The sequence below is a fragment of the Microcystis sp. M179S2 genome, from assembly GCF_020245805.1.
Taxonomy (GTDB): domain Bacteria; phylum Cyanobacteriota; class Cyanobacteriia; order Cyanobacteriales; family Microcystaceae; genus Microcystis; species Microcystis aeruginosa.
Window position 1 is genome coordinate 1 of sequence record NZ_JADBUE010000178.1, and the last position, 43,789, is coordinate 43,789.

The following is a 43,789-nucleotide window of genomic DNA, read 5'->3' on the forward strand; positions in this document are numbered from 1 at the left end:
AGTGGATATCACCCATACGGATATTAATAAATTAGCACTTTATGCCCGTTTGGGAGTGCCGGAATTATGGCGTTTTAATGGACAAATCTGGCGCATTTATCGGTTAGAAAAGGGGGTTTATCAGGAAGGAGAATTTAGTCCCTCTTTTCCCCTAGTTCCGAAAACTAAACTCTATGAATTTTTAGCCACTGCTAAAGAGGATGAAGTGAGGGCAGAAAAGAATTTAAGAGCATGGCTTGTTAGTCAACTAGCTAAAAATAATTAACTAGGGCAGTTTTTGAGGTAATTATGGTGACATTTTATCTAGAGTTAAATACTAACGTTTCTTGTCAGGCTGATAATTTCTTTTCCCAATTTAATATTGTTTTATTCGTGTATCCAAATGTTCGGACTGTTGCATTTAATCCCATGCCTTCCATCCTAGCTTTCAATACTTTGACAATTTTCGAGGGATTTCGCTAGAATACAGAAAGCGGTAAAGCGCGTAAGGGATCACGGAAACCTCCCGCTCCTTTGTACCTCGGAACAAATATCGCCCTTGAAAATGTAATGGTGACGGGTCAAGCAGGATAGAAGCTTAACGGCTAAGGTCAAAACAGCCCACAAATAAAATTCAGATCCGTCCGCCGCCTGGCAGTCGGTAGACGTTAAACTAAAACGCTTGTGGATTCGGTCTGACGGGGGCATAGTCTTCCGATTGTGTCTAGTTAAGAGGAGTAGAAGCAAGAATCTCCAGTCACAGCGTAGCTTGACGGCGAGAGTGTCAATAACTGTTGACTGTTGAATGGGACATGACTGTGGATATTCGCTTAATCGTTGTCGATGTGGATGGAACGATCGCCGGTGATAACAATCAGGTTAATCCAGCTGTGGTGCAAGCTGTCTCGGCCGTCCAAAAAAAGGGAATTCCCGTCGCTATTGGCACTGGTAGGATGTACCGCTCGGCTTTACGTTTTCATAAACGCCTTAAATCCACTTTACCTTTAATTGCTTACAATGGCGCTTGGATTCAAGATCCTGTTTCCCAAGTTCACCATCGACATACTCCCATTTCCCCCGACTTGGCGATCGATCTTTTAGATTATCTCGAACAACCCCAATGGAAAGAGAAAATCTCCCTTAATTTTTATATGGACGATGTGCTTTATGTGCGGCAATTAAACGCGGAAACGGAATTCTATCGGCAGCGATCGGGTATTATTGCCGAAGCAGTGGGAGATTTACGCAAAGTTGCCCACAAAACCACTAAAATCCTGGCCATGGGGGAAGATAAGCAATTTATCGCCGAGATTTGGCATCATTTACAGCAACGCTATCAAAATCAAGATTTATACTTTACCCAATCGAGTCCGACTTTTTTTGAAGTTACCCACGTTGAGGCTACCAAGGGAAGCGCCACCCAATTTTTGGCCGAAGATATCCTAGGATTACAACCGCAAAACGTTATGGCGATCGGTGATAATTTTAATGATGTTTCTATGCTCACCTATGCGGGTGTCGGTGTTGCCATGGGTAATGCTCCCCAAGCTGTTAAGGATCAAGCCGATTGGGTTGCCCCCAGTGTAAACTTAAATGGGGTGGCTGCGGCCTTGGAAAAGTTTGTTTTAATTTGAGGAATTGGGGAGATGGGGAGATGGGGAATTGGGGAAATGGGGAATTGGGGAGATGGGGAATTGGGGGAATTCAACTAAAACCCTACAACCCTAAGACCCTACAACCCTACAACCCTAACACCCTAACACCCTAACACCCTTTTCACCGAGAAAATTATGACTATTAATACGCAAACTGTTACGATTCCTAACAAAGATATTGACATAGATGCCTATTTAGCCATTCCCGATCGGGTGGGAATTTATCCGGCAATTATCGTGATTCAGGAAATATTCGGCGTAAACGACCATATTCGCGATGTCACCCGCAGAATTGCCCAAGAAGGCTATATAGCGATCGCTCCTGCCATTTATCAGCGATTCGCTCCTGGTTTTGAAACGGGGTACAGTATAGAAGATATCGAAATCGGTCGTCAGTACAAAGAACAAACCAAAGCAGCCGAATTAATCAGCGATATCCAAGCCACCATCGATTATCTTTATAGTTTGCCACAGGTGCAAAAAACCGGTGTCGGCACGATCGGTTTTTGTTTTGGTGGTCATCTGGTTTATCTTGTCTCCACTCTAGAGGATATCAAAGTTACTGCCTCTTTTTACGGTGCAGGAATCACCACGGGAACCCCTGGGGGTGGTCAAGCGACGGTGAAGGTGACTCCCCAAATCAAGGGGACAATCTACGCATTTTTCGGGATGTTAGATAGCAGTATTTCTCAAAAGCAAGTGGATGAGATCGAAAACGCATTAATCCGTTATCAAATCCCTCATCGAGTTTTCCGCTATGAAAATGCCGACCATGGCTTTTTCTGCGACCAAAGGGCTAGTTATAATGCTAATGCGGCCAAATCTGCTTGGGATCATGTGCTAGAGTTATTTAGCCTTCTTAAATCTTAATGGTCTGACCCCTCAAGCTTCAGCTTACACTGGAAGCAGATCGAAATTATACTTGTAACCATTCTATTTATCATGACACCGAACCCTGCCTTTTCCATGGACGATTTTGCCAAAGCTCTTGATCAATACGATTATCAATTTGAAAAAGGGCAGATCGTGCGCGGGAGAGTCGATCAACACACCTCCGATGGAGCATTCATCGATATTGGCGGCAAATCCTCCGCTTTTATTTCTTTAAGGGAAATTTCCCTGGAAAATGTTACTTCCATTGCCGAAGCTTTACCCATAGATGCAGAATTCGATTTTCTGATTACCCGTGGACAGGACGCGGAAGGACAAGTTACCCTGTCTCTGCGGCAATTATTACTACAAAAAGCTTGGGAAAATGTCAGGGAAATCTCTGAAAGTGGCAAGTCGGTACAGCTGCGCGTCACGGGGGTGAATAAGGGGGGAGTGACGGGAGAAGTGGAAGGATTAAAAGGATTTATCCCTCGCTCCCATTTAATCGAAAAAAATGATTTAGATTCCCTCATCGGACAACTTTTAACCGCAACTTTTATTCAAATCGATCAAGAAAATAATAAATTAGTTTTATCTCAGCGAGAAATTGCTCGCGCTAACGCTATCAGTCAATTAGCTGTGGGTAAATTATTAAGTGGCACTGTGGTTAAATTACAACCCTACGGTGTCTTTGTCGATTGCGGTGGAGTGACGGGATTACTCCATGCTAAACAGGTGACAGGAGCCTCTTTTAATTCTCCCATGACTTTCTTTAAAGTTGGTCAGGCAATTCAAGTGGTAGTCGCGGAAATTGACGAATATAAAAACCGCATTTCCCTATCTACAAAAATCCTGGAAGCGCACCCCGGGGAAATTCTCGAAAACTTTGCAGAAGTCATGGAAACAGCAGCAGAAAGATTAAAACAAGCTCAGGGAAAAACCCCAGAAACTTAGTGTAGCGTGGGTTAGGCGACAATAATTTAGATATTTTACCACCTATTTAGTATTCGCCGTAACCCACCATCAGTCATCAGGTGAATTTGTCTCCTGTCTCCTTTTTACTTGACAAAGATGTTTCAAGATCGGATAGCAATTTTAGGGACTATGCACGGAAAAGAGCGGGTAATAGCGCCGATTTTAGCGCAAGAAATAGGCCTTAAGGTGATTGTACCCGATAATTTTGATACCGATCGCTTTGGCACTTTTACCCGGGATATTAAGCGCATCGGGACACAAATTGAAACCGCTCGCGGGAAGGCACAACAAGCGATCGAGCTTTCGGGATACGATATCGGAATTGCTAGTGAGGGTAGTTTTTATCCCTATCCTAACTTGCCGCTAGTTTCCTGTAATCGTGAATTGATTTTATTGCTCGATCGAGTCCATAATCTAGAAATAATTGGTCAAGCAATAGTCACGGAAACTAATCACGCTCACCAAACTGTAACTAATCTAGCAGCTGCTTTAGAATTTGCCGAAAAAATCGGCTTTCCTAGTCATGGTTTAGTGGTGATGTTTGATAAAAATTCTCTCGACTCTGAGCATATTTTTAAGGGAATTACTGACCAGAAAAATTTAGTTAAAATTGTTGAAGATATTCTTGACAAAAACGGCAAAGTACACCTAGAAACCGATATGCGCGCTATGCACAATCCCACGCGGATGAAAGCAATTGCAGCTGCGACAGCAAATCTGGTGCAGAAACTTAATCAATTATGTCCTAATTGTGGTTGTCCGGGGTTTGATATTATCGAAAGAAAAGCGGGTTTACCCTGTGGTTTATGTCACTTTCCCACCTCTTTGATTAAACTGGAACTATACGGTTGTCAAAGGTGTGATTATCGAGAGGAAAAACTCTTTCCCAACGGTCAAAAAACCGCCGATCCAATGTATTGTGAATATTGTAATCCCTAAAGATAGCTTTTCTATGGAAAGAATTTTAGAACCAGAAGTAATGGATGATCGGGAAGAAGCGATCGAATATGATGCCATGGACTTCACAGAAGTTAATACTAATTTCGCTAAAGAAGCCGTACAATTGGCCGGTATTAATGCTAGGGTGTTAGATGTAGGAACCGGTACTGCACGCATTCCGATTATACTCAGTCAACTACGTCCCCAATGGCAAATTATCGCTATTGATCTGGCCGATTCTATGTTAGAAATTGGTCAAAAAAATATCCTTAATGCTAACTGTCAAGAACAGATAAAATTGGAGAAAGTTGATGGAAAAAATCTTCCCTACCAATCCGAGCAATTTGATTTAGTTATTTCTAATAGTTTAATCCATCATCTCAAGGATCCTCTGCCTTTTTTACGGGAAATTAAGCGAGTTTTAAAACCCAATGGTGGCATCTTTTTAAGAGATTTATTCCGTCCCGATTCCGAGGAAATAATCCAGGGGATGGTGAGGGAAATCGATCCTAATTTTTCTCCACGACAAGCGCAACTATTTAAAGATTCTCTCCAGGCCGCTTTTACCCTAGCAGAAATTGCCGATTTAATCCAGCAATCGGGATTAAAAAATGTTAAAATTTATCAGTCTTCCGAACGTCATTGGACAGCCATAAAAACAAGTAAAAACTAATCACTAAATCAGGAAAAATTAAGTTATGAAAGTTGGATTTTTGGGAACGGGATTAATGGGAACGCCAATGCTGGAAAGATTATTAAATCAGAGAATTTCTGTTATTGCCTATAATCGCACCTTAGAAAAATTGACAGCTTTACAGCAGTTAGGAGCCAAAACAGTTAGCTGTCCCGATCAGGTAATTCAAGAGGCAGATTGTCTGATTTTAATGTTAACTAATGCCGCCGCTATCCAAGAGGTTTTAGGATTAAATTCCGAGCAATCCAACTTCAATAATCGTACTATTATCCAGATGGGAACCATTGCCCCTTCTGAAAGTAAACAACTGCGAGATCAAATTGTTGCTAAAGGGGGAGAATATCTAGAAGCACCCGTTTTAGGAAGTATTCCCGAAGCTAAAAAGGGGACTCTCTTAGTTATGGTGGGAGCAACGGAGAAACAGTTCCATCAATGGTCAAATTTATTAGCACATTTTGGTCAAGAACCGATGTTAATCGGGGAAGTGGGAACCGCCGCGGCGTTAAAATTAGCTTTAAATCAATTAATTGCCGCTCTAACCAGTGCTTTTGCTTTGAGTTTAGCTTTTTTATCCCAGCAAGGAGTAGATCTAGAAAAATTCATGACTATCCTGCGTCAAAGTGCCTTATATGCGCCTACTTTTGACAAAAAATTAACCAGAATGTTAGAAGAAAATTATGCTAACCCTAATTTTCCCACTAAACATTTACTCAAAGATGTCAATCTCTTTTTAGAGGAATCGGAGAAGTTAGATTTAAATACTTTTCCCCTAACAGGAGTACAGCGCCTTCTTGAAAAAGCTTTAGAAATGGGATTCGCAGAGGACGATTATTCAGCTTTATACGGGGCGCTGAAAAAAGAATTAAGTAGGTAGGCGTTAAAAATTATCAGACACCCCCCTTATCAAGCGTAGGGTTGATTCATGAATCAACCCTACCTTATCAAGGGGGGGCAGGGGGGATCGAACCTAAAATCCATTTTTAATTTAATTATAACCAGCTACTTATAAACCGCTTGGCAACATCAAAAAGACTCTTTTTGGTTTGTCTAGTCGGACAACTGATAGGAGAAAAACTGGTAAAAGGCTTTAAATTTTCCTTAAGCTTTGTTGAGGTGGCCGGAAGAGGGGGTTAGAGTGGGAAGTGATGGAATTTTGGGCATATTCTCCTATGACGCTGACTGAATTTGGATTATTAGCGGGTTTACTTGTCCCCGGTATCCTGCTCTCGATTTTGGTGATGGTGAGTTTTGCCAAAGGGGGTTAAAAAGTGATAGAGACACCGATGAAAGTGTCTCTGTCTTCGGTGAAGATTAATCTATTTTTGGTTTTTTGCCTAATTTAATTGATTCTGTAGCTAACAAAATTGATTCTAAATGATGGCGCTTCTCCACTTGACCGAGGAAATAACCGGTCATCATCGCTGAAGCGAGAAGATTAGCCAAATTCTCGCGGTCGGTGGTAATTTGTACCGCAAAATCCTCTGAGGGCAACATTCCCACCAATCCCTTGACGTTTTGCGAGATAATATCTTTAATTTCGCTACTGACCGATTGGGCTATTCTCTCAAGGGTTTCAGGATGCTGCTGCTGGAGATACTGCATCAGACAGTTATCATTTTGTTCTTCGGTTTCCCAGGGAAAAAAATCAGGATTAAAAGTCATCAGAACTCCCACGCTGTAGTGGTTATTGGATCTAGGTTAACAAATCGCTCTTCTTGATTGCCCGAAGTCCCCCCATCTTCCTCAAGTTTAGCTCAGTGATCAGAAATATTCACCCATAATATACCCTCTCTCTCCTTATTCCTGAGCGGTAGCTTCCAGAATACCCTGTTCCCTAAGATTGTCAACCTCGAAATATTGATGAAATTTATCGGTTACTTCTAACCAGTAGGATCTACCTTCGTTTTGCTTGCGTTTTCTCACAAATCCTCGTTCTACCAAGTCCTGAACCTGTTGATAGGCCGTACTGCCCCGTAAATTAATTAAATCCGCTTGCAAAATCGGTTCTTTCAGTGCGATCGCTGCTAAAGTACGGAGAGTTCCCGTGCCTAATTCGGCCGGGATCAGGTCTTCGATCAAATTCTGATAAGCTGACCGCAATTGTAAACTATAACCGAGGGGGGTTTCCACCACTTCCAAGGCACTATCCCGGTGGGCATAATCGGACATTAACTCGATCATGGCATCTTCCACCGTCAAGCGATCGCTGTTGGTTAATGTCACCATCTCGGTTAAGGGGACAGGCTGCCCTTTTAGGTAAAGTATCGCTTCTAGACGGGTAGCTAGTCTGATCTCCTGGTGGGCTTCCGCGCTCAATCTCGACTACCTAAGTTTAGACAATGATTTAATATTCTACTAGAAGACGAACGAGAAAATTATGGAAACTTTTTGGAGTCAGGTTTTAGACTTTTGTTATCAGGCTACCGAGCTGGTGGGCGATCGCCTACTAGCTGATTTTGGCAAATTACAGGCCACCAATAAAGCAGACGGGACTTTAGTGACGGCTGCCGACCGTTGGTCCGATGGGGAATTGCGATCGCTAATTGCCCGCACTTTCCAGGACCATGGAGTCCTAACCGAGGAAACTACCCATATTTTCCCGGATCAAGAATGGTGTTGGGTAGTGGATCCAATCGACGGTACAACTAATTTTACTCGCGGTATTCCCATCTGGGGCATTTCCCTAGGACTTCTCTACCGGGGGACTCCCGTGTTCGGATTTGTTTATCTCCCCTGCCTAAAACAGGCCTATTATGGTTATTGGTACGGTGAGACGGGTTTAACCGGTCCAGAGGGGGCCTACCGCGATGGTCAACCGATTCACACCAGCGACGATTTTCCTAGCAAAAATCATCTGTTTAATCTCTGCGCCCGTAGTACAGATATATTTAAAAATCCCTTTCCCTGCAAAGTGCGGATGATAGGAGTGGCTAGTTATAATCTGCTTTTGGTTGCCGATGGCACGGTGTTGGGAGGAGTGGAAGCAACCCCGAAAGTCTGGGATATTGCTGCGGTTTGGGCAATTCTACAGGCCGCTGGCGGAGTATTTATCTCTTTAGGAGAAAAGATTTTTCCCTTGCAGGTGGGGGAAAATTATAGCGATCGATCCTATCCCTGTTTAGCCGTGGCTCGATCGAATTTAGCGCCGGTTTTCTTGCCTTTAGTCGGTTTTCTCAAGGATGTTGCTTGAATGGAGAATTGCTCAGGTTAGAATAGCTGCATTTAATGGTTTTATCTCTATATTATTTCATGAGTTTTGATACTTCCTCTCTCAGCGAACGCAACGATAAAGCCGAAGTCTATCAGCCAGTAATTATTCGCCTCGAAAATGTATCTAAAATCTACGGCAGTGGCGAAACCATGGTTAAAGCTCTTAATAACGTCAATTTAAGCCTGAAAAAAGGGGAATATTGCGCTATTATGGGGGCATCGGGTTCGGGAAAATCCACGGCCATGAATATTATCGGCTGTCTTGATCGTCCCACCTTGGGAGCTTATTATCTAGAAAATCTGGACGTTTCCACGCTGCCGGATGGGGATTTAGCCCAGATTCGCAATCGCAAAATCGGCTTTGTTTTCCAGCAATTCCATCTTTTACCCCAGATGAGCGCACTAGAAAATGTCATGTTACCGATGATTTATGGTGGGGTTTCTCCCCAAGAAAGAAAGGAAAGAGCGATCGCTGCTTTAACGAAGGTAAAATTAGATAATCGACTGCACAATAAACCCAATCAATTATCGGGGGGACAACAGCAGCGCGTTGCTATTGCTAGGGCAATTGTCAATCAACCCATATTATTACTTGCTGATGAACCGACGGGGGCGCTAGACTCGAAAACTACCCAAGAGGTGATGGCTATTTTCTCGGAATTGAATAACAGTGGCATTACTATCGTCATGGTAACTCATGAGGCTGATGTGGCGCGTCACTCTCAGCGCATTATTTGGTTTAAGGATGGTGAAGTGGTTTATCCTAATCTCGCACCGACGGATTTACATGAGGTGATTGGGTAGGGTGGGGATTTTTCAGTTATCAGTGAACAGTAATCAGTAAACAGTGAAAAGACAGTAGGAAACTGCTATTTAATACTGCTCACTTAAAACTCAAATCTGATAACTGATAACTGATAACTCCTTAGATTTCGGGGGCTTTGAGGGAATAAAGGGAGAAACTAGCGGTTTTTGCCTTTGCCTGTTGCACTAAACTGGGGACAGAATTACGCGCTAGGGCGGTTAATTTATTGGTAGTAGCATCGTAAATTGTCGTGGCTACTTTGGGATAGAGTCCAATGCCGATAATTGGCACTAATAGAGAAGCGATGATAAAGACTTCCCGGGGTTCCGCATCTACTAGGGCATGGTGTTCTTCTAATTCCTTATTTTCCGGCCCATAGAGAATTTCTCGCAACATGGACAAGAGATAAATCGGGGTGAGAATGACACCGATAGCCGCTAAAAAGACGATAATAACGCGGAAAGTGGGACTATAGGCATCACTGGTGGCAAAACCGATAAATACCATTAATTCCGCCACAAAACCGCTCATCCCGGGCAAAGCTAGGGAAGCGAGGGAACAGGTGGTCCACATGGCAAAAACTTTCTTCATTTTCTTGCCGACACCGCCCATCTCGTCTAACATCAGGGTATGGGTGCGATCGTAGGTACAACCGACCATAAAGAATAAACTCGCCCCAATCAGTCCGTGGGAAATCATCTGTAACATCGCCCCACTTGTACCAATATCGGTAAAGGAAGCCATGCCAATCAGCACAAATCCCATGTGAGAGATGGAAGAATAGGCAATTTTGCGCTTAAGATTGCGTTGGGCAAAGGAGGTTAAGGCGGCGTAGATAATATTAACTACCCCTAAAATCACCAAAACGGGGGCGAAAACGGCGTGAGCATCGGGTAACATCCCCATATTCATCCGTAAGAGCGCATAACCACCCATTTTAAGCAAAATTCCCGCTAGTAACATATGGGCGGGGGCAGTGGCTTCGCCGTGGGCATCCGGTAGCCAAGTATGGAGGGGGAAAATCGGCAGTTTTACCCCGTAGGCAATCAGAAAACCGGCGTAGAGGAATAATTGCAGTTTCAGGGGGAAATCCTTGCCAGCAATAGTCACCATGTCAAAGGAGACGGTATCGCCATAAAAAGCCATCGTCAGCGCCGCTACAAGGATGAAGAGAGAGCCTCCGGCGGTGTAAAGGATAAATTTGGTGGCCGCGTAGAGACGGCGTTTACCGCCCCAAATGGAGAGGATGAGATAGACGGGGACTAATTCTAATTCCCAGACGAGGAAGAACAGTAACAGATCCTGGACGGCAAACACCGCAATCTGTCCCCCGTACATCAACAGCATCAGGAAGTAGAATAGTTTCGGTTTAAAAGTCACCGGCCAAGCCGCTAAGATAGCCAGAGTGGTGATAAATCCCGTTAAGATAATCAGAGGCATGGAGAGGCCATCGGCTCCTAAGGACCATCTTAGGTCAATTTCGGGCAACCATTGGTAACTTTCCACTAATTGCAGATTGGGATTAGCGAAATCGTAACTGGTATAGAAAGCGTAGATAATTAGGGCAAAGTCGATTAATCCCACCGTCAGAGCAAACCATCTCACGGTTTTACCGTCTTTATCGGGAATTATGGGAACCAATAAAGCGGCGACGATGGGAAAAAGGATGATGGCAGTTAACCAAGGAAAGTTCGTTAGATTCATCGGCTGTTTTAATATTTATTTAATTGTCAGAATCGAGAAATTAAGCTAGGGCTTTTTGGCGGTTTTACCTGGGAAAACCGCTTTTTTTCTCTTGTTCTCGCGGTTACAGTTAACTGTACCTAAATCAATCTAGCAATTATTTTCCTGTCCTTGTCTATTAATATTGTTAAGTTTCAAGAGACTTCTGCCCTAATTAATTTTTGAGAGTTCAAAAATGGGAAAAATAGCGATGAAGTTGCAGAAAATCTCTAAATAAGTGGGTAGGTGTTAAAAATTGTCGGCTCCCCCCTTATTAAGGATAGGGTTGATTCATGAATCAACCCTACGATGAATCAACCCTACGATGAATCAACCCTACGATGAATCAACCCTAGTAGCAAGGGGGAAAGGGATAGTTCAGTTTAATCGGGCAAATCAAAGAGAACACCCGTCATATAACGCTCTGCCCATTCCCAACCAAAGGCTTTTTCTAGTACACGCCGAGTTTTATCGTTTTTTTGCTGTTGACTACAATAATCCCGTTGTCCCTGTAAATAAATGCGCGCTTCTTCCCCGGAAAGAGGCTGACTTGCCTTAGCACATTTGCAGTGAATTGTCAAGAAATCTGTTACTCTTTGTAAAAATTGTCGTTCCTCGGCGGCGGTTGCGGGACGAATAAACAGACAATATTGGGAGAAAATATGACCCCAAGAGGGCAAATCACGATCCTGGGCGAAATCGACCGCAGGTAAAGCCGCTAAAGCTTGATTATAGGCACTAGGGAGAGTTTTATCGCCACTGGTGGGAGAAAGATCCACAATAGCGGCACTGATTCCCGCTTTGCCGGAGACTATATCACATCCGAACATCGGCAGCGGATATTCTGGACGGGGGAACATGACACAGTGAAGGATATCCAAACTATTGCCCAGTTTAGCCAGTTCTAGGTGCATTTTGCGGAACTGGGGAGTTTGATAGCAGCGATTCTCGATAATTAATTTTTCCCCTTCTAAACGTCCCTCCACATAGCCTAAACCTTCCGGCAACTCAAAGGGCGACAAATCAAGATAATTTTCCCAGTGGGACAGAATTGCCGTGGCTAATTGTCCAATCAGGGGATGAAGTAACGGTAAAATTTCAGGCTTGGTAACGGCTATCATAGGTCAGTAATCAGTTATCAGTAATCAGTTATCAGTAATCAGCTTTTTTCTCCCTATCTCCCCTGCTCCCTTCTCCTGTCTCGGAGTCTCCTGTCTCCTGTCTCCTGACTCCTGACATCTAAAATCCACTTTACCCCATGGAGCGATCGAGATTAGAACTGGGAAACATAAAATTAACTTTTTGATCCTTCTGCCAATTTACCCTATGGTTAGCAGTGCCGCTCGTCCAAGACCTTCCTTAAAAACCCTCTGGCAAAAGATAGAATCTTCTCCCTTGCCGGAAACCGAGGAATCGATTATTTTAAGAATTCTGGTGCAAGCTTTAGTAATCGTGGGTATTATCGCCACCGATGTGGCTACCGATAGTTATACCAGTATTTGGGCTGTTCCTCTCAGTATTATCGGCGGAATCTGGAGTTGGCGACGCAGGAAAAAGCGCAATATTGGGGCAAAATTTTGTATAGCCATCGGAATGTTGGTAGTGTTGGCGCTATTCTTGGGTGATATCGTTGCGATGCAGGATAGTCGCATTGCCTTAACACAATTATTAATTCAATTACAAATTCTCCATAGTTTTGACCTGCCCCGACGCAAAGATTTAGGGTATTCTATGGTAATCGGTTTAATTCTCTTGGGAGTCGCCGGGACAATCTCCCAAACCCTCGCTTTTGCGCCTTGGTTAATCCTCTTTCTGCTTTTATCCCTACCTACCCTAGTTTTAGACTATCGTTCTCGTTTAGGTTTAGATAATCTCAATCAGAGTCTCCCTTTCTTCTCAAGGAAATCCCCGCGTCTAGCCACAAAAAAATTAGTTTCCCCGCAAAATTCCCCCCTTTCTCCCAAACGTTTTGGGATTTTCTTTCTGACAATTCTCCTCTTGGGATTGACAATTTTTGCCCTGATGCCGCGTTTTCCGGGTTATCAAATTCAATCTTTTCCCGTCAATAGTCCAGGAGGTATGGAAAATCAGGATTTTGAACAGGGAGACCGACAAATCGTTAACCCCGGCTATGTGCGCGAGGGTGAAACGGGGAATGGTGGCGTAAATGGCGGTAATAGTCCCACTACGGGGTCAGGACAGCTAGATTCTACCTTTTATTACGGTTTTAACCCCCAAATCAACCAAAATTTGCGGGGAAGTATGACTCCAGAAATAGTCATGCGGGTACGTTCTCAAGCCCCCGGATTCTGGCGGTCCATGGCCTTTGATCGCTATACTGGTCAAGGGTGGCAAATCTCGCGAGATCAAGAAGTAGAGGATTTAAATCGCAGTAGTTGGTCCTATCGCTTTTTTGTGCCGCTACCTGCAACCCAGGCAAAAACCCATCAGGTAGTCCAAACTTACAGCATTGTCTCCAGTTTACCGAATATTATCCCCGCTCTTACTTCGCCTCAGTTTCTCTTTTTTCCTACCCGACAGGTATCTTTAGACCGAGAAAATAGCTTAAGGTCGCCGGGGGGGTTAGCGGAAGGGCTAACTTATACTGTAATCTCACAAGTGCCGGAACGCAATCGCAGCCAACTGCGATCGGCCCCAGAAACTTACCCGAAGGCTATTCTCAAGTATTATTTACAAATTCCTGCCGAAATTGCCCCGAAAGTCCGCCGAAAAACCGAGGAATTGCTGGCAAAATCTCCCACACCGTTAACCTCTCCCTACGAGAAGGCCCTATATTTGGCCCAAGCATTAAAGCAAAACTATGAATTAAAAACCGATTTGCCCTTTTTAGCCGAAAATGAGGATTTAGTCTCGGCCTTTTTGTTTCGTTTTCAGGGGGGTTACGCCGATCATTTTTCCACCGTGTTAACGATTATGTTACGCTCGATCGGTATTCCTGCCCGATTAGCCACCGGTTTTGCTCCTGGCCAGTTTAATCCTTTCACTGGCTTTTATGTTGTCCAAAATACGGACGCTTACGCCATCACAGAGGTGTTTTTTCCAGGTTACGGTTGGTACACTTTCGATCCTATCCCGGGCCACGAATTAATTCCCCCATCCTTTGAGGAAGTGGAACCTTTTAGCGTCCTCAAGCAATTTTGGCAATGGGTAGCCGGATGGTTGCCCTCTCCAGTAACGGGTTTTCTCGGTCTGATTTGGGAAAATGTTATCGTTACTATCGGTAAGTTATTGGCATGGTTATGGCGCTTTATTTCCAGCAGTCTTTTAGGGGGAATTCTCGGCGGTTTAGTGGGGGTCGTCTTCGCTTACGCTGGTTGGTTAGGATGGGGACAGTTCCATCGTTGGCGTCGGGGTCGCAAGTTGGCAAAACTACCACCAATCGAGCGTTTATACCAGCAAATGTTAGGAATCTTAACAGAAGCCGGTTATGGTAAACATCCCGCTCAAACCCCTTTAGAATACGCCGCCGCCGCCCGCATTGTCCAACCGCCCCCGGTGGCGAATATTATCGAGGAAATTGCTCGCGCCTACGTTGATTGGCGTTACGGCGGGAAATCGGCTAATATCGAGAGTTTACGCCAACGTTTTCGAGAATTTGTCAAGTTGGTGAAAAAGTGAGCTTGAGCCTATAGTTAGGGTTTGCGGCAAAAAGTTTTTCAGCAAATCCTAAATAATTAGTCTTTAATAACAGAAAACGGGTTTCTTTAAGAAACCCGTTTTCTAGACAAACCTGACTCCAATAGCAAATTAGGTTACACTTCATCTTGATGAGAAAGGCTATAAACAAGACTATGTTAAGAAATGTAACCAAGGCCGAAACCCTTACTGTTGCCTTGTCTGCACAGTTAACTTTACTTTTGTCCGACTACCGATAATTCTCAGCCAGCAATTTATAAGCAGATCAATGTCATCTTGTCAAGTATTTGAACAATCAATTCAGATTAAAGCTAGTGCCACGACGGTAGAGCGTTGTATCACGGATTTAGAGTTAATGCGTCGTTGGTTGAATCCGGTGTTAGTTTGTGAACCTATCGGGGATTGGAAGACCGATATCGGTGGGAGAAGTCGTTTTTTGATTCAAATTCCCCTAATTCAGCCAACGCTGAAAAGTACGGTGATTGAGAGGGAACCGGGGTTAATTGTCTGGCAATTTGAAGGCTTTTTTCGCGGATGCGATCGCTGGGAATGTCAACCCAATGATGGCGGCACTTGTCTAATCAATCGTTTTGAGTTTGCGATTCCCAATCCGGTTGTGGGGTGGGGATTCCAGCAATTCGCCGCCAAATGGACTAAAAAGGATATGGAAGCGCAATTAAGACGCTTAAAACGAGTAGCCGAGGAAATTTATCTACTTTCAGCAACAAGTTAAGCTGATGGGGTGGTAAGCGGGGGGTTTTGGGGATGGGAGAATACCCTCACCCCCAACAGCTAACCCCTGATCCCTAATCGATCGAGATCGACTGGGGACCGTTGCCGTTATCCTGATTATTGTCGTTAAAACTGACTAATCCCTGCTGTTCTAACCATTTTTTGAGGGGATCGTCCGAAAGTTTCAAGCGCAGTAATCCAGAGGCAAAACCACCGAAAAAAGCGATCGGTTGTTGAATCAGTTCTTTAACAACGGGTTGTAATTCATCGAGAAACATCTTATTCTATCTCCTGATATTGTCACACCTATCAATGTTAAGTTAATTGAAGTGATTCTGTGAGACTAGCATGACTGAAACTTCCGACACGGTGAAAAAATCTTTCCGGCTAACCCCGTTTATTTTCCTGGGAATACTGCTCATCTGGCTAGGAATTAGGTTAATTGCTCCCGATAGCGTCAGTTTATTCGCCGGTACTCGTCCCGATTATTTGGGAGTCAGGGAGGGTAAACTGGCTCCTTGTCCAGTCACTCCTAATTGTGTTAGTAGTCAGAGTCAGGATCCAGCTCATTCGATCGAACCCCTTAGTTATCAGGGTAGCGGTGAAAAAGCGATCGAGCAATTAGCTAAAATTATCGCCTCCCAACCGAGAACTAAAATTATTAGCCAAGATAGTAACTATCTCTACGCCGAATTTAGCAGTCAATGGATGGGATTTGTCGATGATCTGGAATTTTCTCTCAATCCTAGCAAAAATGCGATCGATGTTCGCTCGGCCTCCCGGTTAGGAGAATCGGATTTAAATGTCAATCGAGAACGAGTGGAAACCCTGAGAAAACTCTTTTCAGTGATCAGTAATCAGTAAACAGTGAACAGTGAACTGACTCGGAGAATACGATAAGAAAAATTATGTTTCGTCCCCAACCGATACCAGCAAAAGCAGGACAGGAATCCGTCTGGGATTATCCTCGTCCCCCGCGCCTAGAATTATCGCCTAAACACCTAAAAATTATCTTTAATGGGGTGATAATTGCCGATACTAAAAGCAGTTATCGAGTTCTAGAAACCAGTCATCCTCCAGTTTATTATCTACCGCCCCAAGATATTAAAATGGAATACCTGCAAGCCACAGCAGAAAAGTCTTTTTGTGAGTGGAAAGGTCTAGCGGGATATTACAATATCACCGTTGGCGACCAACAGGCAATTAACGCCGCTTGGTATTATCCGGACCCGACACCAGAGTTTCAGGCAATTAAGAATTATCTGGCTTTTTATCCTGCCAAAATGAGCGCTTGTTATGCCGACGGGGAATTAGTACAACCGCAACCGGGCAACTTTTACGGGGGATGGATAACCTCCGATGTAGTTGGTCCGTTTAAAGGCGTTCCCAATAGTTGGGGCTGGTAATCACGTTAAGTAGGTAGTCGTGCAAAATTAACTTCTTGGTTAGGAAAGGCAAAAGGCAGCTTTTTTCTCCCCACTTCCCCATCTCCCCCTTAACTCCTAGTTTCTACTTTTTACGAGAAATTATGACTATATCCCAACCCGATCTAGAACCCACTTGGATGACGATTATTCGCCTCTTGCGCTGGGATAAACCCGCAGGTAGGTTAATTTTGATGGTTCCCGCTTTATGGGCGGTATTTTTGGCGGCAGACGGGGTGCCACCGCTACCCTTGATCGGGGTGATCGTTTTGGGAACTTTGGCCACTAGCGCCGCCGGTTGTGTGGTTAACGATCTTTGGGATCGCGATATCGATCCACAAGTCGATCGCACTCGTAACCGTCCTTTAGCGGCCAGAGCTTTATCGATCAAGGTTGGTTTGATTATCGCTCTGATTGCTTTCTTTTGCGCCGCAATTTTAGCTTTATATCTGAATTTCCTGAGTTTTTGCCTATGTGTGGCCGCCGTTCCCTTGATTATCTGCTATCCCCTCGCCAAGCGTTTTTTTCCTGTACCCCAATTGGTTCTTTCTCTCGCTTGGGGTTTTGCGGTTTTAATCTGTTGGAGTGCCGTCACCGGGTCGTTAAATAGCAATACATTTATATTATGGGGAGCGGTGATTTTTTGGACATTGGCATTTGATACTATTTATGCTCTGTCCGATCGAGAGGATGATCTCAAGGTTGGTATTAACTCTAGTGCCATATTTTTCGGCAAATACGCCCCGGAAGCCGTGGTGGTCTTTTTTGCCCTAACAGTGGGTTTATTGGCTTGGGAGGGGCAAAAAATGCAGTTATCAGCCTTTTTTTGGCTAGGGTTGGGTCTAGCGGCGATCGCTTGGTTGCGTCAATACTGGTTGTTACGTCAATCGGATTTACCTAAACCAGTTTATGGTCAAATGTTCGGTCAAAATGTTTGGGTCGGTTTTATTTTATTAGCGGCTATGATTGCGGGGAGTGATTTTTAAATAAGTAAATCGAGTAATTTTTGACTCTTTCGGTCTTCCCAAGCGTTTTTTAAGCTCGATCACTATAAAATCAAGTTAGTAAATTACCGCCCCTTAACTAATGTCTAACTCGAAATCCGATAACGTTTGGAATCACAAACCCCGTTGGTGTCAACCTTGGTCGATTTTGTTGACAGGAATTACCCTGATTGCCGGCTGTTGGTTTTTAACCCAGCGTCTCTGGTTAACTCTACTCCTATCTATTCCCATACTCCTCTGGTGGTTTGTCTTCCTAATTCTTTATCCGCGGACGCTGCAGCAACAGTTAAACACAGAAAGAATCGGGGAAAGCATTGATTAAAACAGGAAAGACAGGACAGGGATTTTTATCCTGTAATTGACTACTTTCATCCCCGCGAAAAGTGTTCCAACGGAAGGGAGCTTTTTTTTCACTCGACATCCATAAAAGTCTTTTTGCTCGCGTCATCGCTACATACAAAAGTCGGTATTCTTCAGCTTTTTTAAGTTGTCCAGCTTCTAACCAAGCGCTTAGAGGTGGGGGAATAATTGGTATGCTGTCGGGGTTTAAATAGCGTTGATGAACCGCTGCTCGAATTTGCGCTCGTGCCACTTCTGCGAGGGTAAAATCTGCCAAAAATTTCGCCCCATTGGGTATCCAAGGTTTGCCTGGGATAATATCTTCGTGAAGAAAGGGAATAAAAACATAATCCCAGTCTAAACCCTTGGCTTTGTGCATAGTAATAATCGTCAGTTGTTCAGGACGAGTATAACAATCATCGTTATCTTCTTCCACTCCTTCAAAGCGCTCAGAGGCGATAATTTCATTAAGGGTGTTAATTGTATTTTTTAGAGAACTATTACCAGCAGTTTCCTGATAAATACGGGCGGTTAATTTTTGCAAAGTGGCTAATTCTGAACTGGAATATTGGAGAGTCATAGCGAAAAAAGACAGGAGTTGATAATGGGGTAATTCTAATCTAGCTTTTAGTAAACTGCAGCAATAACGACGGGCGATTTTTTCGTTAGATTTCAGTTCGGGATCGAGGGGAGTGGGATAAAGAAATTGTTCGGGATAGGTAACTAAAGGATTTAAGTCTTGGGCAGTAATTAAACCCCTAAATTGTAGCACTTCTAAAGCCGCTTTGAGATAATCAGGAGAGTGGGGACGTTCGACAAAAGCTAATAGTTTCAGCATTTCGGCGGGAATTTGGGAAAAGCGATCGATCTCGTTAGCTTCAAAAATTCTGATTTGATAACTTTTGTAAAAATGGGCAAATTTTTGAGCAAAAAAGTGTCCTTGTCGATTTTCTCTAACGAGGATAGCCGCATTATGTTGAGGGTTTTCTTGGAGTAATTTAACTAGACGTTTTTCAATTAATTCTACTGTTTGATAAATGTCATCGGGTTGATAAATTTCTAATCCTTTTCCCTCCTTAACTGGATTAGGTTGGGGATCTTCAGCACCGACGGGAAGAATCGCTTGAACTCGAAAAGGAGCCTCGGTAACTTTATGATTATCTTTTCCCTGTTTCCAATCTCGATCGACCCATTGTAACACTAAATTAGCAGCTTCAATAATTTTAGTATTGCTGCGACCTGCTTGGTTCATAGTCGATAAATTGCCTTCGCTTTGACAACTTTCACAAAACCAATTAAAGTAAACAGGATCGGCGGGGGTAAAGGTAGAATTAATGGCTTGATTGGGATCGCCGACGCGAATTAAATTAGGTATTTCCTCGTCATTATTTTTTGCTAAAATAGTAATTAGTTTTTCTTGGAGAGGACTAGAATCCTGTGCCTCATCTTCAAAGACTCCAAAGACAGATTTTTGCCATTGTCGGCGAATTTTGTCTTCCTCTAATACCCGCAAGGCTCCTAAAATCATGTCATCATAATCTATATAGTTTTTCTGACGCATCAGGATTTCATACTGTTGGTACAAACCACTAGCAATAGCGAGAATTTGATAATTATCGTCGGTATAGTGGCTTAATTCCCAGACTTGCTGCGGTGATAATCCAGAACTTTTTAGCTCATGAATGGCCGTATAGGCAAGACTAGGTAAAATTTCGGTTCTCAGCACCGATTGACGGCGTAATCTTTCGGTTTCTTCCCCATCAAATTCCACTCCTTCTAATAACTTTTGATAACGAATTGGGTCGGCAATTAGCCATTTTTCCACCGAGTTTCTAATAATTCTGTGGCTAGGAGTCGGAATAACTAAGGTAGAAGATTCGAGGTCTAATCCCGATAATTCCGGGTAACGACGGGCCAATTGTAGGGCCAGTCCGTGCAGAGTTTGGACGCTGAACCCTTGGGCTGAAAGTTGTAAATCTTGCAAGCGTTGTTTAATTTTAGCTTTAATACTAGCGGCAGCGGAGCGCGTGTAGGTGACAATAATTAACTGTTTTTTAGCATGAAGTTGCTCACGAGCAATAACCATGGCGGCAGCTACGGCCAAACTGTGGGATTTTCCCGCCCCCGGCACCGCAGAAATGGCCATTTTTCCCCCTTGCCAATCGGCTAATTCCTGTTGTCCCGCGCGCAGTTGTTGCCGGAGACTGACCAGTAAATTTTCTCGATTAATTACTTTAGTTTCGCTCATTATTCTACGCCAATTTGATTTGTAGTTTAATCGTATTACTAATTATAGTTTCTTCTTAAACCAATTGCTGTAAAAGTTAGCTAGAGATAACTAGAATGGGGAGATGGGGTTTTTCAGTGAACAGTAAACAGTAAGCAGTAATCAGTGAAAAGAAAGTAGCGAAGTTTTCCCCTAACACTGTCCACTTAAAACTGTAATCTGATAACTGATAACTGATCACTGATAACTGATATGTAGCCAATTTTGTTGTACTTCTACCCGAATTTTGCCCGTTAGGGAGGAAGTGGCATCGCGATTAACACCAGTAATGAGATTAACCACTGACTCAACTTCGGCAAAATTAGGCGATGAGGGTAAATATTGAGCTAAAAATAAACGAATCACCCGTCTTTGTATCGCTAGAGGTAGAATTTGTAAAGGGGAGCGATCGAGTCTTTGTTGATCTAGATCGATAACCTGACGAAAAATATCCCGGGCAATACTATCTAAATAATCGCTTTCTGCTTCCAAAATTTCGGCAGTTTGGGCGAGATGTTTTTCGATTTGGGGATTTAAATTAGTTTGCAGGTAGGGTAATAATTCCAGACGGATGCGATTGCGAGCATAGCGTAAATTCTCATTAGCTCGATCATACCAGATCGGTAATTCTCGACTTTGACAAAAAGCGAAAGTTTCCCCGCGAGTGACATTTAAGAGGGGACGGACTAAAAAAATATCTGGGGTTAAACTTGTCAACCAAGTTAAGGCAGAAAGTCCATCACTACCCGCCCCGCGCGTGAGATTATAAAGAAAAGTTTCCGCTCGATCGCTCCTCGTGTGTGCCGTGAGAAGATAATTAAAACCCTGTTCTTGGGCGATTGTTTGTAAAGCTTGATAACGCCATTGTCGGGCCTTGGCTTCCGTTTCCGCCATGGGGGGTGCGGTGGTAATATAAACAGGTAATTGCCAAATTTCGGCGATTTCCCGCACATGAGTGACTAATCCTCGGTCGGAGGACCAACGGTGATCACAATGAGCGATCGCTAGTTGCCAACCCCAACGAGGGCGCAAATCCAGCAATAATTGCCCTAAACAGAGGGAATCCTGACCTGCCGACAATGCCACTAACAGAGACGCATTTTTAGGTAGTAATTGTCCCTTTTTCACCGTGGTTTCCAGACGAGTATGGAGAGGTGTCCAAAAATTAGCCAAAATTTTTAGATTTATTTACTTGACAAGGGTGTGGGAAGTATTTTCAGTGAACTGATAACTGATAACTGATAACTGATAACTGATAACTGATTTAACCTTGCCAATTAACCCAATCTTGGGGTTTTAGGAAGACATCATAGAGTTTTGCTTCTGGGGTGTTTGGTGCAGGTTGATAACAGTATTCCCAACGGACTAAAGGAGGTAAAGACATCAAAATCGACTCGGTACGACCGTTAGTTTGCAACCCAAAAATTGTGCCACGATCATAAACTAAATTAAATTCTACATAACGACCGCGACGATAGAGTTGAAACTGACGTTCTCTGTCACCGTATTCCGTCGAGTGCCGTTTCTGGACAATGGGAACGTAAGCGGGTAGAAAAGCTCGGCCACAGTCATTAATGAAACTAAAAATTTCTTCCCAGTTGCGGGGTTGTTGGGGAGATAATTTTTCTGAATAGATAGCGGCATCACTTTCGGCAAAAGGACCACGATAGAGAGGGTCTAAACCGTCTTGGTAATCAAAGAAAATCCCGCCGATGCCTCTGGCTTCCTGACGATGATTGAGATAAAAATATTCATCACACCAGCGTTTAAAAACGGGATAATATTCGGGATGATGTTGGTCGCAAACCTGTTTAAAAGTGCGGTGAAAATGACTAGCATCTTCTTCAAAAGCATAGTAGGGAGTTAAATCAGCGCCACCGCCAAACCACCAAACCGGACCTGCTTCAAAATAGCGATAATTGAGGTGAACCGTGGGAATATAAGGATTGTGAGGATGTAAGACCATCGAGGTTCCCGTGGCATAAAATTGATGACCGGCAGCCTCGGGCCGTTGTTTGGCAATGCTAGGAGGTAATTCTTTCCCCCAAACTTCCGAAAAATTCACCCCTGCTTGTTCAAAAATTGCCCCTTCCCGCAAAACTCGCGAACGTCCGCCGCCACCTTCGGGCCGTTGCCAACTATCTTCGCTAAATTTTGCTTGTCCATCCACTTCTTCTAATCCCTGACAAATTTCATCCTGTAGGGATTTCATAAATTCACTGACGCGGCTACGGCTGTCACTGGCGGGCAAATTGGCAAGGGTGGGGGTTGTGGTGAATGCAGTCATACTCAAGGATCAAAGTTGATAACTCAGTGATTATATTACTACTAGGTGATGAAACGGCCGCTCTTCGATACTTAACTTAACATTTAGATGGGTTGGGGGTGGGGAAGTGGGGAAGTGAGGGAGTGGGGAAGCGGGGAAGTGGGGAGAATAAATAAAAATAATCTCCTGACGACCGGCTCCTGAATTTCGCCCGAATTAGTCTCAATCAGGTTTTTTTAAGAGTTCTGCCCCGCAGTTTTTACAAAAATTGGCATCTATATCGTGACGGGGGAAACCACAATCTGGACAAGGATAATCAATTTGAGTGCCAGATTTTAATAGTTGTTTAGTCAGATCGCTAATTTGCAAGGGAATTAACAAAACTCCCGTTAAAATCATTAAAACTGTCACCATTTTGCCCCCATCAGAAAGGGGAGTCACATCCCCAAATCCCACGGTAGTCATAGTCACAACGGCGAAGTAAAAAGCATCAAAAAATGTCCGATAGACTTGAGGATTAATCGGGTGTTCGATCTGATAAATTAAACCAGCATAGACAAAAATAATCGAGAATAGAGTTAGTAATATGCGAGTAAATACTATCTGATCGGAAGTTTTAATCCGAAAAATAGAAAGATCGGAACCAAAAAAACGAATCACTCGCAAAATTCTAAACCAGCGAAAAATTCTAAAAAATCTAATATCAAAAAAACCAAAAAATAGGGGCAGAATTGATAATAAATCTAGGATGGAAAAAATATTAAAAATAAAGCCTAGTTTTGATTCCGCACACCAAAACCGAATTAAATACTCTAGAGAAAATAAGCTTAAAATTCCCCAATCAAGCTGACGTAACCACATTTGCCAAGTGGCGGATAAGGGATAGGTTTGAGCCACATAAATCCCCAAAGATAGTAAAATTAATGCCAAGATAAGAAGATTTACCGTCAGTCCGATCGCCGTGGTGACATCCTCTAAATAAAAAGCTATTTTGGCACGAAAAGGGAGCATAAATTCAGCTATCAGTAAACAGTAACCAGTAATCAGTGAACTGATAACTGATAACTGATTAAGGTAATTCCACCGAAGTTGGTTTAGCAATATGAGGTAAACCCCAACCTAATTTTTCCCGGAGGATGCGGAAGAATTCCGTCGATTGCAGGCGAATAAAATGAACATTGTAGGGGGATTTCTGCACATTAATTCGATCTTCTGGCAAGATATAAGAACCGCCATTACCGTCCACTACCATCACCATCCGATTAGCAGTTGCTGGGAAAATATTTACAGTTTCCTTGTCAGAAAATACCAAGGACCTGGAAGCTAAAGAATGGGGACAAATGGGAGCTAATTGTAATACCGGCACATCGGGAGTTATTACTGGGCCACCGGCACTGAGAGCATAGGCAGTAGAACCGGTAGGAGTGGAGAGAATCACCCCATCGGCAGCGATATCGACGGGCGCGTGTTCACCAATTTGAATCTCAAAATGACACATACTGGTGAGGGGTTCGCGGTGGACGACCACCTCATTGAGAGAAAGTGCCTCCCAGAGGAGGGTATCTTCGCGAAATAGTCGCACTGTGATCATCGAGCGATTTTCGATGGTGTAATTACCCTCTAGAACCAGTTCTAAGGCGGGTTCAAGCTGATTTAGGTAAATTTCGGTCAAAAAGCCCATGTGTCCCGTATTGACCGTTAACAGGGGCAAATTGAGGGTGGCCAACTGCCGGGCCGCCGATAGGACTGTACCATCGCCCCCCAACACGATCGCAAAACTTAAATCTTGCTCGAAGTGGGGGGGGACTAACTGATCGATCGGGGTAAAACAAACCGGACGAGAGGGTTTAGAATGGCCTAGCAGGCCACCGCTGCCAGTAGCCATAAACACCTGGCAACCTAGGGAAAGTAGCTGATCTTGTATCTGATGGGCTGTTTTACAAGCGATAGGCTTAATATCGTTGTAAATAATGCCGATTTTGGGCATTGACAAATTTTCCTACTGCTGAATCACGCTTTCTTTTTGAAAGGAGTTTTCTTCTTCTTCTGAGCTTTTTGTTTCTCGAAGTCGATTTCCTTGAGCTTCTTGAGAATGCGGCTAAAGTATTCTTGTAAATAGGATTCTAAAGTAGTTGTTTGACTCGGATCAAGGCCAAATACTTGATAAACTTCTTTCATTGGAGCATCAAGAGCTTGACCACTAGCGAGAACTTCCGCAAAAGCTAGTCGGTCGGATATATTATAGGTCCATTGGAAACAATGGCTTATTCCCCGCATAAAACGCAGTAATCCCATGGGTAAACGCCAAATTTTCCCCTCTTTACCCGATAAGCGTTCGCAAACTTCGATAATTTCTTCAGCTTTCCAAGCTTTGCTGCCCACCACGGGATAGGATTGACCGACGGTTTCGGGGACTTCTAGGGCGCGAACGGCGAATTTAGCGATATCTTGGGTGTCCATGTAGGCGATTGCCGTACTTTCCCCCGTGATCCAGACCGTTTGATTATCTAACATCGGGATGGCGTATTGACCGATTAAACCCTGCATAAAGCCACAGGGACGCAGAATTGTATATTTTAAACCCGATTCTGCTAGAAATTTCTCCGTACAGCGTTTTATCTCCATTAAAGGCACGTTGGGATATTTTTCGGCATTGAGAATCGAGAAGAAAATAAAGCGATCGACTCCCGCAGTTTTGGCCGCTTGAATCAGATTAACTTTACCATCCCAATCCACCTGTTTAATGCTGGCTGAGTCCGTCGCCCGGGCAGTAGCGGCATCGATCACCGCGTCCATTCCCTCTAAAGCGGCAATAATGGTACTCTTATCCCGTAGGGTTCCCCCGACTAATTCTGCGCCCCATTCCTTCAAAAAAGCCGCTTTTCTCTGACTGCGTACCAAACAACGCACTTGATGTCCCTGATCGATGGCATGACGCACGATCTGTCGCCCTAGGGTTCCTGTCGCACCGACAACTAATACTTTCATCTATAATTAATTTTTTGTTACATTTGTTAACACTTCTCTAAGATACTATCAAAAAAGTGGATCATTGGGGATAGAAAAATTCTAAGATTCCCCGATCCCCGTCCAGTTCTACCATTGTTCCCACCGGTAAAGCGGCATTATCGCCATCATGACCGAAAGGTAACTCAGCAATAACCGCAATACCCAAATCGCCCAAACGCTCTTTTAAGACTTCCTCTACGGTTTGACTATCACTACCGGAGGCCGCCAGACAACGGCTAAAACGACCGAGAGCAATGCCTTTAATTTGGGAGAAAATGCCCAGCATTCGCCACTGAGTTAACATTCGATCGATCCGGTAGGGGGCCTCGGTTACGTCCTCTAGGGCTAAAATTACCCCCTCTAGGGTGGGTTGAACCGAGGTTCCGAGGAGGTGGGTAGCTACGGTTAAATTAGCTGGTAATAAGCGTCCCCGCACTTTGCCCCCACCCCAACCTTGACCGACAAGAGGGGCTAAAGGACGACCTTCCAGAAGAGAAAAGAGGCGATCAATTGATTGGGGACTTTCTTGGGCTAAGGTGGTTAAAACTGCCCCGTGAACGCTACAAATGCCCTGTTTCGCTAAACTCCATAAAATCCCCGTCACGTCGGAAAAACCGATTAACCATTTCGGGTTAGTTTTTGCCCATGTCCAATTTTCTAAGAGGCGAGCGCTACCGTAACCCCCCCTAGCGCAGAGAATTGCTTGACAATCGGCATCTTGCCATGCTTGGGCTAAAGCTTGACGACGTTGCTCGTCGCTACCAGCGAGATAACCGCGACGATTCGACCAATTCTCGCTAAATTCCACTTGATAACCCCTCGATCGCCAGATTTCTACGCCTTTTTCTAGGGCGGCTAATTCCTTGACGGCGCCACTGGTGGCCACCAGAGAAACTTTAGCGCCAGGTTGCAGAAACGATGGGATGATCATAGGTTAATTCTCTTTTGTTGGCGGATTAAGCTGAAATTACAGGTAATTTTGTGACAGCATGAAAACTGACAGCATATTTTATCGAATGTTTCTCGATTTTCCCGATTCGTTCTTTGAATTAATCGCTCAACCCGATGTTATTGTTAGCAATTATCGATTTACTTCCCAAGAAGTCAAACAACTAGCTTTCCGATTAGATGGTTTATTTTTGCCGCTCGATAATCTAGAAAATTCCCCCTTTTATCTGGTAGAAGTGCAGTTTCAAAAGGATGAAGACCTATATTATCGATTATTTTCAGAACTTTTCTTGTATCTTAGACAGTATAAACCTTTGTCACCGTGGCAGATAGTTGTTATTTATCCTAGTCGAGAAATTGAGCGAGAACATCCCCAGCAATTTGCCGACTTGTTATCCTTGGACAGGATTAAAAGAATCTATCTGGATGAATTGGCAAATGACGAGACTCCTTCCTTAGCGATCGCTCTGATCAAATTGGTCACTGAAAGTGAGAGTCAAGCTGTTAATTCTGCTAAGATTTTAATTAAACAGGCTCAAAGAGAAGTGAGCGATCGCTTAGTGCAGAAAAATGTCGTTGATTTAATCGAAACGATAATCATTTATAAATTACCCCAAAAAAGTCGAGAGGAAATTGAAGCTATGTTGGAACTACAAGACTTAAAACAAACTCGTTTCTATCAAGAAGCTTTTGGAGATGGAATTGAACAGGGAATAAACTTGCAAAAATTGAAAACAATTCCTCTACTGCAAGACCTCGGTTTAACCCCGCAACAAATCTCGGAACGCTTAGAATTAACTCTGGAAACAGTGCTTAACTATTTGGCACAACAGCAACAATAATTAAACCTGTTTCAAAAGTCTATAAAAACAGCAGTTGTTAAGTAGTGGACAAATGGATAGTAGCGAATCAGTGACCTTTAACCTATCAGGGATAACTCGATGAATAACGACTTATTGACTTTTCTCTTTTGTGTTGCCCTTCTTATTCTCTATCTATTTTTTTCAGCTTTAACCGAGATGGGAACAAAATGGCCTTGGACAAAAAAATAAGAGAAATACTTAGGGTTTGCTGAAAAAGTTTTTCCTGGGGGCAGGGTGTGGCCCCCCCAACCCCCCCGACATCGGGGGGGGAGGTGGGGTGTGGGGTTTTACCGGTTTTGAGGTGGCCAATTACCTAATTTTCAGGGAAAAAGTCCCGGAATTTTCCCCCTGATCACTCCCATGCCGGGTACTTTTTGATTGACAAAAAGTCTAAAAGTCTTACCCAACAAGGTTTTTAGATTTATTCAGCAAACCCTACTTATAGATGTAAATAAACATAAAATCGGGTCAGGGACTCGGTCATTGGAAAAATTCTAGAGATTTGCTATCTAAACAATTAACTCTATTGCTCTACTGATAAAATATGAAACTAATTGCTGATATTTCTCCCAGTTTGGATTTATTCTTGTTGCTTTTTTTCTGGCATTGTCTCATCGGTGGCATTGCTACAGTCATCGCTATCAATAAAGGCTATCCAAGATTAAATTGGCTAATCTTCGGACTTCTGGGAGGAACCTTTACCTTTTTTATCGCCCTCTTTCTAGAAAAAAAGTCCAAAATTTAAGGGATGGTATTGCTTGATTATCCTTTAATAGTTCCCATCAACACCTCTAAATCTTCTGCGTCTAACTCCTCTGGGATACCATTACGAATTAATTCCGAAAAATCCTCATTAGGAACCATAAAACATAGTGCATAAAGTCTTCCGTCCCCCACATTTCTAATCTCGTGAATACCCGTGGGACGGACTAATAAACTATCCCCCGGCCCCAGGGGAATCGGTTTACCATCACAGATAGCCATTCCTTCCCCTTTGAGGATAAAAAACATTTCTACGGCAAAATGATGACGATGGGTAGGGGTGCGACCGTGGGGATCGAAAATTTCCACACAAACGGTCAAGGAATCCCCCGCTACGGTAGAATCGAAGACGATCGCTAAACGATTCGTATCCCCAGCACTAATGCGAAAAACTTGATAATCCCGGGGAGATCGAATCACGGGTAACATACAATGATCGCTAGTTAGTTGGCTATTCATCGCTGATTTCGATCGAAGTGTGGATGATTCTAAGACTAGCAAAAATTTTCAACTTCGCTCGATTGCGTCCACCACTTTACTCACATCTACGATCGCAGCCACATCATGGACGCGCAGGATATCGGCCCCCTTAGCGATCGCTAAAGCACAGGCCGCCGCCGTTCCGAAAACTCGTTCTTTTGGGTCATCTTTGCCTGTAATCTCGCCGATAAAGCGTTTTCTCGACAATCCAATTAAAATAGGTAAACCTAAATCCCGAAATTGCCCTAATTCTCGCAATAACTCAAGATTTTGTCGTCCAGTTTTGGCAAAACCAATCCCCGGATCGATGATAATATTTTCCCTAGCAATGCCCCACTGTAAAGCTTCCTTAACGCGATTCTGTAAAAATTCTTTAATTTCCTTGACTAAATCATCATAATGTGTTAGGGATTGCATCGTTTGCGGATTGCCCCGCAGGTGCATGAGGATGATGGGAACGGCCAATTTAGCCACCGTGGGCAATAATAGGCGATCGAAGGTTCCCCCAGAAATATCATTGATCAAATCGGCCCCGGCGGCGATACCTTGGGCTGCCACGATCGCCCGGGTAGTATCGAGAGAGATAGGAATAGAACTTTGTTGTCGAATAGCGGTGATTACGGGGATAACTCGCGATAATTCTGCTTCTAGGCTAATTTCTTCGGCTCCCGGACGGCTGGATTGACCACCGATATCGATTATATCAGCCCCGGCCTCGATCATTTTCATCGCCTGTAGCAGGGCATTTTCAACATTGTCAAATTCTCCCCCATCACTAAAACTATCGGGAGTAACGTTTAAAACACCCATGATATAGGTGCGTTTTCCCCAAGCAAAAATATGTTCACGAATTGCCGTTAAATTAGACATAATACTAAATCCGTTGAGTATAGGCTACATATCAGGAGAGGCACTCATGCACTCATGCAAAAGGGAGAATAAATAAAAATAATCTCCTGACTCCTGAATACTGGCTCCTGACTCCTAACTCCTGAATACTGAATACTGATGGTCATAGTTAATTTTTAGGTAGGGAAGAATCTTTTAATTCAAAATAAGCTTGTACTTCTTCTTTCCAGAGTTGATATTTTTCTTGAATTAGTTGATATTGACTGGCAAAATCGAGGGGCAAATCAACGAGATTGCTATCGATATCGGATTGCACTAATTCCCGTTCGATCAGGGTTTCTCGGATAAATTTTAAACATTCTTGTCTCAAAGTTTCCGCTTGATCAATAATTAGCTGGACTTGATTAATTGCTCGATCATATAATGGGGTTTGTGAATGAAAAATTTCGGAAGATGCGGCCAGATTTCGCAGTCTATGTAATTGATTTTTCTTTTCTACTAAACTGGCAATTTTGGGGTTAATTTCAAAAAGTAAGGTTTTCACCAGAGGAGCCAAGCGGCGAGTATTAGTATAATCGTAGTTATTAAGGTCTGATTTAATCAAGTGTACCTGTTGTAAATCGACGGTAATATCGTGGAATTGTATCTCGGTTTCGGTGATGGTGGGATGAATCGTTTTAACTTTCCAAGTAGTAATAGAAGTCAACTGCTGGCGATCACTATTAACCATTTGCTGCTCCATTTTCAGCACATCGAGGGGAATGCTATAAAGTTTTTTCTCAGGAATATAGACGACATCGCTACCGAGAATGCGAGCGATTTTAGGACGACGATATAAATAATGATACAGGAATCGATAAAAGCTTTTACTGCCTTGAAATATCTGGACAAATAACCAAATTTTCCAGCTGAATAACCCGCTGACAAAGCGTCCGAATAGATGGGAATTCGAGGAGGGGTTATTCATGAAATTCCGTTATCAGTTATCAGTGAGGGATTGGGGGTTTGGTTCTTTTCAGTGAGCGGTAAATAGTAAACAGTAATCAGGGATAAAGATGAAGATAACTAACTAACTAATTAACTTAAAACTTACATCTGATAACTGATCACTGATCACTGATCACTGATCACTGATTAAGGACGTTCTCCGGGTAGATTTTTTGACGATGTTGGTTTCGATCTTACCTGTTGACGACCGTTGCGAATAACTTGTAACATTTCCCCTAATTCTCGATCGAGATGTTCTAAAACCGCTTCGGCATAGTCGTCAGCACCTTTTTGAATTTCATGACATTCAGCTTGGGTTTTTTGTCGTAACTGTTGCACTTCCTGCAAGGTGCTGTGACGCATCTGTTCGATTTCATCGAGGGTTTGTTGTTGCAAGGATTCACACTCCTGCTGAACCCGTTGACGAATTTGGGCTGCTTGCCGTTCTGCTTGTTGAATAATACCGGACTCATCGAGAATTTGGGCAGCCCTTTGTTGAGCGGAACGAAGGACTTGTTGAGCGTATTCCTCCGCTTTAGTGATAATTTCCTGTTCTTCCTGCAAAATTGCTAAAGCTTTCTGTACTGCTGGTGGCACGGTTTCATAGATGAGATCGATCTGTTCAGCTATCTGTCCCTCATCGATGATTGTCCAACGGGTGAGGGGGATATGGAAACTATCAAAAATCATCTCTTGCAGACGCGCCAAATCCTGATAGATATCGAAATCGACGGGTGGACTGGGAACCCCACTATTAGAAGTGTTAGGTACTGCTTTTCTGCGATCATTAGGTTCTCGGCGCGCCATAGGTTCAGATCGTCCTCATTGCTGTATTCTAGTATGTTAACTGTAGTATGAGTAAATATCTCTAGAAACGTTTTCTGGGACTAGATGGGTGACGGAGCCACCGAATTGAGCGATTTCTTTAACCACGCTACTACTTAAAAAACTATATTCTTTGGTGGTGGCTAAAAAAACCGTTTCGATCCCTTCCCAGAGGGTTTTATTGGTATGGGCCATTTGCAGTTCTTTTTCAAAGTCTGAGAGGACCCGCAACCCCCGCAACAGCACCTTAGCGCCTTTCAATCTGGCATATTCAACCGTCAATCCTGAAAAACTGTCTATCTCAACGTTTTTCAGGTGTTTTGTACAGTAACTGATCTGTTCTATGCGTTTTTCGACGGTAAATAAGGGGTTTTTATGGGGATTGCAAAGAACTGCCACGATTACTCGCTCGAATAGTGGCACACTGCGTTCGATAATATCTAAATGACCGAGTGTAACTGGATCGAAGCTGCCGGGGTAGATGGCGATCATTTCTCAACCTGCACACCTCGCCAAAAAGCGATATATCCTTTAATATTTTGGGCTTTTGGTTTAGGATCGGGATAATACCAAGCGGCATCTTTATTGTCCTGTCCATTTACCCTGAGAGTATAATAACTAGCCTCTCCCTTCCAAGAACAAATGGTATGGGTGTTACTGGATTGAAAATATTCAGCTTTGATGGTATCGGGGGGAAAATAGTAGTTTCCCTCGACAATTTCGCAGTTATCGCTTTCCGCTACCACTGCACCATTCCAAATCGCCTTTGCCATGGCACTAACTCCTAGTTCTGGTTCAAAATTATCTTACAACAGAGTTTGTAAATGTTGAACCAGTTGGTTAACCTGCACCACTCCCTCGATTCGATCGATCGGTTGACCATTTTTAAAGACTACTAAAGTCGGTAAAGCTTGAATACCGTACTTAGTAGCTAAATTGGGATATTTGTCTGTATCAATTTTGACAATTTGTAGGCGATTTTTGAAATACATTCCCGTTTGTTCTAGAATCGGAGCCATCATTTGACAAGGACCGCACCAAGTGGCATAGAAATCCACTAACACGGGGAGATTAGTGGTTTGCAACAGTTGCTGAAAACTGGAAAACTCTTTTTTGACTGCCATAAATTGTCACCTCGCCGGAAAAATAGCCTTTTCCCTACTATAGCTTTTCTAAATGTCCCTTAGCTCTCCTGCAAAAGTAAGTTCTCGAGGTGCTATCGGCTCAAAATATCTTAAAAATCAGATAAATTTGCGATAATTTTCGGTTTTATGGCTAGGATAGTTGTCTCTTGTCTTTTTTATCCTCATCTCCCCATCTCCCCACCTCCCCATCTCCCCACTCCCCGCTCCCTGCTCCTGTCTCGGAGTCTCCTGTCTCCTCACCTAAGGGAAGATTTTTGATTTCTCCAGAGTGGTCATCGATCACTGGGAAAATGCTAAGTTAGGTAAAGACTCGACAGCCAACTCTCCATGAACATCCTAACCAAGCTGCTTTTTCCCGAAACTAAAACTCCAGAGCAAGTAGGTTCGCCGCGAGTACAGAAAAGCCGCCGGGGAATCGAAACTAAATCCGCCGCAGAAATCGTGATTATGCGACAAGCGGGTAAAATTGCCGCTACAGTCCTCAAGGAAATCGCCGAGATCGCTCAACCCGGGATGACGACGGCGGATCTGGATGTCTATGCGGAAAAACGTATTCGCGAAATGGGTGCTACTCCCAGTTTTAAAGGTTATTATGGCTTTCCTGCCTCGATTTGTGCCTCCGTCGATAACGAAGTCGTTCACGGTATCCCTAGCCCGAAAAAACGCCTCAAGGCCGGTTCTGTGTTAAAGGTAGATACGGGGGCCTACTACCAAGGTTATCATGGGGATTCCTGTATCACGATCGCGATCGGTTCCGTCTCTCCCAAAGCCGAAAAATTAATCCGCGTAGCGGAAGAAGCTTTATATAAAGGCATAAATCAGGTAAAAGCGGGCAATTATCTGCTCGATATTGCGGGAGCGATCGAAGATCACGTTCAAGCTAACGGTTTCCAGGTGGTAGAAGATTTTACTGGTCATGGAGTCGGCAGAAATCTCCACGAAGAACCCTCGGTATTTAATTTTCGCACTAATCAGTTACCCAATGTCAAACTCCGCACCGGGATGACTCTGGCAATTGAACCAATTGTCAACGCAGGATCTAAACATACCAGAACTTTGCGCGATCGTTGGACGGTGGTGACGATGGATAATGCTCTCTCCGCTCAGTTTGAGCATACTGTCTTAGTAACCGCCACGGGGTACGAAATCTTAACCGAGCGCAATAACCGATAAAATTGTCATCTAGGCATAATGGCAGAATCAAAGATTTTTTGCTCCGGAATCTTAATTGGAAGTTTGTTTAGTGGCAGGATTTAGTCAAAATGTTTAAAAATATCGTTGTTGCCTTAGATTGTGGGGAATTATCGGATCGAGTCCTTCATTCCTTGAATTACCTTTCTCTAACGGCAAATTCTTGCCTCATCCTCACCCATATCCTCGGCAAGGAGGGAGATGAATCGCCAGTGGATCGCCCTCACCCCTCCCGTGAGATCATTGAAGATCAATTGCGCTGCTATCAATCCCAGATTGCTGCCCCTAGTGAAATCGAGGTCATCTTTGGTGATCCAGCGGAGGAAATTATTCGTTTAGCTAATATCTATCATGCTGATCTGATCGTGATCGGCAGCCGGGGATTAACGGGAGTTCAACGGGTGATCGAAGATTCTGTTAGTAGTCTCGTGGTGGCAGAAGCTACCTGTTCAGTATTGGTGGTAAAAGCATAGCAGCCAGCATTCAGCTAGAAAAGGTACTCTGGCAAGAGTGCCTAAGTAGTCTTGAGCACCACTGCTGACTAAAATTTGCAAATCTTATTTTTCCCCAATGTTTTCCCCCATACATTCCCCAGTATTTCCCCACTCACTCCCAAGTTTTCCACAGTTTACCCGGACTTTTCCACAGGCAACAGCGATATAATCGGCACTTGCTTCTAGAAAAAATTAATCTTGATTGTCAAAATTCCCATCGATAGATACTGAGTTATTGTTAAGTTGAGTAAATAAAATCTAGCTCTAACCCTTATTCGCTCGTAAATATTAAGTTTTTCTAAAGCATTCCTTTACATCTGGTAATATTGCAACTCCCCCCAACTTGGCTCACAATAGTCCTTACTGTCCACTGCACCAGTCAGGGATTTCCCCACTTCAGATTTAGAGGTAAACGATATGAATACATCAGTCAGTATCTTGGCAGAAATCCCCGAAATCCTCCACCAATCCCTACAACAATATCTAGAAACTCACCCCGGTTGGGATCAAGATGGTGTGTTTACGGCGGCTCTATCATTTTTTCTACTTAATTGTCAATCCTCCGAAAGGATGAATTTTGAGGAGCAAAATAGCTGTGCCAAGGTTTATCTAGAAACTTTGTTCCAGCGCTCGGAGTGCTAATTCGGGGATAATAAGAGTCGGGTCATGGTTAAAAACCCGATTTTCCCCTATGAATTCCGATAAAACCCCTAATTTAATCATTCCTCAGCTAATTATCGGTTTGGGTAATCCCGAACCCAAATATGATCGCACCCGTCATAATATCGGTTTTGAAGCTGTGGACTCATTAGCACGGGATTGGGGGCTATCTTGGCAGGAAAACAAGCGATTTCAAGGTTTTATTGCCGAAGGTGACAGTCCTCTCCCGGGCAAAATTCGTCTCTTGAAACCCCAAACCTATATGAATCGCTCCGGGCAATCGGTGCGATCGGTGCTGGACTGGTATAAACTAGCTCCAGAGTCGATTTTAGTCATTTACGATGATATGGATCTGCCCCTAGGCCGGTTGAGAATCCGTCTATCGGGATCGGCTGGCGGACACAACGGTATTAAATCAATGATTGCCCACGTTGGCACGGAAAACTTCGCTCGTTTACGCATAGGAATCGGTAAATCAACCGAAAAAGCGACAATTTCCCACGTTTTAGGCCGATTCACCCCCCAAGAAAACCAAGTGATCTTGAAAGTGTTAGACTTGTCCAGAAAAGCGATCGAACTTGGTCTCAAACAAGGGTTACAAAAGGCAATGAGTCTCTACAATAATCAAAGTGTAGAGATTGGTTCTAATCTATGCTGATAGCAAATAAGCCTGATTTTAGTAATGGTTATAATCGCCATTTTCGTCTATACTCTTACAGAACCCTCGGTCAAATTTTGATCGCCCTTTGCTAGATTAGGTCAATTTTTATCCTCGATATTAGCAGTTTAAGTATGATTAATCGCCAAAGTTTGCTGAGATTCGCCCACAAGTTTAATCTCATTTTATTGATAATCGCTACAGTTTTTTGTCTTTGGAGTAATGCTGCTTTTGCCCATCGTCCCCATGATGTAATTAGTCAATTGGAAGTTTCTCCCGATTTCCAGACAGATAATACAGTATATATCTTGGTGCGAAATAACTTTTATAAGTCTAGGGATGGAGGTAGCAACTGGACAAGATTAATTCAAGGTTTAGATTATACGGGGGAATTAAGTTCCCTATCCCTATCTCCCCTCAATAAAAATATTCTCTATTTAGCTTCAAGATCCGATGGTATTTATAAAAGTGAAGATGCGGGGGAATCTTGGCAGAAAGTTAATCAGGGTTTGGAAACTAAATTTATTAACTTCGTAGAAATTGCCCCTTCCGATCCCAATATAGTAGCGGCAGTGGGATTAGAAAAAGGGGTTTATTTAACCGAAGATGGCGGTCAAAATTGGTCAAATATTTTCCCCACCACGGCACTGATAACCTCTCTAGCTATTACTCCCAACAATCCTGATCGAATTTTTTTCGGGGATGAACAGGGTAAATTATACAGTTCCTCCGATGGGGGGAAAACTTGGCAGAATCTCCCCTTACCTGCTAATGTGGGGGCAGTGGATACAATTGCTTTTTCTCCTAATTTAGACAGGGATCAAACCTTTTTTGTCGGCACAAAAGAAGCGGGTATTTTTAAAACCGTTGATGATGGTAAAACCTTCCAAGCTGTTAACGAAGGAATTAAGGATAAAATCATCGAAGACATCGTTATTTCTCCCGACTATGCCCAAAACTCCACCCTTTATGCCATCACTTGGTATGATGGAATGTATGTTTCTCAGGATGGGGGCAAAAGTTGGACAAAAATGAGCGAGGGTTTAACCAAAGATAAACAGGCTGATGATTATAAAGTTCCCCATTTTATGGATTTAAAAATAGTTCAAGATACGATGTTTTTAGGGGGATTTAATGGCTTATTTAAAACCACAGATAGCGGCAAACAATGGCAGGAAATAGAAACTTTAGCCCGGGGAACAGTTATCGCCATGGCGGTTTCTCCTAATTATGCCGAGGATGGCACTGTCGTCATGGCTAATTATGTAGGCAATATCTTCATCAGTCGGGATAAAGGGGAAACTTGGACACCAATTAATCGCGGTTTAGAGGTTTACCGACTTGGTAAAGATCCCGAAGAATCAGGACAAGATCCCCGGCGTTTCTTTGACATTGCCTTTTCTCCTAACTATGGAGAAGATAGAACTATTTTTGCGGGGTTTTTACGCAATAAATTTGCCAAATCCGATAACAGTGGTGATTTCTGGAAAATTATCGAAATCGATCAGAAAGTCCGCGGTCCGAGGATAGTTCCTTCCCCAGATTTTGCCAAGGATAAAACTCTTTTTCTCACCAATCAGCAAGGCAGAATATTTCGTTCTACCGATGGAGGAAATACGGTTAAAAAGATCAGTGAAGTGGGCAGAATTTTTGGTAATTATGCCCCTGCCATGGTAGCTTCCCCTGATTTTGCTAAGGATAAAACTTTGTTTGTCACGGGAAAAGAGGGTATTTATCAAAGTGTTGATGGTGGACTAACTTGGAAAAATGTCAGCCAAGGAACCCCCCTATCAAAAACCTCTAATGTGCAGTTGGCAATGTCTCCCAATTATCCCAGTGATGGAACTATTTTTGCTGGGACAATTTCTGGTTTGTTTGTCACCAAAGATGGGGCTAAAAGTTGGACAAAATTAGAGAAACCAGGGTTTAATCCGCAGGCATCAGTAGAAACCATTGCTATCTCTCCTGATTATGCTAATGATCGCACGGTAATAGTTAGTTTACAGGGAGATGGTTTGTTTAAATCTACCGATGGCGGGGAAACTTTTAAATCAATTGGTGATCCTAAAATACCCCTAGTGAAAATTCATAGTATCCCTTCCTCTGGTATCTCCGTCCAGTTTTCTCCTAATTACGCTCAAGATAAAACTTTATTCGGTTTTGGTGGCGCTAAAACTACAGTTTTTCGTTCCACCGATGGGGGAGAAACTTGGACAAGTGTAACTATTCCTCCTCATGCGGAAGAAAATACACCCCGCTATAAAATCGGTGAATTTTTCTCTGGTCCACTTGGCACAATCTTGCGCGTGGTTATCCCGATTCTCCTAGCAATCGCCGCTTATTTTCTGGTGGGTTTCTTGAAACTGGAGAAAGTTATTAATCTTCCTAAATCCTTCTTCCGCATGGCAGGGGCATTTATGGTTTTTCTGTTTGTTTTCTTCGCTATCATTAGCCAAGTTTAGCGGAAATTTTCACCGGCGGGGCTTGACAAATCCCGCCGCTTGCCTTATACTTATATGTATAATGGGAATCCGTGCCTGCCTGCGACCTCTGATTTTTACAGCAGTCAACCCCTCAGAGAATTAACCATCGGCAACGTAGGGATTGACCATCTTAGCGGGGTCAACAATGCGATCAAAATCCGCTTCCTTGATGTATCCCAGTTGCAAGGCTGCCACTTTCAGGGTTAAATCCTTTTCTAGGGCATAATGAGCGACGTAGGCAGCCTTTTGGTAGCCAATCACGGGACTTAAGGCAGTCACCAGCATCAAGGATTGATTTAAAAAAGTCTCAATTTGTTTTTGATTAGCAGTCATCCCCTTCACCAAAAACTGACAGAAATTACCGCAACCATCAGTGAGCAAACGGATAGACTGCATGAGATTATGAATCAACAGAGGTTTATAGACATTCATTTCCAGATGTCCTCCGGCGCCTCCCATCGTCACCGCTAAATCATTAGCCATCACCTGCAATGCTATCATCGATAAAGCTTCGCATTGGGTGGGATTAACTTTCCCCGGCATAATTGAAGAACCCGGTTCGTTTTCCGGCAGCTGTAATTCTCCTAATCCACAACGGGGACCACAGCTAAGTAAACGGATATCATTAGCAATTTTATACAGGGAACTAGCGATAGTTTTCAATCCCCCGCTCAAGAAAACTAGAGCATCGTGGGAACCTTGCACGGTAAACTTATTAGGGGCGGTAATAAAAGGTAATTTGGTCAGATTAGCGATTTCGGCAGCCACATCTCGATCAAAATCTGGGGGAGCATTAATTCCCGTACCGACTGCTGTTCCTCCCAAGGATAAACGATAGACTTTTTCTAGACATTTTTCTAGCCAATCGCTGCCATCATCCAATAAACCCACATAACCGGAGAATTCTTGTCCGAGGGTTAAGGGGGTGGCATCCTGTAGGTGAGTCCGACCAATTTTAACTATATTTGCCCATAATTGCGCCTTTTCATCGAGACTATTCCGTAATAGTTGCAGACTGGGAATTAATTTTTCCTTGACTGCCAAGGCAACGGCAATATACATGGCCGAGGGAAAGGAATCATTAGTCGATTGGGACATATTAACATGATCGTTGGGATCCACAGGAGTTTTGCTCCCCAGAGGATTCCCCGTCAGTTGACTGCAACGATTGGAGATGACTTCGTTGATGTTCATGTTAAATTGAGTGCCACTTCCCGTCATCCAAACGTAGAGGGGAAAGTTATCTGCGTGTTGTCCGGCTAAAATTTCATCGCAGACTTGACAGATTAGGTTTTTTCTCTCCTGACTGAGACGATTTTTTTGCTGATTGACAATTGCACAGGCTTTTTTGAGAATGGCATAGGACGCGATCATCTCCCGGGGCATGAGATTATCACCGATACTAAAGTATTGTAGGGATCTTTGGGTCTGCGCTCCCCAAAGTTTATCGGCAGGTACGGGAATTTCTCCCATGCTGTCTTTCTCGATGCGAAATTCTGTCATCTTTAAGTTACTTCTGCATCTGGCCTGAAAAGAGAGGGTCTCCAGGACGACACGGATTCCCATTATAATAAAAGTATAAGTCAAGTCTAGCTAGTTTGTCAAGCCCTATGGGGACTTTTTCTGGCGGCATTTTTACCCGGGAGGTTGACAAGAATAACTGGCAGGGTGCTGGGGCGATTAGGATGATTAAATGAGACAAAAACTGTTATATTTTAGGGAAGATAATCGGTAAAAAAGACGGGATTGGAGACTATGGACACAGCGATCGCATTAAGTTGGACATTGGGAATTATCTTAGGGTTGATGACCCTTTTGTTTATCTTACGGATCGTGCTGACTTGGAATCCACAGGTAGATTTAAATAGCTTTCCCTTTAATATTATTGCCTGGCCCACAGAACCTTTTTTAATCCCCGTGCGTCAACTCATACCACCCTTGGGAGGAGTTGACATTTCTCCAATTATTTGGGTGGGAATTTGTACGCTGCTGCGGGAAATTCTTCTCGGTCAACAGGGTTTAATTACCATGGCCTTAAAATAATTATTCACGCAACTAGAATATGCTGACATAATTTATGTTCTAACTCTCGTTCCTCTTTTTCTAGGGTAATAATCGCCTGTTTGATAATACTTTTAACATCCATACCTTGGTCGTATTGTTTTAACCATTGTTGTGCAGTGTTACCTTCGCGGAGGATTTTTTGTAAGGGAGAGAGGAAACAACTAAAACCCTTTTCTTTAGCGATCGGATAAACTTGAACATAGAGGTCTTTAATCCAATCCCTAGCTAAGATTTCCCGGCCATCGTACCAATGTCTCAGGGTGGCATCAAGACTAAAACGTGCGGCAGCCTGTTCGTTTTCTTGGGTTAAAGTTAATAAATCCTCGCTGCGATTGCTGCTGGGTAATTGACTTAAAATTAAGGGGTCTAATTGGGGAGCTTGTAAAAGTTGAGTTAAACGGGCCTCTAAAAAAGCCATAACTGCTAATAAACTAATAGGATCAGCAATCAGGTCACAAATTCGCAATTCTAGACGATTGAGATTATAGGGACGATTGCTACCGTTAGGACGTACTGACACCCAGAGATGACGAACATTCTGCATCGTACCGAGTTTTAATTGTTCCTGGGTCCAAGTGACAAAATGTTTATGACTTTCAAAGAGGGGAACATAAGCGGGAGTTTGGGGGAAAACTTGCCAACGACGGGAATGGGACCCAGTGATTTTCCCATCGAGAAAGGGAGAAGAAGCACTTAAAGCCAAGTATAAAGGAGCTTCTAGGCGAATTAAGCGACAGGCACGCATTAAATCCTCATAATCGCTAATACCGACGTTAATATGAATACTGGCCGTGACTACATTAGTGCCGTAGGTCTGTTCAATATAGTCATGATAGGGATTGTGGGGGTCACTGCGATAAAAATGTTGACTATCGCCCAAGGAGAGGGTACTGCCAGGGATTAGGGTATAATCGCCTAAACGACGCAAATATCGCCGTAGAGCGAGACGAGGTTTTAAAGTAGCGCATAAAAGACGGTCATAGTTAGTCATGGGAGCCGTAGTATATTCTACGTTACGACTATCCGGTTCCAGGACAAAACCATCTAAATCCTTGACAATGCGATCGGATAAACCGATAATTTCTCCGGCTGCTGTTCCGGTGTACATTTCCACTTCAAAACCTTTACTTAGGAGCATCGTCAATTCACCTTGCTGTGTCTATTTTGTAGTGTGACATTATTTGGACTGTAAATGACGTTCGATCAGCAGAATCGCCACTATATCATCAATGGGGCGATCAGGAAGACGCATACCTTGGGGGATGAGTTTCTGTAATCCTTTGGGGGGGAACATTTGCCAATAGCGATCGCGCGCTTCTAGGGTACTATTGCGTTCATCTACTAGAGTAATCGGGATGGTGATACGAGCGGCAATTTTTTGGCGCCAACTTTTCGAGGTGGTTTGGTTCCCCATCACCAATAATTCGAGCGGATATTGTTGACAGAGACTAGCTAAACGCTCGATCGCTTGTGACGATGCTATCACCTCATGGGTATAAATTTTCCCCGTCGATGACCTGACCGCGATCCCACATTTATCCTTACCCGGATCAAAACCGAGAATACACATAGTTTTTATCTCCTGCAGCAGTGGTCGGTTTTATTAAATCACTAAATTAGGGTCTTGGGTGTCGGGTTTTAGGGTTTTAGGGTTTTAGGGTGTTGGGGTTTTAGCAGGGTAAGCGCATCTGAACAATCCTTGACAAAATTAACTTTATGTGAGTTGCTTACCCAGGATTCAGGCATATTTGAGGAGAATTTGCCATCTCAATTGTTAAGCAAAAATCGACCAAATGGGTCGAGTTCATGACTAGGGTTTGCGGCAAAAAGTTTCTCCTGGGGGCAGGGTGTGGGGTGTAGGGTGTAGGGTTATAACCAAGCATCACCTATATAGCACAAATTTACTGAGTAGATAAAAATAAACTTGAGTCAACGTGAAAAAACTGTCCTAACTTTACAGCTTGTTTTTCTGTTATTATTTGTTGGCCAATAAGAATATCAGAAACTATTGTTTTTGAACCTAGTATATCTGATAAATCTTTTTCTTGTAAGTTGTTAGCTTCCATGAGTTCCCAGAGTATTGAATGGGGTTCTGATTCTTCAAGGGGATAATGATCTTGTTCGTATTTTTCGATTAAAGTCAAGAGTAAATTTAACAAGGTGGTTTCTTCTAGACTGCGATTTTCTCGATGAGATAAGGCCTCAGCTAGGTTAATAGCCTGTTCGTTTTCTGCATCGTTTTCTATTACTTTTGGTAGATACTCGGCTAGTAACCTTCCGTAGGTATCACGGTTCAAAGTAAGGGTCATTTTTCCCCTCATCTTTGTCATACTCTGCGTGAGTCAAAATGTACTTGATATAAATTACTTGGTCTTTGTAAACGATATCTACTGGCTCCAGTCGTGCCGGCAAGAAATAGCCCACCGTCTGACCCTGGCAAGTGACGGCGATGGGAGTAGTAGAACTCAAATATTTGGCGAGATGATCCCGGAATTCTCCCATTCCGATTTTTTCTAGCAGAGACTATTGCTTTTCCCGCTTGTGTACTGTTGTGTACATAATTTTAGCAGAAAAATCTAACGGTAAAGAATCTTAAGTTAGCGTCAGAACATCTATTGCTGCCGCAAAAGTCGTTCGAGTAGGCTGGGTGCAGCCCAAAAGCCAGCTTCTTGGAGACGTTCAAAGGTTACTCTTAAATCGAGCAATCCGAATTGGGCAGCATCTTTGATCATGCCCAAAAGTCCAATAATTCTTAAGCCACGCTCCGAAGCAATTTGCCTCGCTGCTTTGTCATCTAAAATAATCAATTCAGCTTCAATTTGCTCTGCTAGTAAAATCGCTTCTTGCTCACCCGGATCGAGTTTTTCCAATCCTGACCTTGAGGATGTCCTAACAATTTCAATCCGGAGCCAATCAGGGGGGTTAGCAATCCAATTGCGAACGATAGATGGAGATTCTGAGGCCTTTAATTCATCAGCTACAGCTTCAGGAATGACCACAAGCTCATACAGTTCTTGTAGGATCATAATTTGGTCAATTAAGAGCAGGTAGCAAATCGGAGAAGTGTCAGAAACAACTATCATTTCGCTCTGAGTTCTTTGAGAGTTTGCAAATCGCGTTCCAGTTCAGTTTCATCATAATTCAGATAGACTCCCATCCGCTTTAAAAAGGCATGAGTTTCTAACCGAGAAGGTAATTGAAGGATGCGTCCAACTTCGGCCGTACTCAAGATACCGGCACGGTAAGCATCAGCAATAACCATTTCCAGCAGTTTATGAGCCAAATTATCGCCTGTTTGACCTAATCTCTGGGCGATTTCGTCGGGAATATCAACAGTGATTTGCATAAAATTATCGGAGTCGCTACCAGTTAGTTCTATCATAGGTGAAATAGATGGCTCTTCCAGTTTTTGTGTGGAAGGAAGAAGAATAGGGATAATTTGGGTGCATCTCAATTTGGTCGAAATATCTATAGGACATTTTGGGCGCACACAGTTCGATAAACTCACTGACCACAGTGCGGCCCTACCATTGGCGTAATAATATTATTGTAGGGGCGAATTGCCTTCGCCCTCAGGGTTTGCGGCAAAAAGTTTTTTGTGGGGGCGGGGTGTGGGGTAGGGTTGTTTCATTCCCTCAAATGTCATTCTCTGCAATCCAACAGAGTTTTTAGATTTATTCAGCAAGCTCTATCTAGGGTTTGCTGAATAAGTACGGGCGAAGCATTCGGATAGAAAATCTACCTTTTCACCGATAGGTTATTGTCCGAATGCTTCGCCCCTACAGGACGCGGGCCGATGAAGACGCAAGGTTTTGAACGACGATTCTCTCAAAA

Annotated in this window: 48 protein-coding genes and 1 pseudogene; 23 read left to right on the forward strand and 26 right to left on the reverse strand. The window is 43.4% G+C overall.

Annotated elements, in window-relative coordinates:
- From IM500_RS10990 to IM500_RS11020, 7 genes and pseudogenes are all read left to right on the forward strand, one after another.
- Positions 1-265, forward strand: a pseudogene (locus IM500_RS10990) (Uma2 family endonuclease); the annotation flags it as partial.
- A gap of 532 nt (positions 266-797) precedes the next feature.
- Entirely contained in the window at positions 798-1,613 is an 816-nt protein-coding gene (locus IM500_RS10995; protein ID WP_052275762.1) for a Cof-type HAD-IIB family hydrolase, read from the forward strand.
- A 156-nt stretch (positions 1,614-1,769) separates the two neighbouring features.
- Complete coding sequence (locus IM500_RS11000) at positions 1,770-2,504, forward strand: dienelactone hydrolase family protein (RefSeq protein ID WP_190723488.1); 735 nt, start codon at positions 1,770-1,772, stop codon at positions 2,502-2,504.
- Positions 2,505-2,600: 96 nt separating this feature from the next.
- A complete protein-coding gene (locus tag IM500_RS11005) occupies positions 2,601-3,458 on the forward strand; it encodes a S1 RNA-binding domain-containing protein (RefSeq protein ID WP_190723537.1) in 858 nt (285 codons plus the stop codon).
- 117 nt (positions 3,459-3,575) lie between these two features.
- Complete coding sequence (locus IM500_RS11010; protein ID WP_287738389.1) at positions 3,576-4,418, forward strand: DUF6671 family protein; 843 nt, start codon at positions 3,576-3,578, stop codon at positions 4,416-4,418.
- Between the two features lie 13 nt (positions 4,419-4,431).
- The gene (locus tag IM500_RS11015) at positions 4,432-5,091 is read left to right on the forward strand and encodes a class I SAM-dependent methyltransferase (protein WP_287738391.1); all 660 of its coding nucleotides are present in this window, start codon (positions 4,432-4,434) and stop codon (positions 5,089-5,091) included.
- A gap of 25 nt (positions 5,092-5,116) precedes the next feature.
- On the forward strand, positions 5,117-5,986 hold the full coding sequence (locus IM500_RS11020; protein WP_190723494.1) for an NAD(P)-dependent oxidoreductase: 870 nt from the start codon (positions 5,117-5,119) through the stop codon (positions 5,984-5,986).
- 437 nt (positions 5,987-6,423) lie between these two features.
- On the opposite strand, the gene IM500_RS11025 is transcribed toward IM500_RS11020, so the two are convergent.
- Positions 6,424-6,774, reverse strand: coding sequence for a DUF760 domain-containing protein (locus IM500_RS11025; protein ID WP_002803308.1), 351 nt, complete (start codon positions 6,772-6,774; stop codon positions 6,424-6,426).
- A gap of 135 nt (positions 6,775-6,909) precedes the next feature.
- On the reverse strand, positions 6,910-7,428 hold the full coding sequence (scpB, locus tag IM500_RS11030) for an SMC-Scp complex subunit ScpB (RefSeq protein ID WP_190723496.1): 519 nt from the start codon (positions 7,426-7,428) through the stop codon (positions 6,910-6,912).
- Positions 7,429-7,489: 61 nt separating this feature from the next.
- Here scpB and IM500_RS11035 point away from each other — a divergent pair, with 61 nt between their 5' ends.
- Both IM500_RS11035 and IM500_RS11040 read left to right on the forward strand, forming a co-directional pair.
- Entirely contained in the window at positions 7,490-8,302 is an 813-nt protein-coding gene (locus IM500_RS11035; RefSeq protein WP_190723498.1) for an inositol monophosphatase family protein, read from the forward strand.
- A gap of 59 nt (positions 8,303-8,361) precedes the next feature.
- Entirely contained in the window at positions 8,362-9,126 is a 765-nt protein-coding gene (locus tag IM500_RS11040; RefSeq protein ID WP_190723540.1) for an ABC transporter ATP-binding protein, read from the forward strand.
- Between the two features lie 121 nt (positions 9,127-9,247).
- Here the strand turns inward: IM500_RS11040 and ndhD1 are convergent, their stop codons facing one another.
- Positions 9,248-10,831, reverse strand: coding sequence for a photosynthetic/respiratory NAD(P)H-quinone oxidoreductase subunit D1 (ndhD1, locus tag IM500_RS11045; protein ID WP_045360515.1), 1,584 nt, complete (start codon positions 10,829-10,831; stop codon positions 9,248-9,250).
- A 401-nt stretch (positions 10,832-11,232) separates the two neighbouring features.
- Positions 11,233-11,970, reverse strand: a complete 738-nt coding sequence (locus IM500_RS11050) for a phycocyanobilin:ferredoxin oxidoreductase (protein ID WP_287738396.1) — start codon at positions 11,968-11,970, stop codon at positions 11,233-11,235.
- A gap of 205 nt (positions 11,971-12,175) precedes the next feature.
- Between IM500_RS11050 and IM500_RS11055 the strand changes: the two genes are divergently transcribed.
- Together IM500_RS11055 and IM500_RS11060 are read left to right on the forward strand one after the other, a co-directional pair.
- Positions 12,176-14,488, forward strand: a complete 2,313-nt coding sequence (locus IM500_RS11055) for a transglutaminase TgpA family protein (RefSeq protein WP_190723502.1) — start codon at positions 12,176-12,178, stop codon at positions 14,486-14,488.
- 286 nt (positions 14,489-14,774) lie between these two features.
- A complete protein-coding gene (locus tag IM500_RS11060) occupies positions 14,775-15,239 on the forward strand; it encodes an SRPBCC family protein (RefSeq protein ID WP_002778570.1) in 465 nt (154 codons plus the stop codon).
- Positions 15,240-15,312: 73 nt separating this feature from the next.
- Here the strand turns inward: IM500_RS11060 and IM500_RS11065 are convergent, their stop codons facing one another.
- Positions 15,313-15,516: a ssl0294 family protein gene (locus tag IM500_RS11065; RefSeq protein ID WP_002762986.1), complete on the reverse strand. Its 204-nt coding sequence runs from the start codon at positions 15,514-15,516 to the stop codon at positions 15,313-15,315.
- A gap of 70 nt (positions 15,517-15,586) precedes the next feature.
- On the opposite strand from IM500_RS11065, the gene IM500_RS11070 reads away from it, so the two are divergent.
- The 4 genes from IM500_RS11070 to IM500_RS11085 all read left to right on the forward strand — a co-directional run bounded on the left by IM500_RS11070 (position 15,587) and on the right by IM500_RS11085 (position 17,988).
- Positions 15,587-16,102, forward strand: coding sequence for a DUF1499 domain-containing protein (locus tag IM500_RS11070; protein ID WP_190723504.1), 516 nt, complete (start codon positions 15,587-15,589; stop codon positions 16,100-16,102).
- Between the two features lie 44 nt (positions 16,103-16,146).
- Entirely contained in the window at positions 16,147-16,644 is a 498-nt protein-coding gene (locus tag IM500_RS11075) for a DUF427 domain-containing protein (protein ID WP_045356290.1), read from the forward strand.
- 122 nt (positions 16,645-16,766) lie between these two features.
- Positions 16,767-17,648, forward strand: a complete 882-nt coding sequence (locus tag IM500_RS11080; RefSeq protein WP_190723506.1) for a 4-hydroxybenzoate solanesyltransferase — start codon at positions 16,767-16,769, stop codon at positions 17,646-17,648.
- Positions 17,649-17,748: 100 nt separating this feature from the next.
- A complete protein-coding gene (locus IM500_RS11085; protein WP_002736158.1) occupies positions 17,749-17,988 on the forward strand; it encodes a DUF6737 family protein in 240 nt (79 codons plus the stop codon).
- Here the strand turns inward: IM500_RS11085 and IM500_RS11090 are convergent.
- From IM500_RS11090 to IM500_RS11120, 7 genes are all read right to left on the reverse strand, one after another.
- Positions 17,953-20,253, reverse strand: a complete 2,301-nt coding sequence (locus IM500_RS11090; protein WP_190723508.1) for an ATP-dependent helicase — start codon at positions 20,251-20,253, stop codon at positions 17,953-17,955. The genes IM500_RS11085 and IM500_RS11090 overlap by 36 nt on opposite strands.
- A 216-nt stretch (positions 20,254-20,469) precedes the next feature.
- Entirely contained in the window at positions 20,470-21,444 is a 975-nt protein-coding gene (gene tilS, locus IM500_RS11095; RefSeq protein WP_190723510.1) for a tRNA lysidine(34) synthetase TilS, read from the reverse strand.
- 91 nt (positions 21,445-21,535) lie between these two features.
- Positions 21,536-22,558, reverse strand: a complete 1,023-nt coding sequence (hemF, locus tag IM500_RS11100) for an oxygen-dependent coproporphyrinogen oxidase (RefSeq protein ID WP_287738398.1) — start codon at positions 22,556-22,558, stop codon at positions 21,536-21,538.
- Positions 22,559-22,759: 201 nt separating this feature from the next.
- Complete coding sequence (locus IM500_RS11105; protein ID WP_190723514.1) at positions 22,760-23,548, reverse strand: ion transporter; 789 nt, start codon at positions 23,546-23,548, stop codon at positions 22,760-22,762.
- Between the two features lie 58 nt (positions 23,549-23,606).
- Positions 23,607-24,524: an NAD(+) kinase gene (locus IM500_RS11110; protein WP_190723516.1), complete on the reverse strand. Its 918-nt coding sequence runs from the start codon at positions 24,522-24,524 to the stop codon at positions 23,607-23,609.
- A 23-nt stretch (positions 24,525-24,547) separates the two neighbouring features.
- A complete protein-coding gene (locus IM500_RS11115; RefSeq protein WP_287738399.1) occupies positions 24,548-25,525 on the reverse strand; it encodes an SDR family oxidoreductase in 978 nt (325 codons plus the stop codon).
- Between the two features lie 61 nt (positions 25,526-25,586).
- Positions 25,587-26,477, reverse strand: coding sequence for a S66 peptidase family protein (locus IM500_RS11120; RefSeq protein ID WP_190723520.1), 891 nt, complete (start codon positions 26,475-26,477; stop codon positions 25,587-25,589).
- A gap of 58 nt (positions 26,478-26,535) precedes the next feature.
- On the opposite strand from IM500_RS11120, the gene IM500_RS11125 reads away from it, so the two are divergent.
- The gene (locus tag IM500_RS11125; protein ID WP_287738400.1) at positions 26,536-27,336 is read left to right on the forward strand and encodes an Rpn family recombination-promoting nuclease/putative transposase; all 801 of its coding nucleotides are present in this window, start codon (positions 26,536-26,538) and stop codon (positions 27,334-27,336) included.
- A gap of 565 nt (positions 27,337-27,901) precedes the next feature.
- A complete protein-coding gene (locus IM500_RS11130; protein ID WP_147069235.1) occupies positions 27,902-28,102 on the forward strand; it encodes a hypothetical protein in 201 nt (66 codons plus the stop codon).
- Positions 28,103-28,119: 17 nt separating this feature from the next.
- Here IM500_RS11130 and IM500_RS11135 read toward each other — a convergent pair whose 3' ends face one another.
- From IM500_RS11135 to trxA, 7 genes are all read right to left on the reverse strand, one after another.
- The gene (locus IM500_RS11135) at positions 28,120-28,578 is read right to left on the reverse strand and encodes a cupin domain-containing protein (RefSeq protein ID WP_002758047.1); all 459 of its coding nucleotides are present in this window, start codon (positions 28,576-28,578) and stop codon (positions 28,120-28,122) included.
- A gap of 48 nt (positions 28,579-28,626) precedes the next feature.
- Positions 28,627-29,469 carry a dihydropteroate synthase gene (gene folP / locus IM500_RS11140; RefSeq protein ID WP_287738402.1) on the reverse strand — a complete coding sequence of 281 codons (843 nt, stop codon included), beginning with the start codon at positions 29,467-29,469 and terminating at the stop codon, positions 28,627-28,629.
- Between the two features lie 148 nt (positions 29,470-29,617).
- Complete coding sequence (locus IM500_RS11145) at positions 29,618-30,415, reverse strand: hypothetical protein (protein WP_190723526.1); 798 nt, start codon at positions 30,413-30,415, stop codon at positions 29,618-29,620.
- 167 nt (positions 30,416-30,582) lie between these two features.
- Positions 30,583-31,242: an ATP synthase subunit B family protein gene (locus tag IM500_RS11150; RefSeq protein WP_004163116.1), complete on the reverse strand. Its 660-nt coding sequence runs from the start codon at positions 31,240-31,242 to the stop codon at positions 30,583-30,585.
- A 36-nt stretch (positions 31,243-31,278) separates the two neighbouring features.
- The gene (coaD, locus tag IM500_RS11155; protein ID WP_002758057.1) at positions 31,279-31,752 is read right to left on the reverse strand and encodes a pantetheine-phosphate adenylyltransferase; all 474 of its coding nucleotides are present in this window, start codon (positions 31,750-31,752) and stop codon (positions 31,279-31,281) included.
- A complete protein-coding gene (locus IM500_RS11160) occupies positions 31,749-32,033 on the reverse strand; it encodes a DUF427 domain-containing protein (RefSeq protein ID WP_004163118.1) in 285 nt (94 codons plus the stop codon). Before IM500_RS11160 ends, coaD begins: the two co-directional genes overlap by 4 nt.
- Positions 32,034-32,066: 33 nt before the next feature.
- On the reverse strand, positions 32,067-32,384 hold the full coding sequence (gene trxA / locus IM500_RS11165; protein WP_045360722.1) for a thioredoxin: 318 nt from the start codon (positions 32,382-32,384) through the stop codon (positions 32,067-32,069).
- A 348-nt stretch (positions 32,385-32,732) separates the two neighbouring features.
- On the opposite strand from trxA, the gene map reads away from it, so the two are divergent.
- From map to IM500_RS11190, 5 genes are all read left to right on the forward strand, one after another.
- Positions 32,733-33,578, forward strand: a complete 846-nt coding sequence (map, locus tag IM500_RS11170; protein ID WP_287731691.1) for a type I methionyl aminopeptidase — start codon at positions 32,733-32,735, stop codon at positions 33,576-33,578.
- Positions 33,579-33,667: 89 nt separating this feature from the next.
- Complete coding sequence (locus IM500_RS11175; RefSeq protein ID WP_287731690.1) at positions 33,668-34,069, forward strand: universal stress protein; 402 nt, start codon at positions 33,668-33,670, stop codon at positions 34,067-34,069.
- 438 nt (positions 34,070-34,507) lie between these two features.
- Positions 34,508-34,732, forward strand: coding sequence for a DUF2811 domain-containing protein (locus tag IM500_RS11180; RefSeq protein WP_002800048.1), 225 nt, complete (start codon positions 34,508-34,510; stop codon positions 34,730-34,732).
- 49 nt (positions 34,733-34,781) lie between these two features.
- Positions 34,782-35,408 carry an aminoacyl-tRNA hydrolase gene (gene pth, locus IM500_RS11185; protein WP_061430600.1) on the forward strand — a complete coding sequence of 209 codons (627 nt, stop codon included), beginning with the start codon at positions 34,782-34,784 and terminating at the stop codon, positions 35,406-35,408.
- 134 nt (positions 35,409-35,542) lie between these two features.
- Positions 35,543-37,870 (forward strand): VPS10 domain-containing protein, encoded by a 2,328-nt coding sequence (locus IM500_RS11190; protein ID WP_190723531.1) that lies wholly within the window; start codon positions 35,543-35,545, stop codon positions 37,868-37,870.
- Positions 37,871-37,990: 120 nt separating this feature from the next.
- Here IM500_RS11190 and fumC read toward each other — a convergent pair whose 3' ends face one another.
- The gene (gene fumC, locus IM500_RS11195; protein WP_061431054.1) at positions 37,991-39,394 is read right to left on the reverse strand and encodes a class II fumarate hydratase; all 1,404 of its coding nucleotides are present in this window, start codon (positions 39,392-39,394) and stop codon (positions 37,991-37,993) included.
- A 252-nt stretch (positions 39,395-39,646) separates the two neighbouring features.
- On the opposite strand from fumC, the gene IM500_RS11200 reads away from it, so the two are divergent.
- Complete coding sequence (locus tag IM500_RS11200) at positions 39,647-39,934, forward strand: YggT family protein (RefSeq protein ID WP_147069229.1); 288 nt, start codon at positions 39,647-39,649, stop codon at positions 39,932-39,934.
- Between the two features lie 4 nt (positions 39,935-39,938).
- On the opposite strand, the gene gshA is transcribed toward IM500_RS11200, so the two are convergent.
- The 6 genes from gshA to IM500_RS11230 all read right to left on the reverse strand — a co-directional run bounded on the left by gshA (position 39,939) and on the right by IM500_RS11230 (position 43,337).
- On the reverse strand, positions 39,939-41,093 hold the full coding sequence (gshA, locus tag IM500_RS11205; protein WP_190723533.1) for a glutamate--cysteine ligase: 1,155 nt from the start codon (positions 41,091-41,093) through the stop codon (positions 39,939-39,941).
- A gap of 39 nt (positions 41,094-41,132) precedes the next feature.
- Positions 41,133-41,525, reverse strand: coding sequence for a pre-16S rRNA-processing nuclease YqgF (locus tag IM500_RS11210; protein WP_004163127.1), 393 nt, complete (start codon positions 41,523-41,525; stop codon positions 41,133-41,135).
- A 331-nt stretch (positions 41,526-41,856) separates the two neighbouring features.
- Positions 41,857-42,276 (reverse strand): helix-turn-helix domain-containing protein, encoded by a 420-nt coding sequence (locus IM500_RS11215; protein WP_004163128.1) that lies wholly within the window; start codon positions 42,274-42,276, stop codon positions 41,857-41,859.
- Positions 42,242-42,475: a type II toxin-antitoxin system HigB family toxin gene (locus tag IM500_RS24760; protein ID WP_423202557.1), complete on the reverse strand. Its 234-nt coding sequence runs from the start codon at positions 42,473-42,475 to the stop codon at positions 42,242-42,244. The genes IM500_RS11215 and IM500_RS24760 overlap by 35 nt, the downstream gene beginning before the upstream one ends.
- Positions 42,476-42,567: 92 nt before the next feature.
- A complete protein-coding gene (locus IM500_RS11225) occupies positions 42,568-43,038 on the reverse strand; it encodes a PIN domain-containing protein (RefSeq protein ID WP_125731685.1) in 471 nt (156 codons plus the stop codon).
- The gene (locus IM500_RS11230; protein ID WP_004163132.1) at positions 43,035-43,337 is read right to left on the reverse strand and encodes a UPF0175 family protein; all 303 of its coding nucleotides are present in this window, start codon (positions 43,335-43,337) and stop codon (positions 43,035-43,037) included. Before IM500_RS11230 ends, IM500_RS11225 begins: the two co-directional genes overlap by 4 nt.
- Positions 43,338-43,789: the final 452 nt, after the last annotated feature.

Bases quoted from the DNA above. Each gene is read 5' to 3' on its own strand.
- IM500_RS11120 (WP_190723520.1), bottom strand. From the start codon at position 26,477: ATGATCATCCCATCGTTTCTGCAACCTGGCGCTAAAGTTTCTCTGGTG.
- pth (WP_061430600.1), top strand. From the start codon at position 34,782: ATGAATTCCGATAAAACCCCTAATTTAATCATTCCTCAGCTAATTATC.
- IM500_RS11135 (WP_002758047.1), bottom strand. From the start codon at position 28,578: ATGAATAGCCAACTAACTAGCGATCATTGTATGTTACCCGTGATTCGA.
- IM500_RS11000 (WP_190723488.1), top strand. From the start codon at position 1,770: ATGACTATTAATACGCAAACTGTTACGATTCCTAACAAAGATATTGAC.
- gshA (WP_190723533.1), bottom strand. From the start codon at position 41,093: ATGCTCCTAAGTAAAGGTTTTGAAGTGGAAATGTACACCGGAACAGCA.
- IM500_RS11050 (WP_287738396.1), bottom strand. From the start codon at position 11,970: ATGATAGCCGTTACCAAGCCTGAAATTTTACCGTTACTTCATCCCCTG.
- IM500_RS11160 (WP_004163118.1), bottom strand. From the start codon at position 32,033: ATGGCAAAGGCGATTTGGAATGGTGCAGTGGTAGCGGAAAGCGATAAC.
- IM500_RS11230 (WP_004163132.1), bottom strand. From the start codon at position 43,337: ATGATAGAACTAACTGGTAGCGACTCCGATAATTTTATGCAAATCACT.
- IM500_RS11225 (WP_125731685.1), bottom strand. From the start codon at position 43,038: ATGATAGTTGTTTCTGACACTTCTCCGATTTGCTACCTGCTCTTAATT.
- IM500_RS11065 (WP_002762986.1), bottom strand. From the start codon at position 15,516: ATGTTTCTCGATGAATTACAACCCGTTGTTAAAGAACTGATTCAACAA.
- IM500_RS11200 (WP_147069229.1), top strand. From the start codon at position 39,647: ATGGACACAGCGATCGCATTAAGTTGGACATTGGGAATTATCTTAGGG.
- IM500_RS11040 (WP_190723540.1), top strand. From the start codon at position 8,362: ATGAGTTTTGATACTTCCTCTCTCAGCGAACGCAACGATAAAGCCGAA.
- IM500_RS11175 (WP_287731690.1), top strand. From the start codon at position 33,668: ATGTTTAAAAATATCGTTGTTGCCTTAGATTGTGGGGAATTATCGGAT.
- IM500_RS11010 (WP_287738389.1), top strand. From the start codon at position 3,576: ATGTTTCAAGATCGGATAGCAATTTTAGGGACTATGCACGGAAAAGAG.
- IM500_RS11110 (WP_190723516.1), bottom strand. From the start codon at position 24,524: ATGCCCAAAATCGGCATTATTTACAACGATATTAAGCCTATCGCTTGT.
- IM500_RS11020 (WP_190723494.1), top strand. From the start codon at position 5,117: ATGAAAGTTGGATTTTTGGGAACGGGATTAATGGGAACGCCAATGCTG.
- IM500_RS11060 (WP_002778570.1), top strand. From the start codon at position 14,775: ATGTCATCTTGTCAAGTATTTGAACAATCAATTCAGATTAAAGCTAGT.
- IM500_RS11130 (WP_147069235.1), top strand. From the start codon at position 27,902: ATGAAACTAATTGCTGATATTTCTCCCAGTTTGGATTTATTCTTGTTG.
- IM500_RS11075 (WP_045356290.1), top strand. From the start codon at position 16,147: ATGTTTCGTCCCCAACCGATACCAGCAAAAGCAGGACAGGAATCCGTC.
- IM500_RS11180 (WP_002800048.1), top strand. From the start codon at position 34,508: ATGAATACATCAGTCAGTATCTTGGCAGAAATCCCCGAAATCCTCCAC.
- IM500_RS11085 (WP_002736158.1), top strand. From the start codon at position 17,749: ATGTCTAACTCGAAATCCGATAACGTTTGGAATCACAAACCCCGTTGG.
- IM500_RS11035 (WP_190723498.1), top strand. From the start codon at position 7,490: ATGGAAACTTTTTGGAGTCAGGTTTTAGACTTTTGTTATCAGGCTACC.
- coaD (WP_002758057.1), bottom strand. From the start codon at position 31,752: ATGATCGCCATCTACCCCGGCAGCTTCGATCCAGTTACACTCGGTCAT.
- IM500_RS11105 (WP_190723514.1), bottom strand. From the start codon at position 23,548: ATGCTCCCTTTTCGTGCCAAAATAGCTTTTTATTTAGAGGATGTCACC.
- fumC (WP_061431054.1), bottom strand. From the start codon at position 39,394: ATGACAGAATTTCGCATCGAGAAAGACAGCATGGGAGAAATTCCCGTA.
- IM500_RS11005 (WP_190723537.1), top strand. From the start codon at position 2,601: ATGGACGATTTTGCCAAAGCTCTTGATCAATACGATTATCAATTTGAA.
- IM500_RS11210 (WP_004163127.1), bottom strand. From the start codon at position 41,525: ATGTGTATTCTCGGTTTTGATCCGGGTAAGGATAAATGTGGGATCGCG.
- IM500_RS11215 (WP_004163128.1), bottom strand. From the start codon at position 42,276: ATGAGGGGAAAAATGACCCTTACTTTGAACCGTGATACCTACGGAAGG.
- IM500_RS11115 (WP_287738399.1), bottom strand. From the start codon at position 25,525: ATGAAAGTATTAGTTGTCGGTGCGACAGGAACCCTAGGGCGACAGATC.
- IM500_RS11080 (WP_190723506.1), top strand. From the start codon at position 16,767: ATGACTATATCCCAACCCGATCTAGAACCCACTTGGATGACGATTATT.
- ndhD1 (WP_045360515.1), bottom strand. From the start codon at position 10,831: ATGAATCTAACGAACTTTCCTTGGTTAACTGCCATCATCCTTTTTCCC.
- hemF (WP_287738398.1), bottom strand. From the start codon at position 22,558: ATGACTGCATTCACCACAACCCCCACCCTTGCCAATTTGCCCGCCAGT.
- IM500_RS11025 (WP_002803308.1), bottom strand. From the start codon at position 6,774: ATGACTTTTAATCCTGATTTTTTTCCCTGGGAAACCGAAGAACAAAAT.
- folP (WP_287738402.1), bottom strand. From the start codon at position 29,469: ATGTCTAATTTAACGGCAATTCGTGAACATATTTTTGCTTGGGGAAAA.
- map (WP_287731691.1), top strand. From the start codon at position 32,733: ATGAACATCCTAACCAAGCTGCTTTTTCCCGAAACTAAAACTCCAGAG.
- IM500_RS11015 (WP_287738391.1), top strand. From the start codon at position 4,432: ATGGAAAGAATTTTAGAACCAGAAGTAATGGATGATCGGGAAGAAGCG.
- IM500_RS11145 (WP_190723526.1), bottom strand. From the start codon at position 30,415: ATGAATAACCCCTCCTCGAATTCCCATCTATTCGGACGCTTTGTCAGC.
- IM500_RS11125 (WP_287738400.1), top strand. From the start codon at position 26,536: ATGAAAACTGACAGCATATTTTATCGAATGTTTCTCGATTTTCCCGAT.
- IM500_RS11055 (WP_190723502.1), top strand. From the start codon at position 12,176: ATGGTTAGCAGTGCCGCTCGTCCAAGACCTTCCTTAAAAACCCTCTGG.
- IM500_RS11150 (WP_004163116.1), bottom strand. From the start codon at position 31,242: ATGGCGCGCCGAGAACCTAATGATCGCAGAAAAGCAGTACCTAACACT.
- trxA (WP_045360722.1), bottom strand. From the start codon at position 32,384: ATGGCAGTCAAAAAAGAGTTTTCCAGTTTTCAGCAACTGTTGCAAACC.
- IM500_RS11190 (WP_190723531.1), top strand. From the start codon at position 35,543: ATGATTAATCGCCAAAGTTTGCTGAGATTCGCCCACAAGTTTAATCTC.
- IM500_RS11090 (WP_190723508.1), bottom strand. From the start codon at position 20,253: ATGAGCGAAACTAAAGTAATTAATCGAGAAAATTTACTGGTCAGTCTC.
- IM500_RS11070 (WP_190723504.1), top strand. From the start codon at position 15,587: ATGACTGAAACTTCCGACACGGTGAAAAAATCTTTCCGGCTAACCCCG.